The 44064-nt window shown below is 45.7% G+C and carries 41 protein-coding genes, 1 tRNA gene and 1 pseudogene; 14 read left to right on the top strand and 29 right to left on the bottom strand.

Features of this window, described 5'->3' with window-relative positions; translation table 11 throughout:
• Window positions 1-334: 334 nt before the first annotated feature.
• From H528_RS0108640 to cas2 (H528_RS0108525), 20 genes are all read right to left on the bottom strand, one after another.
• Complete coding sequence (locus H528_RS0108640; RefSeq protein ID WP_022853922.1) at window positions 335-2038, bottom strand: CRISPR-associated primase-polymerase type A1; 1704 nt, start codon at window positions 2036-2038, stop codon at window positions 335-337.
• Window positions 2035-2322 (bottom strand): CRISPR-associated endonuclease Cas2, encoded by a 288-nt coding sequence (cas2, locus tag H528_RS0108635; protein ID WP_022853921.1) that lies wholly within the window; start codon window positions 2320-2322, stop codon window positions 2035-2037. The genes H528_RS0108640 and cas2 (H528_RS0108635) overlap by 4 nt, the downstream gene beginning before the upstream one ends.
• 18 nt (window positions 2323-2340) lie before the next feature.
• Complete coding sequence (locus H528_RS0108630) at window positions 2341-3582, bottom strand: TIGR02710 family CRISPR-associated CARF protein (protein ID WP_022853920.1); 1242 nt, start codon at window positions 3580-3582, stop codon at window positions 2341-2343.
• 180 nt (window positions 3583-3762) lie between these two features.
• Window positions 3763-4155: a nucleotidyltransferase substrate binding protein gene (locus H528_RS0108620; protein ID WP_022853918.1), complete on the bottom strand. Its 393-nt coding sequence runs from the start codon at window positions 4153-4155 to the stop codon at window positions 3763-3765.
• Window positions 4103-4438: a nucleotidyltransferase domain-containing protein gene (locus tag H528_RS13270; protein WP_022853917.1), complete on the bottom strand. Its 336-nt coding sequence runs from the start codon at window positions 4436-4438 to the stop codon at window positions 4103-4105. The genes H528_RS0108620 and H528_RS13270 overlap by 53 nt, the downstream gene beginning before the upstream one ends.
• A 16-nt stretch (window positions 4439-4454) precedes the next feature.
• On the bottom strand, window positions 4455-5672 hold the full coding sequence (locus H528_RS0108610) for an ATP-binding protein (RefSeq protein ID WP_022853916.1): 1218 nt from the start codon (window positions 5670-5672) through the stop codon (window positions 4455-4457).
• A gap of 52 nt (window positions 5673-5724) precedes the next feature.
• Window positions 5725-6618 (bottom strand): type III-B CRISPR module RAMP protein Cmr6, encoded by an 894-nt coding sequence (gene cmr6 / locus H528_RS14105; RefSeq protein ID WP_022853915.1) that lies wholly within the window; start codon window positions 6616-6618, stop codon window positions 5725-5727.
• Window positions 6599-7036 (bottom strand): type III-B CRISPR module-associated protein Cmr5, encoded by a 438-nt coding sequence (gene cmr5, locus H528_RS0108600; RefSeq protein ID WP_022853914.1) that lies wholly within the window; start codon window positions 7034-7036, stop codon window positions 6599-6601. The genes cmr6 and cmr5 overlap by 20 nt, the downstream gene beginning before the upstream one ends.
• Window positions 7033-7923 carry a type III-B CRISPR module RAMP protein Cmr4 gene (cmr4, locus tag H528_RS13260; RefSeq protein WP_022853913.1) on the bottom strand — a complete coding sequence of 297 codons (891 nt, stop codon included), beginning with the start codon at window positions 7921-7923 and terminating at the stop codon, window positions 7033-7035. Before cmr4 ends, cmr5 begins: the two co-directional genes overlap by 4 nt.
• A 307-nt stretch (window positions 7924-8230) precedes the next feature.
• The gene (locus H528_RS0108590) at window positions 8231-9175 is read right to left on the bottom strand and encodes an ADP-ribosylglycohydrolase family protein (RefSeq protein WP_022853912.1); all 945 of its coding nucleotides are present in this window, start codon (window positions 9173-9175) and stop codon (window positions 8231-8233) included.
• 148 nt (window positions 9176-9323) lie between these two features.
• Complete coding sequence (locus H528_RS0108580) at window positions 9324-9953, bottom strand: hypothetical protein (protein WP_022853910.1); 630 nt, start codon at window positions 9951-9953, stop codon at window positions 9324-9326.
• The gene (locus H528_RS0108575; RefSeq protein ID WP_022853909.1) at window positions 9911-10309 is read right to left on the bottom strand and encodes a hypothetical protein; all 399 of its coding nucleotides are present in this window, start codon (window positions 10307-10309) and stop codon (window positions 9911-9913) included. Before H528_RS0108575 ends, H528_RS0108580 begins: the two co-directional genes overlap by 43 nt.
• Window positions 10310-10506: 197 nt before the next feature.
• Window positions 10507-12204 (bottom strand): ATP-dependent nuclease, encoded by a 1698-nt coding sequence (locus tag H528_RS0108570; protein WP_022853908.1) that lies wholly within the window; start codon window positions 12202-12204, stop codon window positions 10507-10509.
• A 141-nt stretch (window positions 12205-12345) separates the two neighbouring features.
• Window positions 12346-12987, bottom strand: a complete 642-nt coding sequence (locus tag H528_RS0108565) for a hypothetical protein (protein WP_022853907.1) — start codon at window positions 12985-12987, stop codon at window positions 12346-12348.
• Between the two features lie 507 nt (window positions 12988-13494).
• Entirely contained in the window at window positions 13495-14124 is a 630-nt protein-coding gene (locus H528_RS0108560; RefSeq protein WP_022853906.1) for a hypothetical protein, read from the bottom strand.
• Between the two features lie 10 nt (window positions 14125-14134).
• Window positions 14135-14392, bottom strand: a complete 258-nt coding sequence (locus H528_RS0108555) for a hypothetical protein (protein WP_022853905.1) — start codon at window positions 14390-14392, stop codon at window positions 14135-14137.
• 33 nt (window positions 14393-14425) lie between these two features.
• The gene (locus tag H528_RS0108550) at window positions 14426-15175 is read right to left on the bottom strand and encodes a type III-B CRISPR module-associated Cmr3 family protein (protein WP_022853904.1); all 750 of its coding nucleotides are present in this window, start codon (window positions 15173-15175) and stop codon (window positions 14426-14428) included.
• Between the two features lie 2 nt (window positions 15176-15177).
• Window positions 15178-17988 (bottom strand): type III-B CRISPR-associated protein Cas10/Cmr2, encoded by a 2811-nt coding sequence (gene cas10, locus H528_RS0108545; protein WP_022853903.1) that lies wholly within the window; start codon window positions 17986-17988, stop codon window positions 15178-15180.
• 302 nt (window positions 17989-18290) lie between these two features.
• On the bottom strand, window positions 18291-19151 hold the full coding sequence (gene cmr1, locus H528_RS0108535; RefSeq protein WP_084677691.1) for a type III-B CRISPR module RAMP protein Cmr1: 861 nt from the start codon (window positions 19149-19151) through the stop codon (window positions 18291-18293).
• A gap of 488 nt (window positions 19152-19639) precedes the next feature.
• The gene (cas2, locus tag H528_RS0108525) at window positions 19640-19930 is read right to left on the bottom strand and encodes a CRISPR-associated endonuclease Cas2 (protein WP_022853900.1); all 291 of its coding nucleotides are present in this window, start codon (window positions 19928-19930) and stop codon (window positions 19640-19642) included.
• A 51-nt stretch (window positions 19931-19981) separates the two neighbouring features.
• Here cas2 (H528_RS0108525) and cas6 point away from each other — a divergent pair, with 51 nt between their 5' ends.
• Window positions 19982-20899 carry a CRISPR system precrRNA processing endoribonuclease RAMP protein Cas6 gene (cas6, locus tag H528_RS13255; RefSeq protein ID WP_022853899.1) on the top strand — a complete coding sequence of 306 codons (918 nt, stop codon included), beginning with the start codon at window positions 19982-19984 and terminating at the stop codon, window positions 20897-20899.
• A 2-nt stretch (window positions 20900-20901) separates the two neighbouring features.
• Here cas6 and metG read toward each other — a convergent pair whose 3' ends face one another.
• The 4 genes from metG to rsmB form a co-directional block, all read right to left on the bottom strand.
• Window positions 20902-22800, bottom strand: a complete 1899-nt coding sequence (metG, locus tag H528_RS0108515; protein WP_022853898.1) for a methionine--tRNA ligase — start codon at window positions 22798-22800, stop codon at window positions 20902-20904.
• 1 nt (window position 22801) lies between these two features.
• Window positions 22802-23752, bottom strand: coding sequence for a PSP1 domain-containing protein (locus tag H528_RS13250; RefSeq protein ID WP_022853897.1), 951 nt, complete (start codon window positions 23750-23752; stop codon window positions 22802-22804).
• Window positions 23753-23901: 149 nt separating this feature from the next.
• Window positions 23902-24519: a phosphoribosylanthranilate isomerase gene (locus tag H528_RS0108505; protein WP_022853896.1), complete on the bottom strand. Its 618-nt coding sequence runs from the start codon at window positions 24517-24519 to the stop codon at window positions 23902-23904.
• A complete protein-coding gene (rsmB, locus tag H528_RS0108500) occupies window positions 24516-25892 on the bottom strand; it encodes a 16S rRNA (cytosine(967)-C(5))-methyltransferase RsmB (RefSeq protein ID WP_022853895.1) in 1377 nt (458 codons plus the stop codon). Before rsmB ends, H528_RS0108505 begins: the two co-directional genes overlap by 4 nt.
• 52 nt (window positions 25893-25944) lie before the next feature.
• On the opposite strand from rsmB, the gene H528_RS0108495 reads away from it, so the two are divergent.
• The 8 genes from H528_RS0108495 (at window position 25945) to H528_RS13235 (ending at window position 34716) form a co-directional block, all read left to right on the top strand.
• Window positions 25945-26379 carry an acyl-CoA thioesterase gene (locus tag H528_RS0108495; protein ID WP_022853894.1) on the top strand — a complete coding sequence of 145 codons (435 nt, stop codon included), beginning with the start codon at window positions 25945-25947 and terminating at the stop codon, window positions 26377-26379.
• Between the two features lie 91 nt (window positions 26380-26470).
• Window positions 26471-26674, top strand: coding sequence for a 30S ribosomal protein S21 (gene rpsU / locus H528_RS0108490; protein WP_022853893.1), 204 nt, complete (start codon window positions 26471-26473; stop codon window positions 26672-26674).
• A gap of 55 nt (window positions 26675-26729) precedes the next feature.
• Window positions 26730-29054 carry an endonuclease MutS2 gene (locus tag H528_RS0108485; RefSeq protein ID WP_022853892.1) on the top strand — a complete coding sequence of 775 codons (2325 nt, stop codon included), beginning with the start codon at window positions 26730-26732 and terminating at the stop codon, window positions 29052-29054.
• Complete coding sequence (gene dnaG, locus H528_RS13245) at window positions 29051-30754, top strand: DNA primase (RefSeq protein ID WP_022853891.1); 1704 nt, start codon at window positions 29051-29053, stop codon at window positions 30752-30754. Before H528_RS0108485 ends, dnaG begins: the two co-directional genes overlap by 4 nt.
• A gap of 21 nt (window positions 30755-30775) precedes the next feature.
• The gene (gene rpoD, locus H528_RS0108475; protein WP_022853890.1) at window positions 30776-32452 is read left to right on the top strand and encodes an RNA polymerase sigma factor RpoD; all 1677 of its coding nucleotides are present in this window, start codon (window positions 30776-30778) and stop codon (window positions 32450-32452) included.
• A 182-nt stretch (window positions 32453-32634) separates the two neighbouring features.
• Window positions 32635-32711: transfer RNA gene (locus H528_RS0108470), tRNA-Ile, on the top strand.
• A 47-nt stretch (window positions 32712-32758) separates the two neighbouring features.
• Window positions 32759-33877, top strand: a complete 1119-nt coding sequence (locus H528_RS13240) for a Nif3-like dinuclear metal center hexameric protein (RefSeq protein ID WP_022853889.1) — start codon at window positions 32759-32761, stop codon at window positions 33875-33877.
• A gap of 17 nt (window positions 33878-33894) precedes the next feature.
• Window positions 33895-34716, top strand: coding sequence for a zinc ribbon domain-containing protein (locus tag H528_RS13235; RefSeq protein WP_022853888.1), 822 nt, complete (start codon window positions 33895-33897; stop codon window positions 34714-34716).
• Window positions 34717-34736: 20 nt separating this feature from the next.
• Here H528_RS13235 and bioB read toward each other — a convergent pair whose 3' ends face one another.
• Complete coding sequence (gene bioB / locus H528_RS0108455; RefSeq protein ID WP_022853887.1) at window positions 34737-35669, bottom strand: biotin synthase BioB; 933 nt, start codon at window positions 35667-35669, stop codon at window positions 34737-34739.
• Window positions 35670-35882: 213 nt separating this feature from the next.
• Between bioB and H528_RS0108450 the strand changes: the two genes are divergently transcribed.
• The 5 genes from H528_RS0108450 (at window position 35883) to H528_RS0108430 (ending at window position 41111) form a co-directional block, all read left to right on the top strand.
• Entirely contained in the window at window positions 35883-37154 is a 1272-nt protein-coding gene (locus H528_RS0108450) for a glycosyltransferase family 4 protein (protein WP_022853886.1), read from the top strand.
• A gap of 9 nt (window positions 37155-37163) precedes the next feature.
• Entirely contained in the window at window positions 37164-38000 is an 837-nt protein-coding gene (locus H528_RS0108445; protein ID WP_022853885.1) for a polysaccharide deacetylase family protein, read from the top strand.
• A 139-nt stretch (window positions 38001-38139) separates the two neighbouring features.
• Window positions 38140-39072, top strand: a complete 933-nt coding sequence (locus H528_RS0108440; RefSeq protein ID WP_218969829.1) for a lysylphosphatidylglycerol synthase transmembrane domain-containing protein — start codon at window positions 38140-38142, stop codon at window positions 39070-39072.
• 169 nt (window positions 39073-39241) lie between these two features.
• On the top strand, window positions 39242-40393 hold the full coding sequence (locus tag H528_RS0108435) for a 3-deoxy-7-phosphoheptulonate synthase (RefSeq protein ID WP_022853883.1): 1152 nt from the start codon (window positions 39242-39244) through the stop codon (window positions 40391-40393).
• A gap of 10 nt (window positions 40394-40403) precedes the next feature.
• Window positions 40404-41111, top strand: coding sequence for a type 1 glutamine amidotransferase (locus H528_RS0108430; RefSeq protein ID WP_022853882.1), 708 nt, complete (start codon window positions 40404-40406; stop codon window positions 41109-41111).
• Here H528_RS0108430 and rsmA read toward each other — a convergent pair.
• From rsmA to H528_RS0108410, 4 genes and pseudogenes are all read right to left on the bottom strand, one after another.
• Window positions 41098-41958, bottom strand: coding sequence for a 16S rRNA (adenine(1518)-N(6)/adenine(1519)-N(6))-dimethyltransferase RsmA (rsmA, locus tag H528_RS0108425; protein ID WP_022853881.1), 861 nt, complete (start codon window positions 41956-41958; stop codon window positions 41098-41100). The genes H528_RS0108430 and rsmA overlap by 14 nt on opposite strands.
• The gene (gene tsaD / locus H528_RS13230; RefSeq protein ID WP_022853880.1) at window positions 41927-42940 is read right to left on the bottom strand and encodes a tRNA (adenosine(37)-N6)-threonylcarbamoyltransferase complex transferase subunit TsaD; all 1014 of its coding nucleotides are present in this window, start codon (window positions 42938-42940) and stop codon (window positions 41927-41929) included. Before tsaD ends, rsmA begins: the two co-directional genes overlap by 32 nt.
• A 31-nt stretch (window positions 42941-42971) precedes the next feature.
• Window positions 42972-43754: a prenyltransferase/squalene oxidase repeat-containing protein gene (locus H528_RS0108415; protein WP_022853879.1), complete on the bottom strand. Its 783-nt coding sequence runs from the start codon at window positions 43752-43754 to the stop codon at window positions 42972-42974.
• 12 nt (window positions 43755-43766) lie between these two features.
• Window positions 43767-44064 (bottom strand): annotated as a pseudogene (locus H528_RS0108410) (hypothetical protein); the annotation flags it as partial.

Below are 44064 nucleotides of genomic sequence, written 5' to 3'. Positions count from 1 at the left end.
GGTGTCTTTGGCGACGTCAACGCCAAGGAAGGAATAGTCTTTCATAGTGATTCCTCCTTTTGGCAATAAGTGTTATAATAGCGATGTTGGTAGGGAGGCCCTTCCCGGTTTAGCCTTGTATACGGACAGTTTCCGCAAAAGGAAACGTCCCGGATACTGTTCAAACATAGGGAAGGACGGCTAGTCTCGCGATCGAACAGTTTGCCATAGGGCAAACGTTCCATGACAAGCCAGCCAGTCCCTCCCTACCAACTTTTCTTCCTGAATTTAATCATCCTTTCTGTTGTTAACCATACAATGACCACGGTGGAGTCCTGGCGAAAGCGGCCCGCCATCACGGCTTCTTTACGGTTAATTCCCCATCTTTCAGTTCTACGTAATAATTTCCGGCGGATAACTTTTTGCCAGTTTTTTGGCTGAGGTAAAGGGTTAGTTCACGTTTGATAAGGGCAATTTTTTCTTCAAGGCGTTCTTTTTCCTGGAGATAAAACACGTAGCGCCGGGCAAGCTCTTTGGGCCCAAGGTGTTCAAGGGTTAAGGGTTCTTCTGGGGGTACAAGACTTGGGGCTACGTGAAGTACCGGCGAGGGGTAGCGTATGTCTTTTTCAAACACACAGTGGCAGCTATAGACCGCAGCCAGGTCAGGGAACCACTCCCGCATCTTGTAGCAACTTATGGGGTTTGGCGGAAGGCCTTTGCGCTGGCGCTCAACCCGGCTGTAAAGATAATCAGGCGTAGGATAAAGCACCTGGTGAAGCAAAGAGCCCTCCTGGTCCAAAAGGCCGATGGTAAGGAAAAGGGCAAGCTTTTCCTCGCGTGTCAATTTGCGACCGGCCTCGGCCTTGCTCACAATCGCCTTTAAAACCGGGCAGGAATCAAAGAGCTTGGCAAGCAGTTTAGGGCGTTCTGGCTCCTGCCAGTTTGGCCCTTTGCCACGACAGATACTTTTAACCTCGTTTGTGCTAATCTCTCTTAGTTTTTTAAAGGAAAGCAAGGGATTCACTACGGGCTCACCCTCGTCATCGATAAGGAGACTTCTTTGCCTGGTGGTGGGATGAACCCCTAAGGGCAGGGGCACGGCTACTTCTTGCCAGTCAAGGCCCCGCGGGGCCGTAAATACCCAGGAGTCATACCGCACGCCACCTTCGGGATAAGGGAGCCTTTCTTCCAGAGCGCGCAAAAATCGCTTTACCGTCAAGAAATGAAGGGGTTCCTTTAAGATAAACCAGAAACGATATCCCCAGGGAGAAAGTCTTTCAAGGACGCAGGGTATTCCCATGGCCCTTAACTTGCGCAGAGCCCTGGTGGCGATATAAAGGCAAAGTTCCTGCTTGGCGCGCAAGAAGTTTTCCTCACGCGCCTGGCGCCTTAGTATCCGTAGCGGGAAAAAAATTTGAAGGCTTGCTACCTTTTGCTTTAGGTCGTGAGAGATAGGGAAAAAGCAAAGGTATCTTTCGCCTTTTAAGTGGGCCCTTAGGAGTTCGTAATCCAGCGGGGCATCGTGGAATTGGAAACGCGCCTGGCCGTAGTCGTTAAGGATAATTTCGGCATAGCCTGGGCGTCCGGTCAAAAACGGGATAAAGGGCTCAAGGTCTCCCTGGCCAAACTCCCGGGGGAAAAGGCGTGGGCCCTTTATCTTGAGGCGGGGCCTGGTTTTTCCGGGGAAAAGCGCCTGGTAGGAACCCTTCTCGCCAAGGGCAAGGTAGATGTTGCCCAGGGCCTTGCGAGTTTCTTCGTCTTCGGGGTCAAGGGCCAGGTATCGACGCAGAAGGCGCCTGGCTGCCTCAAAGTCTCCCAGCTCAAATTGCAAGAGCCCAAGGGCCCTTAGCGCCAAGGGTTCATTGGGAGAGACGGAAAGGGCCTTCTGGTAGCATTCAAGGGCCTGTTGCGGTAAGGCTAGCTCTTCACAAAGTCTTCCCCAGGCCACGTATTCTTCAGGAGTTTGGGCGGAAAGCAGCCTGTGTTTAAGCACTATGTCTCGTGCCCGGGATTCTTCTCCCTGGGCAAGAAGTGTTTCAGCAAGTGCCAAGGGATTCATAAAACTTCTTCTCGCTTACGTTTTAAGAACTTTTTCTCCCGTCCAAGGTGTTCTATTTTGCTTTCACAACGCTCACAAATTACGTAGTAGCGAATGCTGTCTTCCAGAGGGTCAAGAAGGGGCTCAACGGAACGGCGCAGGCTTTCGAGTTGTACCGGTGTTAGAAAGCATTCAAACACACTGTAGAGCACCCGCACACCGTAATCTTCCATGATTTTAGCCACCTTGCGCAGGCGTTTGTCATCGGCGATATCGTAACAGATGAGATAATGCGTGCGTTTCATTTTTGCCCTTGCAGTAAGCTATAGTTGTATGTTAGTTGGTAACTGTATCATTTTAGTTTTGTCTTTTACAGCTTCGAAACCGGCATTAAGAAACGATTCTAAAATTTCTTGCACTTCATTATAAATATTTTCAGTTACCGGATTTTTTCCATGAGCCAGAATAGAATAATTTCTTTTTTTAAGAGCATTTTGTATTGCTTTTTGCTGCTTCATAAAAAGATAGCCCAATGGATCCTCTAAGGCATCTAAAACTTCGTAAGCCCTGGCAAGCCCTAACTGGATTTTACCTTTTTCGTCAGCAAAATTTTTGTATTTTTCTTGAAGTGTCTTGGGTAAGCTATTTAGAGAAATGTTTCCTGTGTCCAGAGTGTATTTTTCTTTTAGTCTGATTTGGGCCATCATTTCCACCGCACGATATAGCCTTGCCACCGCATCATCAAAACGCTTTTGCGTGGCACGTCTTTTGGCATTCATTAGCAAGTCTTTTACCTTGCTATAGCCCTTATTTTCTACGATATTTGCCAGGACCTGTATGTGATTAGGAAAATACCGGGCAAAGGGTTTTAAAAGTTCATAAGCTTTCTGGTGCTCAAATCGATCCCATGATTCAAAGGCCTCCGAAATAGTGCATATTTTCTGAAAAAAGTTTTGTTTCTCTCCGGAAAGGGGTTTGGTAAGAATTTCTTGAGCAAGTTCTACGGCTTCAGCATAATAAAATTTTGCCCATAGATTTTCTATGAGTTTTAACTGATGGTTAGCAAAAACTTCCCACTTGTTGATTAAAACCGGAACATCTCCAGCCCTGACTTTAACCAGGTCAACTCGTGGGCCTTTATTTAACTCAAGGTCCCAGTTTTCTTGGTTCAAAGCAGCCAGCGCAAGGGCCACAGACATGGTCTTGGTGCCCCCTGTGTAATTGGCTATAATCTCAAGTGATTCCCCAGGGAATTTTTTGTTTAGTAATTCTGTTACATTTTTTACTATTTCCTGATAACAACTATCCAGGGTATCTGGGTTGGATAGTTCTATAATGTCATATTGGTCTTCATTTAATGAAGTTCGTGCTACGATTGACCGCCATTTATGGTCTTTGGGGGCCTCTTTTTGAGAGGGCGGTTTGCAGGGTTCTCCAGGGCCATTTACTACCATCGAAGATGTCTGAGAACAGACAAAAATTGTATAATCAGGTTTCCTTGCTTTAATAGCATTTACAAGGGGTTCACAAGACCCTCCAACCGTAAGAATTAAGACTTTTTTCATATAAATCTCCTAACATCTCAAATTTTTTCTATTTGAGACTTTGCAAAAGTGCCAAGATCAGCATTGCAAGCATAACCGCAAGGGATCCGTTCCCATTTTTCGTAGCGAAAAATAGGAACGGATCCCGGAACGGGCCTTAATAAAAGGTATTTTGCAAAGGTCTCTATTTTTATTTGCTTCTCATACCCCATTTACTTCCATTTTTTCTAAAACTTTTTCTAAAACGGGGACATAAACCTTGACGATCCTTTCAAATATTTCTTCGGCCGTTGCTTCATCATAGATATGAGAGCTACGGTTCCGGTCTTCAAGCATGTCTAGAAGAATTTCATCGTCTTCTATAATACCAGCGCGAAAGGCCTCTTTGATGCACTTACGAGGGCTTGCACATTCGATTCCCTGGTAAGCAAGGATGAGTTTCAGGGTTTTCCAGAAAAGTTCAACTGTAAACTCAAAGCGTTGAATTACACCGTCTCGGTCAAGCTCGTCTTTAACTTGAGGAAGAGCCTCTTTTAAACGGTCAAAAGCCTTTTTCAGTCTCTCCAGAGCTAGATAAAGATCGATCTTTTTCATAAATTATTTCTCCCATTTCGGTAACTACTTTTTTGAATTCTGGAGATAATTTGTTCCAGAATAAAAGATCAACGCTATAAATACCAGCTACTTCATCTAACTTTTCTAGGAGTTTTCTTTCTTCACGAAAACTAAGAGGGGGGCATACGAGTACTAAATCAAAGTCAGATCCTTTTCTTGCCTGTCCCTTGGCTCGTGATCCAATAAGAAAGATCTTTTCTGGATCAAGTCTTCTTACCAAAAAGTCACAAATTTCTTTTAGTCTCTTATCAGCGCGGGACATAGCTCCATTAATAACATCACAAGGCCCCTAGCGGTAAGGCGAAGATGTCTCTTTCCAGGGGAAGGGGTCTTTCCACCAGACAGATAAGGGCCCCTGGGCCAAGATTTTTGCTCCTTCTTCTAAGGGCGTAGAGGCCGCGGAGCATGTCTTTTTTCGGGCGCATGGTAAGCTTGGCTTCTACCGGATAAATCTTCCCGCCTTCTTCCAGGAGAAAATCTACTTCTTGCCCTTCTTTGGTCCGCCAGAAATAAATGGCCGGCTCTTTGCCGCGGTGAAAATAGCTTTTTAATATCTCAGATAAGACATAATTTTCAAAAAGGGCTCCGGCCATAGCCCCTTCAAAGGCCACCTCAGGGCTCCGCCAGCCGGCGAGATACGCGGCAAGACCGGTGTCTAAAAAATAGAGTTTTGGCGTTTTTATCTGGCGCTTGCTTAATTTGGCGTAATACGGAGGGAGAAGAAAGACCTGATGCGAAGCTACCAGGATATTGAGCCATTCCTTAGCCGTTGAGACCGAGACCCCGGCATCTCGCGCAAGATCTGAAAAATTTAGTAGCTGGCCGATACGAGCGGCACAAAGGCGCAGGAACTTCTCAAATTCAAGAAGTTTTGAAATGTTAGAGACCAGCCGCACATCTCTTTCGATATAGGTCTGAAGATAAGAAGCGTAAAAGATCTCTAAAGGCGGGTTGGGCGAAAGGGCAAGGGCAGGAAAAGTCCCTCTTACCAGGCGGCCAAATACTTCCAGAGGCTTTAGAGTGATAACAGGGTTATCTAAGGCCTTTTCCGGTAAAAACGGGCCCGGGCGAAACCCACGAAATTCCTCTTCTTGAGAAAGACCAAATAATTTCAGAATACCTACTCGCCCGGCAAGACTTTCGGAAATACCTTTCATCAAGGAAAAATGCTGCGAACCGGTAAGCCAGAATAGCCCAGACCTTTGCTCCCTATCAACGAGTACCTTAATCTTTTCCAGGAGCCCGGGGGCATACTGAATCTCGTCGATGATTACCGGGGGCGGATAGCGCTCTAGAAAAAGATCCGGGTCTTCAAGGGCCAGGGTCCGGGGCCCAAATTCGTCCAATGAAACGTATCTCTCCGGGGCCTTTTCTTTATCTGCCAGGTATTTAAGAAGGGTAGTTTTCCCAACCTGGCGGGCCCCGGTTACTAAGATTACCGGGAAAAAAGTTGAAACCTTTAAGAGCGTCTCTTCTAATACCCGGGGTATAAACATGCGACTAATTTAAGGTGTAAACATAAAATAGTCAACAAATACCGCACTCCCTTTAAGGCTCAAATCTCCCGTGGCCCAAGGCCGTCTTGGCGCCAAAGCCATGCTCGGCTATGGCCGCGGAAAAGGCTTCCTTTACTTTTTGCTGAGTGTCTTGTCCCAGGTCTTCATGCGCCAGTAAAACAAAGCGAAATTCGCTTCCGGGAGCTACGGCCAAGAAGGGAAGGGGGATGGGATGTTGGTCTTCGGTGGGCCCGTGCCTTTCGCCGTAATAGTCAGGATAATGGCAGGTGGTGATTTCTAAGGTGAACTCGGGTGTCTTCACTGGAAGGGCATCAAGAAAAACGACTTGGCCCCTTTGGGCTGGCTTTCCGTGTTTTTCCTCCCTTCCGAAGGGTGCAGAAAGCTCGTCCCAGAAAAGATTATCTTCTTTGGCCCAGTGTTCGAGAAAGTCCGGGTTTTCTTCGGCCCGGGCGATCAAATAGGCCAGACGCAGCACGCCTTTTATGCTTTCCGCCGGGATATAAGGCACGCCGAGTGTCCAGAGGAAAGTAAAGCCACGCTCGGTGGGATGGGCGTTTCCAAGCCCGATCACAAGGGGGCTTTTAAGGGTGTAAGTGTTATCCCATACAGTGTATCCACAGGCCTCAAAGGCCCGGCAGAGCTCGTTTAGCTCCTGGTGTTTTCGCTCAAGCGATCTCTCAAGGATGGGCTTAAGCCTGCGATAGGTATCGAGTACTTCTTGGGCCTCTTTGCGGGCCCTGAATTGATATTCCGGAAATTTTAGGCCTTTTTTAGTTTGCCAGTAAGCGTAAAGGCCTTTGTTGAAGTAAAGCCCAAAGTTTAAGTCCGGGCCTGGGCGTTCAAAAAAAGAGCCAAACTCCCCTGGCAAAGGCCTAAAGGGCCTTGGCTTTTCTCTCTGGTTTCTTTTAGGGCGAGGCCTGGGCATCTTCTCCCTCCACGAACATCTTGCTCATTACCTTTAGCCACTCGAGAAACCTCAAGGCCTCTTCCTGCAGGGCAAGATACTCAAGGGCGCTTTTTTCGGAGATTTTTTCAATGGTGCTGGCGGGGGCTTCAGGATCAAAAGTTAGCATATTTTGTTTGTGGAGCCAGGAGGCCAGGGCTTCAAAGGCCAGCCAGTGCTTGGCCTCTTTGCCGGTCTTTTTATAACGGCCGTTCTTCTGGTCTGCGGCCTTGGCCAGGAGGAAACAAAGGGTGTGGCCTAAGCCGTTTTGCATAATCATGGCCGGAAGCCCGGCCACAAAGCTCGAGAATTCTTTGGTGGATCCTGTACCAAGCGCCTCAATGGCGGCGCGGACCTTTTGGTAGGCAAAGCTGGCCCGCTCCTGACCTTTAGTGATCATGACGCACCTCCTGAAGAAGCCTTAGGGGCTATCCAGGAGACCCTGCAAATACCCTTGCCCAGGGTGAAGTCGCCTCCGACCTGCAGATGAGTGGAAACCGCTCCGGTTACGAGATTGGCCACGTCATTGGCAAAAAGCTTACTTTTTTCGTTCGGTTTGCGCTCATCGGCAAAGAAGGCCAAGAAGTAGAGCAAAGAGTCTGCCGGCAGATATTCCTGATACCTAAGTGAGCCCTCTTTGGCCGTGCCGGTAGCGTCGTCGATAGTTATGTGGGCCTGGACTTCTGTGGCCGTACGCACGAGATAGCCAAATACTTCGTCAGAGACCAGGGCAATCTTTTTCGCCGCAGAGATGTTTTGGTTGAACCACGAAACGTTCTTTTGGGCCGAGTTATTTTCTTTTTTCACCACCATGTCTTCTAAAAGGATTTTTTCCTCTGAAAACTCTCCTTTTAAGGGAATAAAGCCTTCAACTGCCGGAGGGGAAATCTCTTTGGGCCCTTCTTGCCCGAGGAGGGCAAGCTCTTCGGCAAACCGCTTGAGTACCGCTGGGCAGGTAACGTGCACGAAAGGGGCCACGTTTGAGCGCACGGGAAAGAGAAGGATCCTGGCATCGGTAACGGTGACGGCCCCGGCAAAGTGTTCGTCTTCGCCTTGTGGGCCAAAGATGCGGTGGGCAAGGTCTTTATCAAAGCCGTTTTTCTGCCAGGTATTTTCACACCAGTCCCTTATGGCGCCTTTTATGCCTGAGGCCTGGACCATGGGCCAGGCGGTGTGCCGCTCGCGCTGGATAGGAAGGTCCACCGCCTTTAGCGCCTGGCCCGCCCCGACGTGAACCGGAGTTATGGCGTAAAGCAAACAGATCCTTTTTTCCTCTCCCCAGATCATCTTAAATCCTCCTAAAATAGAGAAACTAATTATTGGGAGCACATTTTATCCGACAAAGTGTCATCGCAAGGAGGCCCTCTTATCTGTCATCGCGAGGAGGCCCGTAAGGGCCGACGAAGCGATCTCTTTCCCGAACACAGAGAGGGATCTAGATTGCTTCGCTTCGCTCGCAATGACAATGCTCAAAATGTCATTTGTTTTGTGCTCCTGGTAATAACTTTGGAGATAAATTGACATCTACTAATATTTTCATGCAACTTTTTTATCTTCAGTCTCTACAATTTCAATTTTTTCCGCACGCCGGGCATTATACGCCGTAGATTGCTACATATAATTTTCCTCCCAATCTTATTATATCTTCAACCCTGATAATCTTACTTATCCATTTTTCAGGTAGACCCTCGCAACCATAATATATGCCTGCTAATCCGCCAGTGACAGCTCCCAAGGTATCAGTATCACCGCCAAGATTTACTGCAGTAAGGACAGTATTTGTATAAGAATTATTATTGAGAAAACACCATAGGCTTGCTTCTAATGTATCTATTACATAACCGCTTGATTTGATAGCGTCTTTTGGCAATTCCGATATATCAGATTCTATAATTCTTCTAAAGTGCTGGAACTCTGTGGCATATGGTTGCTTTGAGTAATAATCTGAAACTGTGTTTTTCATTCTTTCGTATGCCATTTTGGGGGTATTACCTTTAAGAAGGTTTATTGCAATTTGAATATAAATTCCACAGGCCATTTGGGCACGTAGATGTCCATGTGTCAAACGAGATACTTGGTGAGTAACTTCAAACTGCTGTTCTCTATCTCTTTTTTCTAAATAAAAGGACAGAGGAAGGATTCTCATAAGCGACCCATTGCCATTACTGAATTCGTCCTTTGGGCCTGCCTCTAAAGGAGGCACTCCATTTTTCAAACGAGAAATAGCAGTGCGAGTTGTACTTCCTACATCAAAGACTTCGCCGTAAGGTGTCCAATAGCCTTCATACAGCCATTTTACAAATCTGTTAGCAATATCTTGAAGATCAAGTCCATTGCAAAGAGATTCGGCTAAACAAAAAGCAAGCGAACTATCGTCAGACCAGGTGCCCGGAGGTTGATTATGAGTACGATAACCAATCATATCAGTTAATGGATTTACTTTTAAACTGTTTCTTGATTCGAATTCTACGGGAACACCGAGCGCATCCCCGATGCATAATCCCAAAAGCCCGCCAATTACCCTGTTTCTTTTATCCATAATAACCCTTCCCACTCTATGGCGTATAACGTTCTGGGGGGTATCTGAAGTGCGAGGCGTAGCCGAGCATTTGGGTGAGCGATAGCGAGCTGCATACACGCTGTTAAGTGACCGTTGTGGAGCGTGTCTTCTTCTTTGGTATAGATCTTTACCATTCTAATCTCCTTTTTTCTGCTTCTTCATCCTCCCGTTTTGCTTCAAGTTCATAATTTTCTGCGATTTTTCTTAATACTGCCGCTGTCCTCGGATATTTAATAGCCCATTTATTCGCATATTTTTGGTATTTCTCTGCCAATTCTCGTTCTTGCTTCCCTCCTTCAAATGGAGATTTAGTAACAACTCCTCTTTTTTTATATATTTCAGTGCTAAAGCCATTTTCTATTTTTTTGCTTTGTATCTCATCAATTATTCTGCACACTTCTTCTGGGGGCCAATTACCATTTTCATCAGGCACTGCGTGGGCTAATACTTGACCAATATGATTATTACAAACTCCCAATCTATCCATATTCCTGCAAAGTTCCCTTGCTTTTTCAATCCATGATTTTAATTTTTGATAGTCTATCTTGCCATTAACATCACTTCCCGGTACGATTCTCCAAGTGTTAAGCAATCGCCAAGCAAGACGTGCTCGCTGTTTTATTAACTCTTGTGGCAAATCCTCTTCTTCATTGTCGCTTTCAACCGCAGGTGCTTGCTCAAGCCATTCTTCTAAATCCCGGGCATCATAAACTCTTACATCTTCCAAAACCGTTCTTTCTTCTTTTTCTCTGCCCATTCATCCTTGCTCGTCCATACCCTTGAAGTAACGAAAATAAATATAGCTTTAGAAGGATTTGGTACTAAAAGGTTTTCTTTCCGTTTCTGGTAATCCTCCTCTGCTTTTGTTCTGACATCTTTTCTTGTGCTAAGCTCCCATAAGGATAAACCTTTTGGTATGTATTCTGTTTCTTCCATAGATTCTAATCTGCCATCCCATCTTGGACAGACTACGCTGTCTCCTGCAGGAAAGGAAATAGATTTAATTTGGTCTATTGTGGCTCGAATTAATCGGCGGATAACCAACGGTAAATATTCTTCAGAATCTCGGCTTGAAGACCAATTTTTTAAATCCATAGCATCAATCCATCTCATATGTAATCCTCTCTAAGCTCCACAACGTTTGGCGAATATGCGAAGCCACCGCTGGTGGTTTGGGTGAGCGGAGCGAACCGCATATTCGCTTGTTATATGACCCGAACGAAGTGAGGGCAAGGAGCGAAGCGACGAAGCGTGGCGGGCGAAGTTCTTTAAAATTCATAGTGTTCATATTAAACCCTCTATTATAATTTTTAATTGATTTTTTTCTCCTGCGATATTTTTCCATTTTTATAATGCCATATTACATTTAGCGGTTTTTTATCTATCCTGTTATCTGGTGGACTTGGAATCCCTAAAAATTCCTCTATATCTTTTTCAAAAAAGTGAATCTTTTTCGTGAAAGAATTTTTCCTATTTTCAATAAATTTATTGATTATCTCGTGAACATTATTATCCTCATCTCTGTCGGCAATAATAGAATGATATATTCCTAACTTTCCGAAAAGATTTATATATCTGTGAATATTAAATTTTCCCATTGCGTCTAAAACATAAATTCTCTTTTCTTTTAGATCATCCCACTCATTTTGAATGAGATAATCAATAAGAGTTTTTTCTGTTGCTCCTTCACATATTAGCACTATGTCTGCAAAGAATGATGAACATCTTTCAGAGTCAAGCCATAATGAATATCTAATTGCTTCTTCTTCCATCCGAATTTCATCATCCGTCTCTCCTAATATCTTTTTAATTCTATTTTTTGTAGGATTATCTACAGTGGGATCTTCTAATTTCTCTCTAAGAATCTGTGCTAATTCATTATTTTCCTTTAATATATTATTTTTTATTTCATCTGATACTTGGAAACATTTTGTGACCCCATTTTCTCTTTTCAACTTTATTAGAGAGGATATTTCCTCTATATTTCTGCTCACAAAAACAGGAGAGTGAGTAGAAACAATAACCTGTTGCCCCACTTCAGAAGCTAGAAATCTTAAACTTGAATTAAGGTATTCTTGCTGAGCTGGATGTAAAAATACTTCAGGCTCTTCAAATAATATTAAAGTAAGTTCCGGTGAAAATTCTTTTTTCTCATAAACTTTTTCTTCCTTATATTGCGCAGAAAGGCGAATCAAAATATATATAAGGTGCCTCTGTAGGCCTTGTCCGTAAAGACCAATATTCATCTCCCTGTTTAAAGTTTTGTCTGTAAAACTATGTGATATCAGATTTTTTATTATGTCCTCTGGTCTCACAGGATTTATATCTAGGTTAAATTCTACGCCCCATTCTTTAAGATTCTCATTGATTTCTTTCCTGAATTTCTCTAAGGAAACACCATCTTTAGATGCTTCTTCTTTAAATTTCCTATTAAATTCTTCAAAGGCATCATTTAACGATTTAAAAGACTCAGAAGTTTTCATAACTTTCTTCATAACAAAAGCAAGTGTATTTCTTAAAGGGGAGGGTCCGGTCAATTTTAGTGTTTCTTCGGTTTTGGTTATTTCTGGAATGTATATTACTGAGCCAAGTTTTGCCTGAGAAATATTTTTAGCTCCATAGAAGAGCTTTGTAGAAAGTGTTCCATTTTCGTATGCATATATATTACTTTGATTAGCCTTGACTCTTTGAGGTTCTTCAGATTTAAGATATTTTCTTACTATTAGGACGTTGCCAGGATTTTTATAAGTTTCTTTTAAGTTTTTAAATTCGTCATCCGTTAATAGATATTTTATTTCAATCCAACTTTCCTTATCCTCTGTCTCAAATTTAGGGAAATCCAGTTTCTCATTGAATTTGATATTATCCTCATAAAAAATACGAAGGGCTGTTATAACATTGCTTTTACCGGAGTTATTAGCACCTACAAATACATTGTAGTCATTTAACTCAAATTCAGCATCTTTTATTGACCTAAAGTTATGTATTTTTATAGATTTTATTTTCATTTTTATTCCTCCTTTAATTTAACTTCGCCCGCCATGTCATATACCGGATTGCGGGTCTCTGAAGTCGCCGAAGGCGATTTGGGTGAGGACTGAAAGCCCGAACCAGATACCCGCCTGTTATACGCTGTTGACGAAGAGGCACTATAACAATCTAAATAATAATCGCCTAAATACATCTCCAACACTCCTTGCTAAGGGATGAGTTATGAAATTAACTATTGTTTGTTCTCTGCTCCTTCTTCTAATAAATCTCTCCAAATTTCTCCACATTTGTTCTTTCCGTTCATTATCGTCACCTATATTTTCACATCCTTCTCGTATAGCAGAGAAAAGTTCCCGAAATTCTCTTGTTAATCTTTCATCCGACCATGAATTGTCTAAAGGATAGACTAATAGCTCTCTTTCATTAATATTGCGGAAGAAAACAATACAAGGAATGTGATTTGGAAAAATTCCGAAAAACTCAGCGATTTCATAAGCTTTTGACCTATCATAAGGTATGACTTCCGTAAAGCCTTCCCAAACCCAAGTTCTAAAAGTAAACTCTTTCCAATATTCTCGTGTTCTAGCTTCTTCTTCCCATGTTCTAGGTGGCTTATCTATAAGAAAAATTAAACATGTATTCCCCGAGAGTTGGTCTAATTCACGAAAATATTCTCTTACATAACGAGCAATATTTCTATCCTCGTTTGTATATAGGAAAAAGGCATAGAGGGTTTTCCATCTATCTTCAAATATCTTCCAATGCTTTCTTATTTCTTCCAAGCTTTTAATAGGATTCATTATATCCCTTCATTTTGTGCTTCGAAGTCAATTGCTATAACTCTTTCATATACGCATTGCGTATATCCTTACAAATTGGAGTTAGATCTGCATTGAGTAGATACTCATTCTGGATGTTCCTTAAGTGACTCATGCAACATATTCCCTATCGAATCCATAGGACTCCTTATCTTACTCAGATTCTTGGTGCTCACTTGAGTATAAGAGACCTTTGCAAAATTGCCGAGATCAGTATTGTAAGCACAACCGCAAGGGATCCGTTCCTATTTTTCGTTCCGAAAAATGGGAACGGATCCTTGAACGTGTCTTAAGAAAAGATGTTTTGCAAAAGTTTCTATAAATCTCTATTGTTTTTGAGCTTTTATGACCTAAGAGAATAAAGAATGCTCCAGTATCTTCCATCGGGATGTCACCTTTTTAGGCTTTAACAGTTTCAATTTTTGCAATTAACTCAGGTTTGTAAGGAAATTTGACAACAATGCTATTGTCGTTTCTCTCAATCTTTATTCAATCGTATATCCCGCCTGCATATCCACAAACACCCATTCTTGGTGAATTAACAACAGGAAGAAGCATCTCCTCTTCACATTTATGTTCTTTGGCACATCTTTCGCAAAGATAACAGTTTTCTTCCGAATCATAAAAGCATTGTGTGCAGATCCACTTTGCTTTCTCACCACAACTGCATGTTATTTTCGGAGGATTATTTCTTGCAAGAATTCTTACCTTCTCTTTTAATGTTCCATTTCTCTCTCCCATAATTTTTAGTCTTAACTTCGTTTGAGAACCAAAGTCATAGAGATGGTAGAATTCCATTCCTATATTCAAAACCGACCCCAGCTTAAAGTTCATATCTTTTTCACCTTCTGGTATTGACACATAATAGACGTCATTTATCACAAATGCACTCAAATGATCGCAGCATTCAAGCCATATATCCCTCAGAAACTTATCAAGGTCTTTAAGCTTAGCGTCAGCCGGAATTTCAATGTGTAGCCAGTATTGCGGATCATAAAATCCAGCAATCCTGATGTGATAAAGCCTTATATATCCGTCATCCTTCAAATGAGTTTTCAGGTGTTTGGTTATCCCCGCTTTGCTGAATGTTTTGTTGCAAATGTAGCATACGCCCTTCATGATTACTCCTTCAAAAAGGTATCAATTCGCAAAGATCTGGGTCTTTTCCGATAAAACACACCGTGCCGGCGGGAAAATACGTCTTAACCGGTTTGTGAAAGCCGCGTCTTAGGTCAAAGCCAGCCACGCGCAGGAGTTTGCCTGAGGCGTAAGGGCTGTTCAGGAGTCCTGCTCCTCTTGCGCGCTGATAGGAAAGGGGCGCAAGGGCAAGGAAGCGCCCTTTGCGTGTGCCCGGAAGACTAACTTTGCTTGCTTTGCGATAGGACACAAGCCTTCCCTCTCCCCCAAGCTGAAAAAAGCCCTAGTCTTCGAGATGCCCAGGGCAAAGACGCTTATCAAGCCCGATAAGAAGTGAGGCCTCGCTAAAGAGCCTTATGTGCCTTGAAGCGTAGAGATGGCCTGTTTTTACCGCCCGCAAAGTATTGTCCCGGGCAATGCCCACGCGCTCTTCGTAAAAGATAATCTTGCCCGCAGGCACGGCCTGGGGCTTTTGCGGATCAAGTGTTTTCGGATCCTCTACCACTTCAAGCTCAAAGGAGCCTTCCTGCTCAAGGGCGCCTTTAGTAAGAAAAAATTTTCCCAGAAGGGGCTCCAGGTTTTCAGGCGGGTTTTTTACCCAGATGGGTCTTGTTGAGATATGCGTTTTTAAAGGGAAGGATTTATCGGTTTCAAGGGGCCTTGCTTCATAAATTTTTAGTCGGAGATTAGTACTTTGATCTGGGTCGTAAAACCAGCTTGCCGGAGCCGGAAAAAGGACTGCTTTATCAATCTTTATAAGCGGTCCGGCTACCCAAAAACCGCTTTTCTTTGGTGTGCCCCAGAGGGGGAGCCATTTTTCGTCAAGGGGTTTGTCTTCTTTAAGGGCCTTTACCCGGGCCGGGTCAATGCCCTTTTGAGTCAGGATGGCGGTACGCAGGGCGCCGATAACGGTCTCTGGTACCGGGGGGAATACGGGCCTTCCAGCTTCGTGGGTTTCGCCGGCCTCCATGGCCTCACCACCGCGGAAAAAGAGAGTGTCAAGGGGCTTTAATTCAAGCCACTGTTCAATCATCTTCACCGCTCCTCTGCTCCCGCAAGGAATCTGGCTATTTCCAGGGCTTCGTAAGCTAGTGGGATTTCTTTTGAGTCCAAACGGCGGTCAGCCAGAAGCACAGCCGCCACCTTCCGGGCCAGCTCCCAGAGATTACCTTTGTCTTTTATCTTTTCGCTTCTGATCTGGCTCTGAATGAGCCTTGCTATTTCTTCTGGCTTATCCCAAAGGGCTTCAAGGCCTTCGGCCAATTCCCGTGGCCGGTAGGCAAAAGAGGCACTTAGCCTCCTTAAGGCAAAGGCTTTTACCAGTTCTGAAAAAGCCTCCCAGGGGTCGATTGCGTGCGGGCCTATTCTTACAAGGTCCTTGAATCCGGCGACAAAGGTGCGGCGCTCACCGGCCCGTCTCTGAAGCTCCAGGGCAAGCGCTGCCCGACCATTGTCTTTGGCAAGCTCAAGCAGGGCGTGTGCCCGCTCAAGGGCCGCGCGAAGCGGCCACTTGTGGTGCACCATGAGAAGCCCCCCTGAAATGGAGATCCCCTCGCCAGGCCCGAGATGCAGGAGTAATTCGTCTTCTGGAGAAAGCTCCTGACCACTTACGATTTCCCTTATGGTTTGGGCCTGCCCTTTTTGGCCAGCAGATTTGCCACGGCGCACAAAGGCCCAGTTGTAGGCCCTGGCGATCTCTAACGCCGCAGCAATTGCTGAGCTCGTTGGAAATACTGCACACACGTCGTCGCCCCCGGCATAGATAAGGCATCCCCTATGGCGAGAGACGATCTCGGGCACGGTGTGCAGGGCGAAATCCGAAAGGGCCTTGGAGATGGCCGCGTGCACCGCCGGCGAAAGGCTGCGTTTCTCTTCCAGATAATCCTTCCAGAAACAGGGCCAGAACTTTTCTGAAATTTCTCCCTGGTAAATGCGGTTTACAAGTTCGGGATGTATTACATCCCGCCACCTGGCCTCAAAACCCCCGGCAAGGAGTCTGCCCATGTGGTCGCCGTCCATCACCAGAATGGCGTAGTAGAAGTGTTGACTCTTAATGTGCTTTTCCTGAGGGAGCTTTTTAATGATGCCTTCTATTTGGGCAAACTTTTCCCCTTTAAGCTCGCAAATTTCAGGCCTCGTGTCTTTGTCTTTTGACAAACTTTCGTCTTTTTGGTGCCAGAATTCCGCAACGTCTTTGAGTTCAAAGGCGTCAAAGTGCTCTTTTACTTTTTCATACCAGTCTTTAATGGCTATCTCGGTAGTGGAAGGAAACCTTTCCGAATCGGAAAAATAAAGATAAAGGGGATGTTCATTAGAGACAGCCTTCAAGGCCAGGCGCTTAATAAGCCCGATAGCTGAAAGGCGTTCGGTTGCTTTAAACTCGGTCTGGGGAAAGCCAGCCCTTATCTTGCGCCACAGGGGATCTTTGCTTGGGCGGGGGTTTTCATCCGGCTGGTGATCTTCAAAAAGCTCACATTTGGCATGTCCATCTCTTTTGCATTCCACACAGGAAAACCGCAGGGCCTCAAGGTCCGGGTGCAGGTGACACTTTATGCCGGGTTCTTCGGCACGCTTCTCAGAAGGGGTAAGTTTTTCAGCGGCAAGGCCGCGCTGAACCAGGTCGTGCGTCAGGGGATAGAAGAATTTTTCGGCATAGGAAAGATACGGGAGTCGGCATTCCCGGGCCTTTTTAAGCAGATTTTTGAGACTTTCTGAAAGGGATAGCGGGAATATTTCCTGGTAGGCATCCAAAGTTTTTTCATCTATCAAGGGTGCCGCTGCCCAATGATATTCCCAGAATCGGCCCACCTGGCGGGTAAAAATCTTTTCCAGGGCCGAAAGGCACTTTGCAGGCACTTTGCTAAAGTTGCATTTTCTGGCTACCAGGTCTTTTACCGCATTGGCCAGGGCCTTCCAGGCGCGGTTGGTACGCTCTTTTATATGGTAAAAACATTCTTCCTCAAGCCCAGCAGGACAGAGGAAGATAAACTTGTTGGGCAAAGTGGCGGCCCTTGTTTCGTAATGATAGCGGTCTTTCCAGTGGTAAAACCCACATTCCCGGTCAAGAAAAGATTCAATCAGGGCCTGCCCCAGGGGAGAAGGATAGATGATGTGGTCTGAGCCATAGTGCAAGATTACCGTCTTCATGCCTTCGGCGGCCAGCCAGGAAAGGATGAGCGAGGCCGTCCAGAAGTCGCGAAGCTTGCGTGAGCGGGCAATAAAATCCTGCACAGGCGTAAGGCTAAAGAGCATCAAAGAGGCCTGGCGTCTGGAAGAAAGCCTGTAGCAGGAATAAAGGGCCGAGGTAAGGGCGCAATGCTGCCAGATGGCGTGGTCTGGAAGGCGGGTGTCTGCCGGAAGTACAGGCCATTGCCAGGAAACGCCACAGGTCTTCTCCTGGGCCAGCCGATAAGGGAATACGTGGAGAAAATAGTGAAAAAGCGCAAAAGAGCGCAAAGGCTGGGTGTCAGGGAGCTTTTCTTCGTCCTTGGCTATAAGTTCTAAAATCTCTTCCAGGGTACATTTTTTGGGAAAGCTTTTAAGTTTTAGGGATCTATTTTGGCCAGTGGGGTGGGTGATTACGGGATTTTGGCAAAAATCAATGTCACCCTGGTCTTCTTTTCTGGGCAAAAAAGTGCGGTCAAGCCCTGAGGCCACCTGATCTGCCCGCAAGACCAGATCATCGTCGGCAGAGACAAAAAGCTTATCTCTCAAGGTTTTGGCCCGACTTTCGTGCCCCCGTATGTCCAGGGCTTTGTCTGGCGGGTCGTGGAGAAAGGCCGCAAGCTTTTCGCGCCAGTAGGTCTCATCGCCTCTAAAAGTTTGGGGAATCTTACAGGCAGTCATTTATGCTTGCCCTTTGCATGGCCTGGTCCAGGCGCTCGTGCACCTTTTGCCAGAGTTCTATCTGTTGTTTTTTAGATAACCACATAGTTTTTTTGTTGGACTTTAAGTAATGATCCGGATCTAAATAATACGGAAGGTGTAAAACCAGAACTTTGTAAGTATCAGAATCGTGTCTGACAGTAAAACGCAGGGGCGAGGCCAAACGAGCTTTTGGAACATATTTATTCTTTTTATGGTTCCACGCACCCCAGCCGGCGTTTACCGCAGGATGATTAGTCAAAGGAAAACCTAAAAGATGCCTTTCAGCGATGTCGTGCGTCCCATCTGGATCTAATTTTGTTTTTTTTAGACCAATTATATCCTTCAGGCACGTAACTTGTGCGAAGATAAATATAAACTTCGGCAAGGAATTTCATAGCTTTTTCCCAGGATTTAAAACCCTCCCTTTTCCACAAAAGTAGCTTGCTGTTATCTCCTTTGGCAGGGGTATGAGGATAAGATTTATCAAAACAATCTTTCCAATAAGGAAGGTCTTCTAGCAATCTTTCGCTAAAATTTTCATCCAAATGGTAACAACCTTCCATCCCTTCCACCTGAAAACTTCCCCACCCGTTGCGTGAGCGGGCACCTGCGGCCCCGAAGGCCCGAAAGTAAAGAAGGGCTGTTTTAAAGAGTTCTGCCTCCCGGCCATCTTCTAAAAGAGAGACCGGGACAGTGAGCTTGAGGACAAAGGTGGCACCAGGAGCAAGGTAAGAGCGGGTGTAGCGGGGGGATCGAAGCTTTTTGTCCCAAGTTACGGGGCCGTAACCCAGATAAAGAAGAGGATTTACGGAGCGGCCAACTTCAGGATGAAAGATATTTTTTACCCCGGGTAACTTTTCGTCTTCTACGACCTTGGGATTTCCCTCAACCCAAATCTTTACCAGACTCCTGCGGGCCTTCTCTCCTCCACCGCCAAATATTTCAGATTCAGCCTTGAGCAAATCTTTGGGCGACTTATAAGTAAGGCCTGCGGCCACTCGCCACCAGTAGCGCAAAAGACCTTTAAAAGGGGCTGCCCGAAGAGAGGCTTGCTGATAAGCATCTCCCAGGAACATGGGCGTTAGGATGCGGCACCTGAGTTCGATGCTGGTTGGTTTTATTAAGTGGGAAAAAGACATCATAAATTGGATATCCTTATTACTTAAGACAATCCTCTTATAGAATAGGTTTAGCTAATGGGTCAATAGTTTGTTTTTTTAGACCATCCGATTTCCGGTTAAGGAATGGTAGTGAAAGTGACTTGTACTGGTAGGGGCACGGCATGGCGTGCCCCTACCAGTAATGGGAGCATGTTTTATCCGACAATGTGTCATCGCAAGGAGGCTCTCCCTTATCTGTCATCGCGAGGAGGCCCGTAAGGGCCGACGAAGCGATCTCTTTCCCGAACACAGAGAGGGATCTAGATTGCTTCGCTCACTGCGTTCGCTCGCAATGACTGACAAAAATAGTGCTTTCGATATCCATTCAATCCAAACCTCTAAAACCTCTAGAACCTCTAGAACCTCTAGAACCTCTAGAACCTCTACAAACTCTTCTACCTGATATTGCTTTACTTCGCTTGCAATGACATTGTTCAATTGTCGCCTGTTTTACGCTCCTAATAACGTTCCTAAAGAATAACTTCTTCTTCAGGACTATCGGGCAGTTCGCCCCAGCCGTGGGAGAAGGCCTGTTTACGGCAGGCCTCACATAAGCGATAAAATCGCACCCGGTCTTCCCTTGGTTTGATAAGCTCTTTAAGGCCAGCTTTCACCTGCTGATATTCTTTTTCGGTTAGCCAGCACTCAAAGACACTTTTTTGTTTCCACTGGCCGTAATCTTCCAGAAATTCGAAGACGCGGCGCAGACGCTTTTCGTCAGAGATGTCGTAAGAGATAATGAAGAAGAGCTTTTTGGCCATCCGTAAAAATTTATTGCGTTTTTAAATGGTTTTAGTTTAAAAAGGGCGGTGATGTCAAAAATTTTTCTGCCTTTAATAAGGGTCTGGTTTTCCCTGAGAGTAGAAGAGCCGCTTGTTTTTCCACGCAAGCCTTTTTCTCCCTTAAGGGGTGTGCTTGGCGCCCAGCTCAAACGCATCTCTTGTGTGGCAAGGCAATTTGAGACGTGCGCGCCATGCCCCTTAAACCAGCATTGTGCCTATGGTTATATCTTTGAAACCCCCCGGCCTGAAGATGCCGAAAGACTCAGGCTTTATCCTTACGTACCCCATCCCTTTGCTTTAACTCCTGTTTTGCCTTTAAAAGGAAATACCTTTGAACTTGGGCTTACCCTGGTGGGGCGTGGCATCCAGTATTTCCCGCATTTTGTGCTGGCCCTTTCGGCAGCAGGCGATAAGGGCCTTGGGCGCAGGCGGGCCCGGTTTCAAATCGCAGATATAAAAGACCACTTTGGCCACGAGAGCCTTTACCAAAAAGGACAGCTAAAACCCCCTACCATGAAAGAAGAAATCCATGAGGAAGGAGCCTCGCAAATAAAAATCAGGTTTTTGACCCCAACCAGCTTGCGTTTTGAAGGTCACTTGGTGCCGCCCAAAAATTTTGCCTTTCACATACTGGTGCGGAACCTTTTGCGCAGGGTCTCGGCCCTTTCTTATTTTCACGCCGAAAAGGAACTTAATCTTCCCTTTAAAGAGCTCATTGAAAGGGCTCAGGGGGTAAAAACCGTGGCAAAGCGCCTTTTTCCGCAGGAGATCATTCGCTACTCGGCCCGTAAAGAGACCACCATGCCCTTAAGGGGCTTTGTGGGAGAGGCCCTCTTTGAGGGCGAGCTTTCGCCCTTTATGCCCCTTTTGCGCCTGGGCGAGCTGGTTCACGTGGGCAAAAACACAAGCTTTGGCTTCGGGGCCTACCGCCTAGAAGAAATGAGCTGAGCTTAGCTCACCTTGCTCCCACAGGGGACGTCTTTTTCAGGAACAATCACCGCCAGTCCTTGTTCGCCTTTGGCCGCAAGGACCATCCCCTGGGAAGTAATGCCTCGGATCTTGGCAGGCTTTAAGTTTGCCACCAGGATGACTTTTTTCCCGATAAGGCTTTTGGGTTCATAATATTCGGCAATGCCCGCTATCACGGTTCTTTCTTCAGGGCACTTGACTTTGAGCTTTAAAAGTCGGTCTGTTCCAGGGACTTTTTCTGCTTCGATGATTTCAGCCACGCGTAGGTCAAGCTTCTGGAATTCTTCAAATGAAATGAGGTTTTCTTCACTCACTTTGGGCTCCTTTTGGTCTTGTTTGTCTTTGGGTTTTTCCTGAGGGGTTTCTTCTATCCGGGGGAAAATAGCCTTGCCGCGTTTTGTTTTTTGCCCTATGGGTAGGGATTCAAATTTGCTTAGGAATTCTCCTTTCAAATACTTGCCAGGCTCGAGACCAAGGCTTATTAAAACTTTTTCAGAAGATGTTGGCATGACTGGCCAAAGGGCTGTGGCGCAAAGGCGCAAAACTTCCAGGAGATGATAAAGCACGGTTGCCGCGCGTTCGGTTTTATTTTCTTTCATCAAGGTCCAGGGGGCCTGGTAATCAACGTAGCGGTTAGCCTCACGGATCAGTTCCCAAAGCGCAGAAAGCCCCCGATGGAACTGGAACTTTTCCATTTCTTCCAGATAGGTAGCACAGGCCTTTTGGCTAAGCTCTCTAAGTTTTTGATCGTCTGGCTCAAGGCTTGCACACTCAGGGACTTGGCCGCGGAAATATTTTTTGACCATGGTAAGGGTGCGGTGAACAAGGTTGCCGAGGTCGTTGGCCAAGTCTGCGTTTGTCCGGGTGCGCAGGGCCTCTTCGCTGAAGTTGGCATCAATGCCAAAGGCCATCTCCCGGAGTAAAAAGTAGCGGACCTGGTCAACTCCGTACTTGGCGGCAAGGTCTTTGGGGCGCACGATGTTCCCCAGGGATTTGGACATTTTAGTGTCGTCGATGTTCCAGTAGCCATGAACGTGAAGGCTGCGATAAGGCGGCACCCCAAGGGCCTTTAGCATAATGGGCCAGTAAACCGCATGGGGCTTAAGAATATCCTTGGCAATAACGTGGTGGGCAGGCCAGAACTTCTGCCACGAGGCACCTTCAGGGAAACCAATGCCTGAGAGATAATTAAGCAGGGCATCAAACCAGACATAAGTTACGAAATTTTTGTCAAAAGGAAGCTCTATGCCCCAGGTTAGCCTGCTTTTAGGGCGTGAGATGCAAAGGTCTTCTAAGTCTTCTTTGAGGAAAGATAAAATTTCATTCCTGTAGCGGGAAGGGGTAATGAATACCGGGTTTTTCTTTATGTGGTCAATAAGCCAGTCCTGATACTTAGAAAGCTTGAAAAAGTAATTAGCCTCTTTAAGCGGGGTAGGGGGGGTTTTGTGGTCCGGGCAAAGCCCGTCTTCTAGTTCTTTTTGGGTAAGAAAACGCTCGCATCCAAAGCAATAAAGCCCTTCGTACTCGGCGTAATAAATGTCGCCTTGTTCGTAGATTTTTTGAAGGGCAAGTTGCACTACGCGCTTGTGTTCAGGCTCAGTGGTGCGGATAAACCTATCGTAGGAGATGTTAAAAAGGGCCCAGGTTTCTTTGAAAAGGCTGCTTATGTGGTCAACGTATTCTTGAGGGGTAAGGCCTTTTTTTTCGGCGGCTTTTACGATTTTGTCGCCGTGTTCGTCGGTTCCGGTGAGGAAAAAGACTTCTTCCCCAAGGAGGCGTTTTAGCCTTGCCACAACATCTGCCACAATGGTGGTGTAGGCATGCCCAAGGTGGGGCTCGGCATTCACGTAGTAGATGGGAGTGGTGATGTAAAACGCCATTTTAAAGCTCCTTTCGAAAGTCTTCTACTGGAATTTCTACTTCTTCGCCTTCAGCAGTTTCAATGGTTACGGACTCACGAAAAATGTTATAGCGCACTACGCGGCCCTGAATCTCTGAAAGAGATACTTTTTTGCCAATCTTGGGAAGGCTTGCCGAAAGTTCTGCGTAAACATTGTGTTCAAATAGAAGACAGCAAAGAAGCCTTCCGCAAATGCCAGAGATTTTTACCGGGTCAAGGGGAAGGCTTTGTTCTTTGGCAATTTTTATAGAAACAGGATCAAACTTGCGCAAGAAAGTGGCGCAGCAGATTTCTCGCCCGCAGCAGCCAATGCCGCCTATCATGCCGGCTTCGTGGCGCACGCCTATCTGGCGCATTTCAATACGAGTTCGTAAGGCTCGTACCAGGTCTTTTACCAGTTGGCGAAAATCAATGCGGCCGTCAGCGGTGTAGTAAAAAATCACTTTGCTCCTGTCAAAAAGGCGTTCCACGCGCACAAGCTTCATCTCAAGCCCTTGCTCCTGGGCAAGTTGTTCGCAAATGCTCCAGGCCTTTTCTTCAAACTCAAGGTTTTCCTGGTGCCGGGTTATTTCTTTCGGGGTGGCAAGGCGTTTTACCTTGGGAAGGGCCTCTAAAGCTTCGCGCGAAAGCGGAAAAGAAACCGGTGCTGAGACCACCTGGGCTATCTCTGTCTGCTCGGGGAATTCAACGATTACCAGGTCTCCGGGTTTTAGGTCTTTTCCCTCAACTACGGCGTGAAATCCGGAATACCCTTCGCGAAAGACAAGCTCTACCACTTCTGGGGAGCCTTGCCTTTGTGTTTCTGGCTTTTTAGCGGGTTTTTCTTTTTTCTTGGGTTGTTCGCTAAAATTTTTCTTATTTTCTTTGCGATTATTGTTCTTTTGAGTTTTTTTTTGTTTTTTTTCTTTATTTTTTTTATGACTACGGCCCATATTTTCACCTTTTTAGCCTTATTTGGTTGCCTGCTTGTTTTATCTCTTCAATCCCCGTGGTTACCATTATGTTTTTCCGGTGTAAAGCAGCGTTAAGGATTGCGCTTATGAATTTATTGCTAACCAGTAAAAAGGCAAGCCTTAAGTTTTTAGCGAAAAATTTTGCGGAAAAGTTCTTTCATAAGAAAGTGGTCTTTTACCCCCGGGGAAGCTTCAATGCCAGAGCTTACGTCAAGGGCATAGGGTGCGGCTTGTTCTCTTGCCTGACTTATGTTTTCCGGGTTTAGGCCTCCTGCCAGGATAATAGGCAGACCAAATTTTTGGGCTTCTTTGGCTAGTTCCCAGTTAAATGCCTTTCCCGTACCCCCTGGAAGGCCCTTTACATAGGTATCAAGCAAAATAGCAGAAACTTTTCCCTGGTAAGGTGGAATTTTCAAAAGGTCGCTTTCGTCTTTAACTCTGATGGCCTTTATTACGTGGGGAAAAAACTCTTCGCAAACTTCCGGGGATTCTTCTCCGTGGAGTTGAACATAATCAAGGCCAACAAGATCTTTTATTTCTTTTATTTTTTCCTGGCTCTCGTTTACAAAGACCCCTACAGTGCTTACAAAGGGCGGAAGCTTTAAGCGGATAGCACGTGCTGCTTCAGGCAAAAGGTAACGAGGGCTTTTTTCGTAGAAAATAAAACCTATGGCGCTTGCTCCGAGTTCAGCTGCCAAAAGGGCGTCTTCAAGTCTGGTTATACCGCAGATTTTAATACGTATCATCGGCTTATCCTTCTTTTACGTAAACGGGCGGCGAAAAAGCCGTCAAGCCCGTGGCGATGAGGGTAAGTGCGCATAAAGCCTTCTTCGGTAGTAAGGCTCCTGGCCTCCTTGGGGAGCACGTCTTGTGCTTTTTCAATGATAAAGTCCTGGTGTTTTGCCAGAAAATTTTTGATTACTTCTTCATTTTCTTCAGGCTCAAGGCTGCAGGTGGCATAAACCATTACCCCTCCTTTTTTTAAAAGTGGGGCAAGGGATTCTAAAAGGCTCAGTTGTTTTTCAGGGATACTAACCAGGTCGTCAGGGGTCCTTGCCCATTTGATATCAGGGTGCCTTCTGATAACACCTGTGCCAGTGCAAGGGGCGTCTATCAAGATACGGTCAAAAAAACTACCCCCAAGGGTTTCAATGGCCCTGGTGGCGTCTCCTGTGATTACTTCGATGTTTGTCACTCCAAGCCTTTTGGCATTTTCTTTAAGGCGCTCAAGCCGCCAGGAAAGCACATCCATGGCGTATATGCGACCGGTATTGCGCATAAGCTGGGCGATATGGGTGGTCTTTCCCCCCACCCCTGCGCAGGCGTCTAGAATCCTTTCCCCGGGCATGGGAGAAAGAAGATAACTTACCAGTTGGCTTGCTTCGTCCTGGACCTGAAGCCAGCCAAATTTAAAAGGCTTAAGCGTGGTGATGCGACCCTGAAACCCTTTTAGCTCAATGCCATCGGGGCTAAAGCGGGTAGGTTTGGCCTCGGGTATCTCGGCCTTTAAATAAAGAAGCAGTTGTTCTCTGGTGACCCGCAGGGTATTGGCCCGCACCACAAGTGTTGACCTTTCGTTTCCTGCCTTAAGAAGGGCCTCTGCCTCTTCTTCACCAAAAAGTTTAAGCCAGCGTTCTACAAGCCAGCGAGGATAAGAGTATTTAACAGCAAGGTAAGCAACAGGATCCATTTCACGCGGAGGCAGTTCTATTTCGTTTTTGCGGCGGGCAAGCTCCCGCAACACCGCATTTACAAAGTTTACGATCCATTGGCCCCGCCGCTTTTTGACAATCTTTACGGTTTCTGCCACGGCAGCTTGTACGGGAATGCGGGTGAAAAGAAGCTGATAGGCCCCAAGGCGTAAGGCGTTCCGCACTTCAGGGTCCATTTTTTCAAGTGGTTTTTTGCTTACCCGCGAAAGCACGTAATCGATGAAGGCAAGATGCCGTACCACACCGTTTATAAGCTCACTTACCAACCCCTGGTCCCTTGGGTCAGGGAGCACGCTTTTTTCAAGCACTTCGCTTAGCACTTCGTCAAGAAGGGGTTTTTTAGTCTCCCAGCGGATGAGCACCTTAAGGGCCATAGCCCGGGGGTTTTTTCTTGGTAACTTTGGCATTGCCCTTTAAGCTCCTTGTGTTTCTGAAATCTTGCTGTAGGTTTAAGCCCTGATGAGCGCGGTGGCAAGGGTAAAATATCGCGTAATTTATGGTGATACCGATTGCGGCGGTGTGGTCTATTACGCCAACTACCTGCGCCTTTTTGAGATTGGCCGCACTGAGCTCCTGCGCGCAAAGGGCCTTACTTACCGCGAGATCGAAGAAAAAGAAAATCTCATCCTTCCCGTGGTAGAAGCCCACGTGCGTTATCGCAAACCTCTGCGCTACGATGACCTTGTCCTTATTGAGACTGCACTCACCGAACTAAAGCCCCATAAAGTGCGTTTTGATTACCGACTTTTGGTGGAAGATGTCCTACACGCCACGGGATATACGGTTCACGTTCCGGTAAACAAAGAAGGGCGCCTTCAAAAATTTCCGGAACCTCTATACCATTTTCTCGAAAAGCTTATCCTATCTGAAAAGTCGGTTTATAAAAATGAATGAATCTTCATTTTGCCCACATTTCTTTGTTGACAGGAAATTTTCGGATGTTATTATGCTTTTTTGACATCATATATGGAGGGAGGGAATTTTTTTGGCCGGAGTAATCGTTAGAGAAGACGAACCATTCGAACAGGCGCTAAAGCGGTTTAAGAAGGCGTGTGAGAAGGCAGGAATCCTTTCCGAAATCAAAAAACGCGAGTACTACGAAAAGCCCAGTGTCCGTCGCAAGAAAAAACTCATGGCTGCGCGTAAAAGGCTGCTAAAGCGCCTAAAACGCATGAAACAGCGTGACTAACCCGTTAACCCGGCTCTGTCTAGGAGCCGGGTTTTCTTTGTTCTAACCCTTAAGCATGAGATTACAAAGTCTCGAAAAACTTGAGTTCCGCAAAATTAAAGAATACCTTGCCAAAGAAGCTCGTACAGAGCTTGGCAGGTTGAAAATCAAAGAATTAACTCCTCATACCGACATTTCTTTCCTAGAAAAAGAATCCCAAAAACTAAAAGCCTTCGTAGAACTTTTCACCGAAGAGGGAAGGCCTCCTATTCCTTCCCTTTCTTTGCTGGGGCCTCTGGTGCGTCGCGCGGAAAAGGGCGGGCTCCTTACTATTTCTCAGGCCCAGCTTGTAAGGCGTTATCTTTACACGGCCAAAGATCTTTCGTCTTATTTATCCCAGAAAAAGCTCTCTCCTTTGGAAGACCTGCGCGCAAGGCTTCCTAGAATCACTCACCTTAGGCGTTTTCTCGACACCTTTTTTGACGAAAAAGGCTTAAGGCCTGACGCAAGCCCTAGGCTTTTTTCCCTTAAAAAGGCTCAAGTCAAAGCCGAGGAAAGGCTCCGCAAGCGCCTTGATGAGCTTCTCAAAAAATTTGCCAAGGCGGGCTTCTTACAAGAGGAACTTGTTACTCAGCGCAGAGGGCGTTTTTGTTTTCCGGTAAAGGCAGAAGCCAAGGCCAAAGTGCCGGGAATCCTTCACGATGTTTCCGCAAGTGGGGCTACGGTTTTTATTGAGCCCCTTGAAATTGTCCAAATCACCAACGAAATAGAAGCCCTTAAACGTGAAGAAGAGCGCGAAATAGAACGCATCTTGCGCGAAGTCTCAGAAGAAATCGCCCAAAATACCGCGGAGCTTATACAGCTTGAAGAAACACTTGCCGAGATAGACATCCTTTCTGCCAAGGCCCTTTTTGCAGAACGCATAAAAGGCCACTTGCCTGCTTTTAAAGAAGACGGAGCCCTTGTCTTGCGCGAGGCTGCACATCCCCTTCTTTTGCTTGCTGGAAGGGAAGTCGTGCGCAATGACTTTGTCTTCCCTTCGGAAAAACCCGTGGTGGTTATCAGCGGGCCCAACATGGGGGGTAAAACCGTTGCCCTTAAAACCGTAGGGCTTTTGGTGGTGATGGCGCAAAGTCTCATTCCCATCCCTGCTTCCTCTGCCAGCGAAATCCCGATTTTCGAAGGCCTTTTTGTAGATATAGGCGATGAGCAGGACCTTGCTGCTAACGAAAGTTCTTTTTCAGCACACGTAAAAAACCTAAAAGAAGCCCTTTCAGAGGCTGGCCCACGCAGGCTTTTTCTACTTGATGAAATAGGTCGGGGCACTGCTCCAGAAGAAGGTGCAGCCCTTGCTATGGCGGTGCTTGAAGAGCTTTACAGACGCGGGGCAAGGGTCATCGCCACCACCCATTACGAGGCCTTAAAGGCCTTTTCCTTTGCCAAAGACTGGATTTTACCCCTTGCCGTTAGCTTTGACGAAAAAACCGGAAAGCCTACTTATCGTTTCCTCTACGGGGTGGCAGGGCTCTCTCAAGGGCTTACCTTGGCAAAGAGACTTGGTTTGCCTGAAGACCTGATAAACCGGGCACATTCTTATTTGAGCCGGGAAGACCGAACTTTTAAAGAAGTACTTGAAAACCTGCGCTTAAAGCTTGAGGAACTTTCCCGAGAGAAAAAGGCCCTTGAGAAGGAAAAAGCAGCACTTCAAAGGGAAAAAGAAAGGCTTGTCTCCTTAGAGAAAGAACTAAAAGAAAAGTTTGCTGCCAAAGAAGCTGCTTTAACCAAAGAATTTGAGGAAAAAATTATAAAGCTAACCGAAGACTTCAAGCGTTTTCTTGCAGAGCTTAAATCCCGCAAAGTAAAAGAGAAAAAGGCAAGCGAAGAATTTTCATCCTTCATCAGAGAAAAGACCCGAGAAATTATCCCAGATGACACTGAAAAAGAAGCTCCTCTTACACCAGGGGCAAGGGTTAAGCTTAAGAGGGTAGGGCAGGAAGGACGCCTTTTGCGGGTCAAAGACAACGTTTGTGAGGTACAGGTAGGGCCTTTTAGGGTGGAAGTTCATCCAAAAGAGCTTATAGTTCTAACTGATGAGAAACAGCCCAAGCGCAGCACGTATAAGGTCGCTGCGGAAACAGAAGCCCAGGACGCCATTAACCTCATTGGTCTCACTGTTGATGAAGCTCTTCCCCTTCTCGAAAAAGCCCTTGATACTGCCTTTTTACAGGGAAAGACCCGTCTGACAATAATCCATGGCCTTGGCACCGGACGTCTTATGCGGGCGGTGCGCTCTTTTTTAAAAGGCCACGCCCAGGTGGCCAGCATGAGGCCAGGGGAGAGTTTTGAGGGGGGCGAGGCGGTTACCATCGTAGAATTAGCTACCAAAGAGGAGGCCGTGTGAGCCTTAAAGAGGCTGCTCGGCAAATAAAAGAAGTAGCCAATATTGTCGAAGTCATCGGGGAACACGTGTCCCTTAAGCGCAGCGGCCGCAATTACCTGGGGCTTTGTCCTTTCCATGCGGATAAAAAACCGTCTTTCACCGTAAATGAGGAGCGCCAAATCTTTCACTGTTTTGGTTGTGGCGTAGGCGGAGATGTCATCGCTTTTTACATGAAGTTTCACAACCTTGATTTCGTAAGTGCTGTCAAAGAGCTAGCCGCACGTTTTAATATCCCCATTTCTTTTGAATCAAAAGAGAATGAAGGCAAGCGGGCCAAGCTTTTTGAAATAAATGAAAAAGCCAGGCGCTTTTTTGAAAACATGCTCTGGGCCTCCCGGGCAGGGGAGCGGGTGCGAAACTACCTTAAAGAAAGAGGGCTTTCTCAGAAAGTTGCCAAAGCCTTTGGTTTGGGCTATGCCCCGGCTTCCTACGATAGTCTTGCCTCACATCTAAAAATGGCGGGAGTTGATCTTTCTTTGGCAGAAACTGCCGGGCTTTTGGCTAAACGCGCTGACGGAAGCTACTATGACCGCTTTCGGGACCGACTCATCTTTCCCATCTTTGACCAATCTGGCAGGGTAGCAGGATTTGGTGGCCGAATCTTAGATACCGGCGAGCCTAAGTACTTAAACACCCCTGAGACCCCCATTTATCACAAGGGATCAATTCTTTATGGTTTTTATCAGACGCGTGCTCACATTCGCGAAGCAAAGATGGGTTTTGTGGTGGAGGGCTATTTTGATTTACTCTCTCTTTATGAGGCTGGCGTGCGCGAGGCAGTTGCTACCCTTGGGACCGCGCTTACCCCTCATCATGCAAGACTTTTGCGTTCCCTTGCCAAAGACTGGTATCTAGTTTTTGACGCAGATGAAGCAGGAATTAAGGCTGCGCTGCGGGCGGCTCCTATCTTTTTGAATGAAGGCTTGTTCCCCAAGGTGATTGTGCTTCCTTCTGGAGAGGACCCGGATTCTTTTGTGCTTCGTTATGGAGAAGTGGCTTTTCGTGCCCTTACCGAAAAAGCCAAAGAGATTTTCGATTTCATGGTGGAGGTCCTTTCCCCGCGTTTTCCCAAGACTCCTCAGGGTAGGCTTTCCCTTTTCAAAGAGATTAAGCCGGCACTTGAGGCTATTTCTGATCCAGTGCTTTATGAGCTCTGTCTTGCCAAGGTGGCAGAACGCATTGGGGTTTCTGAAACGTCCTTGCGCAGTTCTTTATCTACCAAAGCGATTTGTCCTCATGTGAAAAATTCTCTTGGAAAGAAATATTCTGAGCGGGTAGTCATCGAATTTCTGGTCCATTTTCCCAAATACGTGGGAGAGCTAATGTCAGAAGGTATTTCAGAAGCGATTCAGGACGAACGATATAGGCGTTTGCTAGAGATTCTTGCTGAAATCGAAGACAAGACTTACGTGGACATCACCCTTGATGACCTTGAGCTTCAGGGGCTTTTAAGCGAGATTCTTCTTTCACCACCTCCTTTTGAGGACATTCCTCCAGAGCGTGTAGTTTGTGAGATCAAGGCCTGGCTTGCACGCAGGAAAAATAAAAAAAGGCTTTCTGAGATAAAAAAGGCCATCAAAGAGGCGGAGGCCGCGGGGCAGGAAGAAGAGGCCCTTCGTCTCTTAAGGGAGTACCAGGAGCTATGTCGTGTTTGTCATTAAAAATCAAAAGGGAGGGGGTTTATGGCAGACCTCACCAGAAACTTGGTGGATTTAAACGGGTTAGGAGGGGGGCAAACCAAAAAAGAGGCCATCATGAAGCCTCTGACTCAGCTGGAAGAAGTTGCTGATTTACTGGAAAGCCTTGAAATAAGCAAGGTGGAAGAAGAACCTGTTGAAGAGATCACTGAAGAAGTGATCAAAGACGTGTCACGTTCTGATCCCGTAAAACTCTATCTCAGAGAAATGGGCCGAGCTCGTCTTCTCTCCAGAGAGGAAGAAGTGCAGGTGGCCATGATAATTGAACAAGGGGAGCAGGATGCGTTAAAAGCTGCCATTAAAGCGAGGGGGGTGGTGCAGGAGATTTTTAACATTTGTGAGGAGTTTTTTGCAGGAAAACTTAAGGCGCGAGAAATAGTTCGAGATCTTGATGATTGTTTTACAGATAACGAAGCTGATGTTGAGCAAAGAAGCCAGGGGCTTCGTGGTTTGCTCCTTGAAGTCAGATGTGTAGCTCGGGACCTCCTTAGCCTGGAAGAAGCTCTTACTACTACTGAAAGCAAACAGGCAAGGGTCAGAATGCGTCAGCGGGCGCGTAAGCTCAGGGAAGAAATAATTGCGCGTCTTTGCCAGGTGCGACTTGACAAACGCTGTATCGAAAGAATTACCGCGCCAATTCTTAAAAGTTACGAAAAGATCAGAAAGGCCCAGAAAGAACTCAAGGCCTGTGAGAAGGACTCAGGGCATTCGCTTGCGCGTCTGGTGGCTTATTTCCAACGCACTAATGGTAATTTTTCTGAGATAGAAAATGCCGCAGCCAAGCTAGGCCTTGACATGGACCGGTTTCTCAATTTGCGTGCGCGTTATCTTCTTGCCAAAAAAGCTATGAAAGAAGCCGAAGAAGAGGCAGGGCTCCCAATCAAGACTCTTGAGAAAGTGGCTGCTGATGTTGAGAAGTCTTTGAAAAAGGCAAGAGAGGCCAAAGACGAACTGGTAAAGGCCAATCTTCGTCTGGTAGTTTCCATTGCCAAAAAATATACCGGCCGAGGCCTTCAATTTCTTGACCTTATCCAAGAGGGCAATATCGGGCTGATGAAAGCGGTTGAAAAATTCGACTATCGCAGGGGGTATAAGTTCAGCACCTATGCCACCTGGTGGATAAGACAGGCTATTACCAGGGCCATTGCTGATCAGGCTCGTACTATAAGAATTCCGGTGCACATGATTGAAACCATTAACAAGCTTGTGCGGGTATCGCTTCAGATTTATCAGGAAACCGGCCAGGAACCAACCCCCGAAGAGATAGCCGAGCGCATGGAACTTCCTGTAGAAAAAGTTCGCAAAATCCTGAAGATTGCCAAAGAGCCCATTTCACTTGAAACGCCTATTGGAGAGGACGAGGATTCCCATTTAGGTGATTTTATCGAAGACCAGCGCGTGCCTGCCCCTGATCAGGTCGCCATTTCTTTAAGCCTTATTGAGCAAACAAGGCGTGTGCTCTCCACCCTTACGCCCAGGGAAGAGAAAGTCCTTCGTATGCGGTTTGGTATTGGCGAACGTGGGGAACACACCCTAGAGGAAGTTGGTAGAGAATTTAGGGTAACGCGTGAAAGGATTCGCCAGATAGAGGCTAAGGCTTTGCGTAAACTTAGACATCCGAGCAGAAGCCGTAAATTGCGTGCTTTCATTAAAAATCCTTAAATCCTACGGTCTTACATTTTCGTTAGAGTTGTCTTTATTTCATTTAAGCGGGCGGCTTAAGCCGCCCGTTAATATTTTTATGGGTTCGTTCTTAAGTTTCCGATTAAAGTAAGGGTAAATAGATACTCTCAGTTGACAAATAGATGGATAAGGATACATTTTAGGATGAAAATTGGTTTTGTGGGCCCATAGCTCAGCTGGTTAGAGCCACCGGCTCATAACCGGTAGGTCCCTGGTTCGAGTCCAGGTGGGCCCACCAATTTTTAAGGTGCATTACCTAATGCACCTTTTATTTTTGCTCAAAAAATGGCAACTACAGTTGAAGAGATAACCAGAGCTTTTGAAGAATGGACACCAAACACGCTGGCTGAAGATTGGGATAACGTTGGTCTTCAGCTCGGTTCTTTAAAAGCAAAAGTCAAAAAGCTCGGTTTTGCCCTTGATCTTACCCCACAGACCCTCTCTCAGGCGATTTCTTACGGCTTAGATTGCCTTGTTACCCACCATCCTTTCTTGTTTAAAAGTATCAAAAATATTTGCTGGGATAGCTGGCCAGGAAGTGCTATAAAAACACTTTGTGAAAAAAATATTTCCCTTATTTCTCTTCACACTAACCTCGATGCTGCGCAGGAAGGCGTAAGCGACATTTTGGCAAAGCTTCTTCACCTAAAAGTCGAGCGTGCCATACTTCCAAGCAAAGGTGCCGCCAAGTATCTTGTTTCTCTTTATGTCCCCAAGGGTTATGAAGAAAAGATCAGGCAAATTTTACTCGAAGAAAAGACTTCTTTTCGGGGCAAATACTATGCTTGCTCTTTTGCGGTGGAAGGTAAAGGGAGTTTTTTCCCTGAAGAAGATGCTAAACCTTTTGTGGGTGAGAGCGGAAAACTAAACGTAGTCCCTGAAACCAAGCTTGAATTTCTGGTCCCTGGCTATCAACTCCCAAAGATTATTTCGAAAATTAAAGAAATTCATCCCTACGAAGAAGTGCCCTTTGATGTTTTGCCTTTAGAGACCAGAGATGCCAAGGTTGGTCTGGGAAGGGTGGGCCTGCTGCCTCTGGAAATTACTTTGCGAGAGCTTGCCCTTAAAGTTTCAGAGGTTTTGCAATCAAAGGCTGTTTTTATGGTGGGAGATCCCCAAAAACTCGTAAGAAAAGTAGCCCTTTGTGCAGGGGCAGGAGGCGAACTTTTTAAAAGGGCTTATGACCGTGGTGCAGAGGTTTATATTACGGCGGAAGTCAAGTACCATCAGGCGCGCGAGGCAGAAACCTTGGGCCTTAGCCTTATTTCCTGTGGGCATTTTGAGTCTGAAATCTTTATCGTGCCCCAAATGGCAGAGTTTATAAAGTCATGGGCTGCTGCAAGGGATTTAGACCTTGAAGTTTTTGTTTTAAAAGAAAAATCACCCTTTTTACCGGTATTTTAATGAAGAGGAGGTAAATAGTGCGGGAGGAAATTGTAAATCTAATCAAGCTTCAAGAGATTGACCTTAAAATTTTATCACTTGATAAGGCCAAGGAAGAATTTCCAGAGTCTCTTAAGGCCGCAGAAGAAGCTTTAGCTCAAAAGAAAAAAGAACTTCAAGCCCTAGAGAATGAGATTGAAGAGTTGCAATTTCAGCGTCGGAAATTTGAAGAAGAGCTCGAGCAGGAGTATCAGCGTCTTAAAAAAAGTCAGACGAGGCTTATGGAAGTCAAGGCCCAGCGGGAGTATCAGGCCCTTTTAAAAGAGATAGAAGAAATTAAAAAGGCCAACAAAAAGCGAGAAGAAGAACTCATTCACATGATGGAACGCGTTGAAGAACTCTCTAAGAAAAAAGAGGAAGTTAAAAAAGAAATCGGCGATCTTGAGAAAAAAGTCGAAGAGGAAAGGGCGAAATACGACGCCAAGTGTGCTGAACTTGACAAAGAAAGAGACGGCATCTGGAAAGAGCGTGAAAGCATTGCTAACAAGATTCCGACCAATTTGCTTAAGCGCTACGAATTTATCAAATCGCGAAGACACGGGCTCGCAGTAGTGCCTGTTATGAATGCGGTTTGCGATGGCTGTCACATGAACATACCGCCGCAGCTCTACAACGAGCTTCAACGCGATGACAAAATTTACGAATGCCCTATTTGCCAACGTATCATCTTTTTTAAGAAAGAATATGCAGAAGTTCTTCCAGGGGACCCCGAAGTAGAAGAGGCGTCTCAAGAAGAAGAACCTGAAAAGGCCAAAAAAACCAGGAAAAAGAAGAAAGCCAAAAAGGCCAAGGAAGAATAAAAGGCGGCTTAGGCCGCCTTTTATCTTAAATTGCTGCGGTAACCTAAGTCTTCAATCATAATCTTGTCTGTTTCTAGATTCCTCCCGTGGGTAGTCAAATAATTGCCAACCATCAGGGCATTGGCCGGGAAAAGACAGAGGGCTTGAAGATCCCTAAGATTATATTCTCTTCCGCCACACACACGAATTTCCTTGTCAGGCAGAAAAAATCTAAGCACTACGAGGACGGCCAGGGCCTTTTGCGGGGTAAGAAATGATGCCTTTTCAAGAGGAGTGCCACAAATAGGGTGTAAAAAATTAACCGGGATCGAATCTGGAGCAAGTTTTTTCAAAGTTTCGGCAAATTCAATTACCTGGGTGGCTTTTTCTCCTAAGCCAAAGATCCCGCCGCAGCAAAGGGAAAGCCCGATTTCCTTGACCCTGGCTGCGGTGCGAAGTCTTTCCCTCCAATCCTGTTTAGTGCAAATTTCAGGATAAAAACTTTCTGCGGTTTCAAGGTTGTGATGGTAACGGGAAAGTCCGGCTTCTTTTAAGGCTTTAAGCTCATCTATTCCAAGTTGTCCTAAGGATGCACAGAGTTTGAGCTTGGGGAATTTTTCGCGCGCCTTTTCAATCACCGCCAAAATCTTTTTTAAATCTTTGGGAGAGGGTTTTATGCCGCTTGTTACCAGGCTAAAGCGGTCAATCCCTGAGTAAGCGGCGTTTTCTATGGCGCTAAGAAGTTCTTTTTCAGATAGTAAAGGATATTCCGGTGCGCCTGTGCGATAGTCTTTTGCCTGGGCACAAAACTTGCAGTCTGAAGGGCAGCGCCCACTTTTGGCGTTTACAATAGCGCAGGTTTCGACCTGGTTTCCAAAATACTTTTCTTTGAGTTTTTTGGCCTCAAATAAGGCGGAAAATACATCTACTTTGCCTTCAATAAGCTCTATAATGGTCTTTTTTTCTATGAACATGGCCTCATATTATTAGCCGTTTTTTAATTTGTCACTTAAAGGATCCGTTCCCATTTTTTGGCACGAAAAATAGGAACGGATCCCTTGTGGTTGGCTTGCTAGACTGATCTCGGCCTTTTTACAAAGGACCTTGGAAATTTTTTTTCATTTTTTCCCTGGTCAAAAAAATTTCACAAACTTATATTAAATCTGACACAATAAAAGGAGAGAGCCATGCAGCCAAATGTCCAACAAAAACTCAATATATGGCGTTCAAAAACCGGGGCCCTGTTAAAAGGGCTAGTTTTAATGGGGATATTTTTGAAAAATAGGCCTCTTTCCATAAGGCCTAAGCAACGCTTACGTAAACGAAAACCAGGAGATAAGTTGCGCATAGCTATTGTTACCGAATACTACTACCCAAACCTGGGTGGCATAACCGAACACGTCCACCACTTTGCGCAAGAACTATTAGCACAGGGACATGAGGTCAAAATAATAACACCCGAAGCAGGGCCTTTTGGCCGAGATGTTGGCGAAATTGCCAAAAATATCATTAAGATTGGACAGTCAGTGCCCATTTATTCGAATGATTCTTATGCCTGTGTAAGCATCGGGCGGCGTTTGAATGAAGATTTGGAAAAGACTCTTACCACAGGAAACTTTGATATTGTTCATGTTCACTCTCCTTTGACTCCCACTCTTCCTTTGTTGAGTATTCGCTATGCCCCTTGTCCGGTGGTTGGGACTTTTCATACGCATTTTAACGAAAACATTTGGATGTCTCTTTTTTCCTCTAAACTTATGCCATATATGGAGGCCCTTGCTTTGCGCATTGCGGTTTCTCCGGTATGTGTGAGGTCTCTTGAGCGCTATTTCCCTGAGTTTCCCTTTGTAGTTATTCCCAACGGAATTGACGTGGATTGGTATAATCCAAAGCAAGACCCAATTCCTTCTTTTGCTGATGGCTTTTTTAATATTTTGTACGTAGGCCGCTTTGATCCCCGGAATGGTCTTGATATTTTGATTGAAGCTTTCGAGATCCTTGCGGCCAAGTATCCGAGGCTTCGCCTCATTATAATTGGTTATGGGCCCCTTGAGCCTGCCTATCGCAAAATGGTTCCTGAGTGGCTTAAGGAGAGAATTATTTTTGTCGGCCGTGTAGATGAAGAGCGCCCTGCTTATTTTAGGGCAGCGCATGTTTTGTGTTTTCCTGCAAAAAAAGGAAGCTTTGGCATAACCCTTCTTGAAGCTATGGCTTCAGGCGTACCAGTAGTAACCACTGACATAGAAGGTTTTCGTTTTGTGATGGAAAATGGCAAGCACGGCCTTATGGTGCCTGAGGAAGAAGGTGTGTCTGGTTACGTTCGCGCCCTTGAATACCTGATTAAGAACCCTGAGGCCCGAGAGGGGATGGGCCGGGCTGCACGCCTAAGGGCAGAAGAGTTTTCCTGGCCGAGAGTTGCCGCCAAGGTGCTTGATAACTATTACCAAATCCTTGCTTAGGGTTATATTTTGGAACTAGAAAACGTTTACTGGCGTATTTGGTCAGCTATCCCTTCCCGTGAGAAAAAAAAGATCAAATTAGGCGCTTTTCTTGCCGGAGGCCTTTTTTTGGGAATTACTAAAACACCCTGGCGCAAGATCCTAGCTGTTTTGGCGCCAAACACGCTTTTTTTAATAGATACCTTTTGCCCTCAGATAAATCTTTTTGCTAAGCCATTTTGGCGCGGGAAAAGTCAGCGAAGCCTAGCCCTGAGCTTTGACGACGGCCCAGACCCTTTTATCACGCCGCATCTTGTTGAGCTTCTTGAGCGCTACCAAGCACGCGCTACATTTTTTCAATTAGTAGAACAAGCACGCAGATATCCGCAAATTTTAAAGTTCATAAAAGCTTCTGGCCATGAGATTGGTCTTCACGGACTCAACCATCGTAAGGTGCATTTAATGGGCCAGAGACAATTCAGGAAAAATATTGAAAAAGGACGCAAGCAATTAGAAGATCTTCTTGGGGAAATGGTTTTGTGGTACCGTCCCCCCCATGGTTTTTTGCGGTTTGATCAATACTTAATCCTTAAAAAACTCGGTCTAAAAGTCGCTGGTTGGACTATAGGGGTTTGGGATACCGATGAAAACGTAACCGCAAAAGAAATTTTTGAGCGGCTCAGGAAAAGCGTGCGTCCTGGCGATATCGTGCTTCTTCATGACAGCGTGGCAGAAAGACACCGCCCTCAAACGGCAATGCTTAAAGCCCTGGATGTTTTTTTAGCTTCTTTATCAACGCAAGGTATCAAGGCTGTTACGATAAGTGAGCTCTGGGAAGAGACAAAGAGTGGGCAAAAGATTCAATAAAGACCTTTGCAAAATTGTCGGGATCAGAGTTGCAAGCACAATTGCAAGGATCCGTTCCTATTTTTCTTCCCGAAAAATGGGAATGGATCCTCGAACGGGCCTTAAGAAAAGGTATTTTGCAAAGGTCTCCAATAACATTTTGCAATATATTCTTTCATGGGGATTAGCCTTAGGGTGTTTTGCCTATCTTTTCTGGAAGATAGACCTTAAGTCTTTTTGGCAAACCCTAATTCAGGCAAGCCCCCATTGGCTTTTAGGAGTGGCACTTTTAAATATTTTGGTTCTGTTGCTTAAGGCCGAGCGCTGGCGTCTTTTCGTAAGGCCCCTTTCTTCGCTATCTTTTGGGGAGACCCTTTGCCTTACTATTTTGGGTTTTTTTGGCAACAGCATTTTGCCCGCTCGGGCAGGTGACGTAGGAAGAGGGCTTTATCTTGCAAAACGCGGAGTTCCCTGGGCCGCGGGAGTTTCTACCGTGGCAAGCGACAAATTGATAGATGCCATTGGGCTCATGAGTTTTGTTATCCCTCTTATTCCATCTCTTCCCCGATTTTTAAGAGACGGCGCTTTACTACTGCTTTTTGTGGTTTCAGGGATTTTTGTTTTTATTCTTTTTTTCTCAAGGAAGTTCACCCAAAAAGATTTGGCTTATGCTCGCGGGAGGGTTTCGAAGGCCCTAATGGCTTTGAGCCTTGGAACTCACGGCTTCAAAGATAAAATCATCTTTTTTAAAGCCTATTTATTGACTTTGTTTTCTTGGTTCTTACAAATAGAAATGTTGATTCTGACAGCTAAGGCCTTGGGATTGAGTTTGGGTTTTGCTACGGCTCTTTTGACAATCCTTGGCCTTAATGTAGCCCTTGTTTTACCTACTCCTCCTGCAGGGATTGGTATTGCTCATGCGGCGATCGTAATGGTTCTTACCCATTTTGGTTATGCCAAGCCCCAAGCTTTAAGTATTGCGGTTCTTTATCATGGGATCCAGGTTATGGTCCTTGCGATTTTAGGACCGGTATTTTGGGTTTTAAAATCGCGTCTTCTTGCTGGCTTTGCCTCAGCAAATGCTGCTGAATAAAGAAATCTCTCTGCCGAAGTCCTGAGCGAAGCGAATAAAAAGCGAGCGACTACGTCGCTTGCGATGACGGCTTATATCAGACAAAAAATATTGCCCTTAGCCACTTCTTGACGGAACAACTTTTAGTTGTAGTTTTCAATTATAAATCTAAACTTAGGGAGAGGGGAAAATGATAGTTATTCTTAAGCCAGATATAGACCCATCTGGCCCAGAAGTTCAAAGAATTCTTGAGACTTTGCATTACTATCAAGGCATCACCACCCGGATTTCAGGGATAACAGGCCTTGAGCGTAAAGTTATCGAAATTTACGTAATTGGCGATACCTCCCGGATCCCGGATGAAGAGATAGCTTCTTTGCCCGGGGTTGAAAGGGTTGTTAGGGTATCTAAAAAATATCGTCTTATCGGACGTCATACCGAAGACCAAGAAGGTCTAGGTTTTACTTATAACGGGCTTTATTTCAGTCAAGACACCTTTCATATCTTTGCCGGGCTTTGTGCGGTGGATACCCCTGAGCACGTTGAAATGATGTTTGCTGCTATGCGAGAGGTGGGCTTAGAAACCGCCCGAATGGGAGTCTATAAACCGCGCACCAATCCGTATTCTTTCCAGGGGCACGGGCGAAAGTGTCTTCCTTGGCTTTTAGAGCTTGCTGGCAAATACGGCATTCGTTGTATTGCCATGGAAGTGTGTAAGGAATCACATATCGACGAAATCTTTGAAGAATGGGAAAGAGCTGGGCGCCCCACGGGTATTATGCTTCAGATTGGCACCCGCAACGCGCAGAACTTCGAACTGCTTAAGGCGGTTGGTAGCCAGAATGAATTCCCGGTGCTTTACAAAAGAGGCATGGGCATCACCATTGAAGAAAGCTTAAATGCCTGTGAGTACATTGCCAGCGAAGGAAACCGCAACATTATCTTTTGCCTGCGCGGGGTAAAAACTAACCTTGGTGAGCCCCACCGCAATCTTGTTGATTTTGCCCATGTGCCGGTGATAAAAAGCCAGACCAGGCTTCCCGTTTGTGTTGACCCTACCCATTCAGTAGGGAGACGCCACGCCGGGCCTGACGGGATTCAGGAGATCTTTCATGCTGCAGCCCAGGGGGTAATTGCCGGGGCCAATATGCTTTTGGTGGAGTTTCACCCAAGGCCAGAAAAGGCCCTTTGTGATGGTCCTCAGGCCTTAACCTTAGAAGAATTGCCGCACTTTGTAGAAGATATGAAAATCGTGCGCGAGGCCTATTTGCAGCGTAAAGATTTGGCCAGCCGCTATGCCTTGCAAGCTATGGCACCAAAAGTAACTACCATAAAGTTTTAAAGGAGAGAATATGAAACGTCGCCTTCACTACATTCAGCATGTTCCCTTTGAAACTCCGGGAGTAATCCTTGATTGGGCAAAAAGCAGAAGTTATGAGGTTACCCACACGCGAGTTTTTTTAGATGAGCCGTTTCCTTCTGCCCTTGATTTTGACTTTTTGGTGCTCATGGGTGGCCCTATGAGTGTCCACGATGAGGATCAATTCCCCTGGCTTTCCGAAGAAAAGACCTTTCTTAAAAATATCCTGGGGGAGGATGAAGAAAGAATTAAGATTATGGGGATATGCCTTGGGGCCCAGCTTATTGCCGAAGCCCTAGGCGCAGAAGTTTACCCGAACCGCTACAAAGAAATTGGCTGGTTTCCCATTGAGCTTACCGAGGCAGGGAAGGCCCATCGTCTTTTTAGAGACTGGCCAAGCCCTTTTAACGTTTTTCACTGGCATGGAGAAACCTTTTCCTTGCCGCAAGAAGCCACTCACATTGCCTATTCTGAGGCCTGTGAAAACCAGGCTTTTCTTTACAAAGATCGCATTCTTGCCCTTCAATTTCATCTAGAAGTGACCCCTGATCTGGTAGCCGGTCTTATTGAAAACAGTGCGGATGATATTGTCCCAGGGCCTTATGTGCAGGACCCTGAAGCTATTAAAGGTCAGCCCGAGCTCTATGAACTTTGTCATGAGATGCTTTTCAAGCTGCTTGACCGGTTTATGAGGCTTTAGCCTCTAGAGCACAAGCCAGGGCAAGATATTTTTCAGGGGGGATTTGTTCTGCCCTTAAATCAGGAGAAAGGCCCTGGCTGAGTAGTAATTGCTTAGCCTGGTCTTTAGTTAGCCCAAGGGGTTTTAAATTTGCAGCGATCTTTTTGCGCCTTTTGCTAAAAGCAGCTTTAAGCAAAGCGACAAGGACTTTTTCATTTGGAAGGGCTTTGTTTAAAAAGGTTATTTTTACTACCGTAGAATGGACTTCAGGGGATGGATAAAAACAGCCAGGGGAAAGTTGCATTAGTTTTTCGACCCTGGCAGTTAAAGCAAGGAGCACGCTCAAAGGGCCGTAATTTTTGCTTCCTGGCATAGCAGAAAGCCTTTCAGCTACTTCTTTCTGGAACATAAAAGTGCAAAAGTTTATTATCTTGCGTTGTTCAACAAGACGCCAAAGGAGCCTGCTTGAGAGATAGTACGGAAGGTTTCCAAAAAGGATTAAGGGTTTTGCTATTTCTTCGAAGAGTCTTTGATAATCAAGTTTTAAAATATTTCCTTGGCGAATTTCGACGTTTTCGGGCAAAAAATTTTCTTTCTCAAGGATGTTAATGAGATTTTTATCTATTTCAAAACCAATTACCCGCGAGACCTTTTCTGCCAGTGCGCAAGTAAGGGTACCAAGGCCAACACCAAGCTCGATTACGGTTTCTTGGGGAGAAACCCCTGAGAGCTCGACTATTTTTCGCGCAATGTTTATATCTGCCAAAAAGTTTTGGCCAAGGCTTTTGCGTGCAAAAATACCGTAGCGTTTAAGCAGGGTGCGTGGTGTGGGGATTTTAGCTAAGGCGTTTGAATTGGCTTCTGGCATAGACATCAAGTTCAAGGTCAGCAAACTCGCCTCGTAAGAATTTGTGATAGCCACAAACTCCTATCATGGCAGCGTTATCGGTGCAAAATTCAGGCCGCGGAATAAAAACGCGGAAGTCTCTTTCTTGGGCGAGCTTTTGAAGGGCAGCACGTAGGCGTTTGTTGGCCGCAACACCACCTGCTACCACGAGATTTTGGCAGCCTGTGGCCGAAAGGGCAGAAAGCGCTTTAGTCACCAGGACTTCTACCACGGCTTCTTCAAATGCTGCGCAAAGATCATGGATAGGGATAGGGAGCCCTTTACGCTTTAGGTCATTTACATAGTTTGCTACGGCGGTTTTAAGGCCTGAGAAACTAAAATCAAAGTTATTTTTGTCAAGCATAGGGCGGGGAAGGGGGATCAGTTTAGGGTTCCCCTGTTCTGCCAGGCGGCTAATGATACGCCCTCCCGGGTATCCCAGGCCAAGGAGCTTGGCAACTTTGTCAAAGGCTTCGCCGCAAGCGTCATCTCTCGTCTGCCCGAGCAGGAAATATTCAAGATAGTCTTTTACCAAAAAAAGTGCAGTATGCCCTCCAGAGACCACCAAGGCCACAAAAGGGAAATCAGGGGTTTTTTCTTCTAAAAACACAGCAAGAAAATGCGCGTTTATGTGATCAACAGCAACTAAGGGGATCCCTTGGGCAAAAGAAATGGACTTGGCAAAAGAGACCCCTATGACCAGGGAGCCAATGAGTCCTGGGCCATTGGTTACGGAGATAGCATCTATCTCTTTGAGAGTAACGTTTGCCTTTTTAAGGGCTTCCTGCGCCAGGGGGAGGATTACTTCCATGTGTTTGCGCGAAGCAAGCTCGGGGACAATTCCTCCGTAGCGTCTATGAAGCTCTTCCTGTGAGGCTACAAGGTTTGCAAGAATCTTGCGGCCATCTTCTAAAATGGCTACAGCTGTTTCATCGCAGGAGGTTTCTATGGCCAAAATTTTCATGGTTTTTAATGTAATGGGCCTGAGAAATATTTCAAAAGTTAATTTGAGTTAGAGCAGGCTTTTTAGTAGCCAATATGTAGCAGGAAGAAACTGCATGCCAGGTGGCGTCTAGAAAGGCTGCGGCTCCTGGCCGTCGCGAAAAACCGCCTTCTGGTTTTTGGCAAGCGGCGAGGAAGTTTGTAACGCTATCGGTTTTAAAGGGAAAACGTCCAAAAAGGGAAAAAGTCTCTAAGGCATAGTGAGTAGTGTCTATAAAAGAAGTTGTGCCAGGCTTAAAACCGAATCCTCCATCATAATTTTGGCAAAGTTCTAGCCAGCTTAGCCAACTTGGATCCATTGAGTGGCCTAAAAACTTTTTTAGGGTTGACCAGAAAAATAACTCCTTGATGGCGGGATCAGTAGAAAGAGATGGGCTTTTGTTAAAAGGAAACTCAAGGCCAAAGCTTTTACAGATGAGACTACAATAAAAAAGATTTTCTAGTGAGTGTAAGTGGTATGATTTTTCTTCTAAAAATGAGGAGATTTCATCGACTGAGGGTAAAATATTTGTCCAGGAAAGCATTGTTAAAATTTGATAAGCACTTTTAAAGTTAAGGCTTCTTTCTTGCCATTTATGTTTTACAAATTTTTTGTCTGAAATACTTAAGATTTCATCATCAAGACGTGAAAGAGTTCGTAAGAGAAATAGGCTATGGATAGCATGGAAAGTATCTTCTACCGTAGCAGGGAGGTGTTTGGTGCCCCCGTATCCTCCAGATGCTTTAAGCCTTTCTTTGATAAAAAAGATTACCCTTTTAAAGGTAAGTTTCGTCATAGTTTGACTAAATTAGCAAGTATTTAAAGGGACACAAGAATTTAAAAGAGAAACTTTGCGCCGCCTGCGCTTAAGCCCAAGCTTCTCCCTTAGCGCGGCAAGCGCCTCTTTTACAAACTTCTCCGTGCCTATTACCAAGCCCTCTGAAAAATATATAATCCTCCGCCTAAAAACCTCCGCTTCTTTTAATTCGTGCCTGTCCCCAATTCCTCCCTTCCCATACACAAACTCTCGATACATCCCTAGCCGCTCCCGATAACCCTTGCTCGTAAATTCTGCTACTCCGAGATTCGTCGATAAGAACCCGTCT

This window comes from Thermodesulfatator atlanticus DSM 21156 (assembly GCF_000421585.1).
In the GTDB taxonomy this organism is placed as follows: domain Bacteria; phylum Desulfobacterota; class Thermodesulfobacteria; order Thermodesulfobacteriales; family Thermodesulfatatoraceae; genus Thermodesulfatator; species Thermodesulfatator atlanticus.
The sequence above is the reverse complement of the archived record's forward strand: the minus strand, read 5'-3'. Positions and strand labels throughout refer to the sequence as shown.

What these genes read in the sequence shown, in the direction of transcription:
- H528_RS0108640 (WP_022853922.1), bottom strand. Translation starts at nt 2,038, where the DNA reads ATGAATCCCTTGGCACTTGCTGAAACACTTCTTGCCCAGGGAGAAGAA.
- cas2 (WP_022853921.1), bottom strand. Translation starts at nt 2,322, where the DNA reads ATGAAACGCACGCATTATCTCATCTGTTACGATATCGCCGATGACAAA.
- H528_RS0108630 (WP_022853920.1), bottom strand. Translation starts at nt 3,582, where the DNA reads ATGAAAAAAGTCTTAATTCTTACGGTTGGAGGGTCTTGTGAACCCCTT.
- H528_RS0108620 (WP_022853918.1), bottom strand. Translation starts at nt 4,155, where the DNA reads ATGAAAAAGATCGATCTTTATCTAGCTCTGGAGAGACTGAAAAAGGCT.
- H528_RS13270 (WP_022853917.1), bottom strand. Translation starts at nt 4,438, where the DNA reads ATGTCCCGCGCTGATAAGAGACTAAAAGAAATTTGTGACTTTTTGGTA.
- H528_RS0108610 (WP_022853916.1), bottom strand. Translation starts at nt 5,672, where the DNA reads ATGTTTATACCCCGGGTATTAGAAGAGACGCTCTTAAAGGTTTCAACT.
- cmr6 (WP_022853915.1), bottom strand. Translation starts at nt 6,618, where the DNA reads ATGCCCAGGCCTCGCCCTAAAAGAAACCAGAGAGAAAAGCCAAGGCCC.
- cmr5 (WP_022853914.1), bottom strand. Translation starts at nt 7,036, where the DNA reads ATGATCACTAAAGGTCAGGAGCGGGCCAGCTTTGCCTACCAAAAGGTC.
- cmr4 (WP_022853913.1), bottom strand. Translation starts at nt 7,923, where the DNA reads ATGATCTGGGGAGAGGAAAAAAGGATCTGTTTGCTTTACGCCATAACT.
- H528_RS0108590 (WP_022853912.1), bottom strand. Translation starts at nt 9,175, where the DNA reads ATGGATAAAAGAAACAGGGTAATTGGCGGGCTTTTGGGATTATGCATC.
- H528_RS0108580 (WP_022853910.1), bottom strand. Translation starts at nt 9,953, where the DNA reads ATGGGCAGAGAAAAAGAAGAAAGAACGGTTTTGGAAGATGTAAGAGTT.
- H528_RS0108575 (WP_022853909.1), bottom strand. Translation starts at nt 10,309, where the DNA reads ATGAGATGGATTGATGCTATGGATTTAAAAAATTGGTCTTCAAGCCGA.
- H528_RS0108570 (WP_022853908.1), bottom strand. Translation starts at nt 12,204, where the DNA reads ATGAAAATAAAATCTATAAAAATACATAACTTTAGGTCAATAAAAGAT.
- H528_RS0108565 (WP_022853907.1), bottom strand. Translation starts at nt 12,987, where the DNA reads ATGAATCCTATTAAAAGCTTGGAAGAAATAAGAAAGCATTGGAAGATA.
- H528_RS0108560 (WP_022853906.1), bottom strand. Translation starts at nt 14,124, where the DNA reads ATGAAGGGCGTATGCTACATTTGCAACAAAACATTCAGCAAAGCGGGG.
- H528_RS0108550 (WP_022853904.1), bottom strand. Translation starts at nt 15,175, where the DNA reads ATGATTGAACAGTGGCTTGAATTAAAGCCCCTTGACACTCTCTTTTTC.
- cas10 (WP_022853903.1), bottom strand. Translation starts at nt 17,988, where the DNA reads ATGACTGCCTGTAAGATTCCCCAAACTTTTAGAGGCGATGAGACCTAC.
- cmr1 (WP_084677691.1), bottom strand. Translation starts at nt 19,151, where the DNA reads ATGATGTCTTTTTCCCACTTAATAAAACCAACCAGCATCGAACTCAGG.
- cas2 (WP_022853900.1), bottom strand. Translation starts at nt 19,930, where the DNA reads ATGGCCAAAAAGCTCTTCTTCATTATCTCTTACGACATCTCTGACGAA.
- cas6 (WP_022853899.1), top strand. Translation starts at nt 19,982, where the DNA reads ATGTCAAAAATTTTTCTGCCTTTAATAAGGGTCTGGTTTTCCCTGAGA.
- metG (WP_022853898.1), bottom strand. Translation starts at nt 22,800, where the DNA reads ATGGCGTTTTACATCACCACTCCCATCTACTACGTGAATGCCGAGCCC.
- H528_RS13250 (WP_022853897.1), bottom strand. Translation starts at nt 23,752, where the DNA reads ATGGGCCGTAGTCATAAAAAAAATAAAGAAAAAAAACAAAAAAAAACT.
- H528_RS0108505 (WP_022853896.1), bottom strand. Translation starts at nt 24,519, where the DNA reads ATGATACGTATTAAAATCTGCGGTATAACCAGACTTGAAGACGCCCTT.
- rsmB (WP_022853895.1), bottom strand. Translation starts at nt 25,892, where the DNA reads ATGCCAAAGTTACCAAGAAAAAACCCCCGGGCTATGGCCCTTAAGGTG.
- H528_RS0108495 (WP_022853894.1), top strand. Translation starts at nt 25,945, where the DNA reads ATGAGCGCGGTGGCAAGGGTAAAATATCGCGTAATTTATGGTGATACC.
- H528_RS0108485 (WP_022853892.1), top strand. Translation starts at nt 26,730, where the DNA reads ATGAGATTACAAAGTCTCGAAAAACTTGAGTTCCGCAAAATTAAAGAA.
- rpoD (WP_022853890.1), top strand. Translation starts at nt 30,776, where the DNA reads ATGGCAGACCTCACCAGAAACTTGGTGGATTTAAACGGGTTAGGAGGG.
- H528_RS13240 (WP_022853889.1), top strand. Translation starts at nt 32,759, where the DNA reads ATGGCAACTACAGTTGAAGAGATAACCAGAGCTTTTGAAGAATGGACA.
- bioB (WP_022853887.1), bottom strand. Translation starts at nt 35,669, where the DNA reads ATGTTCATAGAAAAAAAGACCATTATAGAGCTTATTGAAGGCAAAGTA.
- H528_RS0108450 (WP_022853886.1), top strand. Translation starts at nt 35,883, where the DNA reads ATGCAGCCAAATGTCCAACAAAAACTCAATATATGGCGTTCAAAAACC.
- H528_RS0108435 (WP_022853883.1), top strand. Translation starts at nt 39,242, where the DNA reads ATGATAGTTATTCTTAAGCCAGATATAGACCCATCTGGCCCAGAAGTT.
- H528_RS0108430 (WP_022853882.1), top strand. Translation starts at nt 40,404, where the DNA reads ATGAAACGTCGCCTTCACTACATTCAGCATGTTCCCTTTGAAACTCCG.
- rsmA (WP_022853881.1), bottom strand. Translation starts at nt 41,958, where the DNA reads ATGCCAGAAGCCAATTCAAACGCCTTAGCTAAAATCCCCACACCACGC.
- tsaD (WP_022853880.1), bottom strand. Translation starts at nt 42,940, where the DNA reads ATGAAAATTTTGGCCATAGAAACCTCCTGCGATGAAACAGCTGTAGCC.
- H528_RS0108415 (WP_022853879.1), bottom strand. Translation starts at nt 43,754, where the DNA reads ATGACGAAACTTACCTTTAAAAGGGTAATCTTTTTTATCAAAGAAAGG.